Source organism: Arthrobacter sp. NQ4, from assembly GCF_029077345.1.
Taxonomy (GTDB): Bacteria; Actinomycetota; Actinomycetes; order Actinomycetales; family Micrococcaceae; genus Arthrobacter.
This window is the reverse complement of record NZ_JARETC010000008.1, coordinates 112,303-167,676: the sequence shown is the minus strand read 5'-3', so window position 1 is coordinate 167,676 and position 55,374 is coordinate 112,303. Positions and strand designations below refer to the sequence as shown.

55 protein-coding genes (2 of these 55 cut by a window edge) are annotated in these 55,374 nt (G+C 67.6%); 32 read left to right on the top strand and 23 right to left on the bottom strand.

The features are described 5' to 3' along the window. Positions 1-171, top strand: the final stretch of a protein-coding gene (locus PUN51_RS14725; protein WP_275181447.1) for a LysR family transcriptional regulator ArgP. It extends 759 nt beyond the left edge of the window; the window shows 171 of its 930 coding nt (coding positions 760-930); its start codon lies beyond the left edge, outside the window; it ends in the stop codon at positions 169-171. On the opposite strand, the gene PUN51_RS14720 is transcribed toward PUN51_RS14725, so the two are convergent. Beyond that, positions 131-1,087: a nuclease-related domain-containing protein gene (locus PUN51_RS14720; protein WP_275181446.1), complete on the bottom strand. Its 957-nt coding sequence runs from the start codon at positions 1,085-1,087 to the stop codon at positions 131-133. The genes PUN51_RS14725 and PUN51_RS14720 overlap by 41 nt on opposite strands. A 241-nt stretch (positions 1,088-1,328) precedes the next feature. On the opposite strand from PUN51_RS14720, the gene pgm reads away from it, so the two are divergent. Beyond that, positions 1,329-2,981, top strand: a complete 1,653-nt coding sequence (pgm, locus tag PUN51_RS14715; protein WP_275181445.1) for a phosphoglucomutase (alpha-D-glucose-1,6-bisphosphate-dependent) — start codon at positions 1,329-1,331, stop codon at positions 2,979-2,981. Here the strand turns inward: pgm and PUN51_RS14710 are convergent. After that, positions 2,978-3,505 carry a hypothetical protein gene (locus tag PUN51_RS14710; protein ID WP_275181469.1) on the bottom strand — a complete coding sequence of 176 codons (528 nt, stop codon included), beginning with the start codon at positions 3,503-3,505 and terminating at the stop codon, positions 2,978-2,980. The two genes, pgm and PUN51_RS14710, sit on opposite strands and share 4 nt — an antisense overlap. A gap of 165 nt (positions 3,506-3,670) precedes the next feature. Then, on the bottom strand, positions 3,671-4,276 hold the full coding sequence (locus PUN51_RS14705; RefSeq protein WP_275181444.1) for a malonic semialdehyde reductase: 606 nt from the start codon (positions 4,274-4,276) through the stop codon (positions 3,671-3,673). Positions 4,277-4,476: 200 nt separating this feature from the next. On the opposite strand from PUN51_RS14705, the gene PUN51_RS14700 reads away from it, so the two are divergent. Beyond that, positions 4,477-5,829 (top strand): uracil-xanthine permease family protein, encoded by a 1,353-nt coding sequence (locus PUN51_RS14700; RefSeq protein WP_275181443.1) that lies wholly within the window; start codon positions 4,477-4,479, stop codon positions 5,827-5,829. After that, complete coding sequence (locus PUN51_RS14695) at positions 5,826-6,269, top strand: hypothetical protein (protein ID WP_275181442.1); 444 nt, start codon at positions 5,826-5,828, stop codon at positions 6,267-6,269. Before PUN51_RS14700 ends, PUN51_RS14695 begins: the two co-directional genes overlap by 4 nt. Positions 6,270-6,327: 58 nt before the next feature. On the opposite strand, the gene PUN51_RS14690 is transcribed toward PUN51_RS14695, so the two are convergent. Then, on the bottom strand, positions 6,328-7,233 hold the full coding sequence (locus PUN51_RS14690; protein WP_275181441.1) for an SGNH/GDSL hydrolase family protein: 906 nt from the start codon (positions 7,231-7,233) through the stop codon (positions 6,328-6,330). Then, on the bottom strand, positions 7,230-8,114 hold the full coding sequence (locus PUN51_RS14685; RefSeq protein WP_275181440.1) for a GAF and ANTAR domain-containing protein: 885 nt from the start codon (positions 8,112-8,114) through the stop codon (positions 7,230-7,232). The genes PUN51_RS14690 and PUN51_RS14685 overlap by 4 nt, the downstream gene beginning before the upstream one ends. Positions 8,115-8,390: 276 nt before the next feature. Between PUN51_RS14685 and treS the strand changes: the two genes are divergently transcribed. After that, complete coding sequence (gene treS / locus PUN51_RS14680; RefSeq protein ID WP_159634556.1) at positions 8,391-10,670, top strand: maltose alpha-D-glucosyltransferase; 2,280 nt, start codon at positions 8,391-8,393, stop codon at positions 10,668-10,670. A gap of 36 nt (positions 10,671-10,706) precedes the next feature. Here treS and PUN51_RS14675 read toward each other — a convergent pair whose 3' ends face one another. Then, entirely contained in the window at positions 10,707-11,924 is a 1,218-nt protein-coding gene (locus tag PUN51_RS14675) for an ROK family transcriptional regulator (protein WP_224024168.1), read from the bottom strand. 195 nt (positions 11,925-12,119) lie between these two features. Between PUN51_RS14675 and PUN51_RS14670 the strand changes: the two genes are divergently transcribed. From PUN51_RS14670 to PUN51_RS14625, 10 genes are all read left to right on the top strand, one after another. Continuing rightward, entirely contained in the window at positions 12,120-13,211 is a 1,092-nt protein-coding gene (locus PUN51_RS14670) for a Gfo/Idh/MocA family protein (RefSeq protein WP_374114955.1), read from the top strand. Next, complete coding sequence (locus PUN51_RS14665) at positions 13,208-14,029, top strand: hypothetical protein (RefSeq protein ID WP_275181438.1); 822 nt, start codon at positions 13,208-13,210, stop codon at positions 14,027-14,029. Before PUN51_RS14670 ends, PUN51_RS14665 begins: the two co-directional genes overlap by 4 nt. Positions 14,030-14,141: 112 nt before the next feature. Then, on the top strand, positions 14,142-15,470 hold the full coding sequence (locus PUN51_RS14660; protein WP_159634565.1) for an ABC transporter substrate-binding protein: 1,329 nt from the start codon (positions 14,142-14,144) through the stop codon (positions 15,468-15,470). Between the two features lie 12 nt (positions 15,471-15,482). Continuing rightward, complete coding sequence (locus tag PUN51_RS14655; protein WP_159634568.1) at positions 15,483-16,445, top strand: carbohydrate ABC transporter permease; 963 nt, start codon at positions 15,483-15,485, stop codon at positions 16,443-16,445. Next, entirely contained in the window at positions 16,445-17,335 is an 891-nt protein-coding gene (locus PUN51_RS14650) for a carbohydrate ABC transporter permease (RefSeq protein ID WP_159634571.1), read from the top strand. Before PUN51_RS14655 ends, PUN51_RS14650 begins: the two co-directional genes overlap by 1 nt. A gap of 42 nt (positions 17,336-17,377) precedes the next feature. Beyond that, positions 17,378-18,130 carry a sugar phosphate isomerase/epimerase family protein gene (locus PUN51_RS14645; RefSeq protein WP_275181437.1) on the top strand — a complete coding sequence of 251 codons (753 nt, stop codon included), beginning with the start codon at positions 17,378-17,380 and terminating at the stop codon, positions 18,128-18,130. Next, positions 18,127-19,254, top strand: coding sequence for a Gfo/Idh/MocA family protein (locus PUN51_RS14640; RefSeq protein WP_224024159.1), 1,128 nt, complete (start codon positions 18,127-18,129; stop codon positions 19,252-19,254). The genes PUN51_RS14645 and PUN51_RS14640 overlap by 4 nt, the downstream gene beginning before the upstream one ends. A gap of 56 nt (positions 19,255-19,310) precedes the next feature. After that, a complete protein-coding gene (locus PUN51_RS14635; RefSeq protein ID WP_224024157.1) occupies positions 19,311-20,489 on the top strand; it encodes a Gfo/Idh/MocA family protein in 1,179 nt (392 codons plus the stop codon). Between the two features lie 51 nt (positions 20,490-20,540). Next, positions 20,541-21,542: a sugar phosphate isomerase/epimerase family protein gene (locus PUN51_RS14630; protein ID WP_275181436.1), complete on the top strand. Its 1,002-nt coding sequence runs from the start codon at positions 20,541-20,543 to the stop codon at positions 21,540-21,542. Between the two features lie 8 nt (positions 21,543-21,550). Then, positions 21,551-22,438: a TolB family protein gene (locus tag PUN51_RS14625; protein ID WP_224024153.1), complete on the top strand. Its 888-nt coding sequence runs from the start codon at positions 21,551-21,553 to the stop codon at positions 22,436-22,438. Between the two features lie 14 nt (positions 22,439-22,452). Here the strand turns inward: PUN51_RS14625 and PUN51_RS14620 are convergent, their stop codons facing one another. From PUN51_RS14620 to PUN51_RS14610, 3 genes are all read right to left on the bottom strand, one after another. Continuing rightward, positions 22,453-23,331, bottom strand: coding sequence for a glycosyltransferase (locus PUN51_RS14620; RefSeq protein WP_275181435.1), 879 nt, complete (start codon positions 23,329-23,331; stop codon positions 22,453-22,455). 229 nt (positions 23,332-23,560) lie between these two features. Then, a complete protein-coding gene (locus PUN51_RS14615) occupies positions 23,561-23,917 on the bottom strand; it encodes a hypothetical protein (protein ID WP_159634592.1) in 357 nt (118 codons plus the stop codon). A 90-nt stretch (positions 23,918-24,007) separates the two neighbouring features. Further along, complete coding sequence (locus PUN51_RS14610; RefSeq protein ID WP_159634595.1) at positions 24,008-24,907, bottom strand: SDR family oxidoreductase; 900 nt, start codon at positions 24,905-24,907, stop codon at positions 24,008-24,010. Positions 24,908-25,127: 220 nt separating this feature from the next. Here PUN51_RS14610 and PUN51_RS14605 point away from each other — a divergent pair, with 220 nt between their 5' ends. Both PUN51_RS14605 and PUN51_RS14600 read left to right on the top strand, forming a co-directional pair. Continuing rightward, complete coding sequence (locus tag PUN51_RS14605; RefSeq protein ID WP_159634599.1) at positions 25,128-25,646, top strand: DUF6328 family protein; 519 nt, start codon at positions 25,128-25,130, stop codon at positions 25,644-25,646. A 2-nt stretch (positions 25,647-25,648) separates the two neighbouring features. After that, complete coding sequence (locus PUN51_RS14600; protein WP_159634602.1) at positions 25,649-26,311, top strand: DUF6766 family protein; 663 nt, start codon at positions 25,649-25,651, stop codon at positions 26,309-26,311. Positions 26,312-26,324: 13 nt separating this feature from the next. Here PUN51_RS14600 and PUN51_RS14595 read toward each other — a convergent pair whose 3' ends face one another. From PUN51_RS14595 to PUN51_RS14580, 4 genes are all read right to left on the bottom strand, one after another. Continuing rightward, entirely contained in the window at positions 26,325-27,449 is a 1,125-nt protein-coding gene (locus PUN51_RS14595) for a glycerate kinase (protein ID WP_224024148.1), read from the bottom strand. Positions 27,450-27,535: 86 nt separating this feature from the next. Beyond that, entirely contained in the window at positions 27,536-28,345 is an 810-nt protein-coding gene (locus PUN51_RS14590) for an SDR family oxidoreductase (protein ID WP_159634608.1), read from the bottom strand. 18 nt (positions 28,346-28,363) lie between these two features. Further along, positions 28,364-28,810 carry a hypothetical protein gene (locus tag PUN51_RS14585; protein ID WP_159634611.1) on the bottom strand — a complete coding sequence of 149 codons (447 nt, stop codon included), beginning with the start codon at positions 28,808-28,810 and terminating at the stop codon, positions 28,364-28,366. A 366-nt stretch (positions 28,811-29,176) separates the two neighbouring features. After that, the gene (locus PUN51_RS14580; protein WP_224027254.1) at positions 29,177-29,953 is read right to left on the bottom strand and encodes a class I SAM-dependent methyltransferase; all 777 of its coding nucleotides are present in this window, start codon (positions 29,951-29,953) and stop codon (positions 29,177-29,179) included. Between the two features lie 208 nt (positions 29,954-30,161). On the opposite strand from PUN51_RS14580, the gene PUN51_RS14575 reads away from it, so the two are divergent. The 3 genes from PUN51_RS14575 (at position 30,162) to PUN51_RS14565 (ending at position 34,611) form a co-directional block, all read left to right on the top strand. After that, a complete protein-coding gene (locus tag PUN51_RS14575) occupies positions 30,162-31,805 on the top strand; it encodes an ATP-binding protein (RefSeq protein ID WP_275181434.1) in 1,644 nt (547 codons plus the stop codon). 20 nt (positions 31,806-31,825) lie between these two features. After that, positions 31,826-33,376: a putative bifunctional diguanylate cyclase/phosphodiesterase gene (locus PUN51_RS14570; RefSeq protein ID WP_275181433.1), complete on the top strand. Its 1,551-nt coding sequence runs from the start codon at positions 31,826-31,828 to the stop codon at positions 33,374-33,376. 170 nt (positions 33,377-33,546) lie between these two features. Beyond that, a complete protein-coding gene (locus tag PUN51_RS14565; RefSeq protein WP_224024142.1) occupies positions 33,547-34,611 on the top strand; it encodes an EAL domain-containing protein in 1,065 nt (354 codons plus the stop codon). Positions 34,612-34,672: 61 nt separating this feature from the next. Here PUN51_RS14565 and PUN51_RS14560 read toward each other — a convergent pair whose 3' ends face one another. Further along, a complete protein-coding gene (locus PUN51_RS14560; protein ID WP_224024140.1) occupies positions 34,673-34,909 on the bottom strand; it encodes a DUF6480 family protein in 237 nt (78 codons plus the stop codon). Between the two features lie 135 nt (positions 34,910-35,044). Between PUN51_RS14560 and PUN51_RS14555 the strand changes: the two genes are divergently transcribed. Then, a complete protein-coding gene (locus tag PUN51_RS14555) occupies positions 35,045-35,404 on the top strand; it encodes a hypothetical protein (protein WP_275181432.1) in 360 nt (119 codons plus the stop codon). Between the two features lie 48 nt (positions 35,405-35,452). Here the strand turns inward: PUN51_RS14555 and PUN51_RS14550 are convergent, their stop codons facing one another. From PUN51_RS14550 to PUN51_RS14535, 4 genes are all read right to left on the bottom strand, one after another. After that, the gene (locus PUN51_RS14550) at positions 35,453-36,292 is read right to left on the bottom strand and encodes a glycerophosphodiester phosphodiesterase (RefSeq protein ID WP_374114953.1); all 840 of its coding nucleotides are present in this window, start codon (positions 36,290-36,292) and stop codon (positions 35,453-35,455) included. 41 nt (positions 36,293-36,333) lie between these two features. Further along, positions 36,334-36,597 (bottom strand): hypothetical protein, encoded by a 264-nt coding sequence (locus PUN51_RS14545; RefSeq protein ID WP_159634626.1) that lies wholly within the window; start codon positions 36,595-36,597, stop codon positions 36,334-36,336. 125 nt (positions 36,598-36,722) lie between these two features. Further along, positions 36,723-37,541 carry an HAD family hydrolase gene (locus tag PUN51_RS14540; protein WP_275181431.1) on the bottom strand — a complete coding sequence of 273 codons (819 nt, stop codon included), beginning with the start codon at positions 37,539-37,541 and terminating at the stop codon, positions 36,723-36,725. 9 nt (positions 37,542-37,550) lie between these two features. Beyond that, positions 37,551-38,360, bottom strand: a complete 810-nt coding sequence (locus PUN51_RS14535; RefSeq protein ID WP_224024135.1) for a hypothetical protein — start codon at positions 38,358-38,360, stop codon at positions 37,551-37,553. A 152-nt stretch (positions 38,361-38,512) separates the two neighbouring features. Here PUN51_RS14535 and PUN51_RS14530 point away from each other — a divergent pair, with 152 nt between their 5' ends. Continuing rightward, on the top strand, positions 38,513-38,944 hold the full coding sequence (locus PUN51_RS14530) for a LexA family protein (RefSeq protein WP_159634668.1): 432 nt from the start codon (positions 38,513-38,515) through the stop codon (positions 38,942-38,944). 23 nt (positions 38,945-38,967) lie between these two features. Continuing rightward, complete coding sequence (locus tag PUN51_RS14525; protein WP_275181430.1) at positions 38,968-40,266, top strand: Y-family DNA polymerase; 1,299 nt, start codon at positions 38,968-38,970, stop codon at positions 40,264-40,266. Between the two features lie 106 nt (positions 40,267-40,372). Here the strand turns inward: PUN51_RS14525 and PUN51_RS14520 are convergent, their stop codons facing one another. After that, a complete protein-coding gene (locus tag PUN51_RS14520; protein ID WP_159634671.1) occupies positions 40,373-40,519 on the bottom strand; it encodes a lmo0937 family membrane protein in 147 nt (48 codons plus the stop codon). Between the two features lie 299 nt (positions 40,520-40,818). Between PUN51_RS14520 and PUN51_RS14515 the strand changes: the two genes are divergently transcribed. From PUN51_RS14515 to PUN51_RS14475, 9 genes are all read left to right on the top strand, one after another. Continuing rightward, positions 40,819-41,997, top strand: a complete 1,179-nt coding sequence (locus tag PUN51_RS14515) for an ABC transporter substrate-binding protein (RefSeq protein WP_275181429.1) — start codon at positions 40,819-40,821, stop codon at positions 41,995-41,997. A 467-nt stretch (positions 41,998-42,464) separates the two neighbouring features. Next, positions 42,465-43,241, top strand: coding sequence for a matrixin family metalloprotease (locus PUN51_RS14510; protein WP_275181428.1), 777 nt, complete (start codon positions 42,465-42,467; stop codon positions 43,239-43,241). Positions 43,242-43,374: 133 nt separating this feature from the next. Further along, a complete protein-coding gene (locus tag PUN51_RS14505; protein ID WP_275181427.1) occupies positions 43,375-44,394 on the top strand; it encodes a VOC family protein in 1,020 nt (339 codons plus the stop codon). 4 nt (positions 44,395-44,398) lie between these two features. Then, entirely contained in the window at positions 44,399-45,361 is a 963-nt protein-coding gene (locus PUN51_RS14500) for a fumarylacetoacetate hydrolase family protein (RefSeq protein ID WP_275181426.1), read from the top strand. After that, entirely contained in the window at positions 45,358-46,389 is a 1,032-nt protein-coding gene (locus tag PUN51_RS14495) for a cyclase family protein (RefSeq protein ID WP_275181425.1), read from the top strand. The genes PUN51_RS14500 and PUN51_RS14495 overlap by 4 nt, the downstream gene beginning before the upstream one ends. A gap of 50 nt (positions 46,390-46,439) precedes the next feature. Beyond that, positions 46,440-47,564, top strand: coding sequence for an FAD-dependent oxidoreductase (locus tag PUN51_RS14490; RefSeq protein ID WP_275181424.1), 1,125 nt, complete (start codon positions 46,440-46,442; stop codon positions 47,562-47,564). Further along, positions 47,561-48,634 carry an amidohydrolase family protein gene (locus PUN51_RS14485; protein WP_275181423.1) on the top strand — a complete coding sequence of 358 codons (1,074 nt, stop codon included), beginning with the start codon at positions 47,561-47,563 and terminating at the stop codon, positions 48,632-48,634. Before PUN51_RS14490 ends, PUN51_RS14485 begins: the two co-directional genes overlap by 4 nt. Positions 48,635-48,645: 11 nt before the next feature. Further along, positions 48,646-49,644, top strand: coding sequence for a fumarylacetoacetate hydrolase family protein (locus PUN51_RS14480; protein WP_275181422.1), 999 nt, complete (start codon positions 48,646-48,648; stop codon positions 49,642-49,644). Then, on the top strand, positions 49,645-50,421 hold the full coding sequence (locus PUN51_RS14475; RefSeq protein ID WP_275181421.1) for an SDR family NAD(P)-dependent oxidoreductase: 777 nt from the start codon (positions 49,645-49,647) through the stop codon (positions 50,419-50,421). It begins immediately after the preceding gene. Between the two features lie 22 nt (positions 50,422-50,443). Here PUN51_RS14475 and PUN51_RS14470 read toward each other — a convergent pair whose 3' ends face one another. From PUN51_RS14470 to PUN51_RS20755, 4 genes are all read right to left on the bottom strand, one after another. Further along, positions 50,444-51,226 carry an SDR family NAD(P)-dependent oxidoreductase gene (locus PUN51_RS14470; RefSeq protein WP_275181420.1) on the bottom strand — a complete coding sequence of 261 codons (783 nt, stop codon included), beginning with the start codon at positions 51,224-51,226 and terminating at the stop codon, positions 50,444-50,446. A gap of 76 nt (positions 51,227-51,302) precedes the next feature. Then, positions 51,303-52,259 (bottom strand): LysR family transcriptional regulator, encoded by a 957-nt coding sequence (locus PUN51_RS14465; RefSeq protein ID WP_275181419.1) that lies wholly within the window; start codon positions 52,257-52,259, stop codon positions 51,303-51,305. Positions 52,260-52,333: 74 nt separating this feature from the next. Next, positions 52,334-53,899, bottom strand: a complete 1,566-nt coding sequence (locus PUN51_RS14460; RefSeq protein ID WP_275181418.1) for a GMC oxidoreductase — start codon at positions 53,897-53,899, stop codon at positions 52,334-52,336. A 16-nt stretch (positions 53,900-53,915) separates the two neighbouring features. Beyond that, positions 53,916-55,374, bottom strand: partial view of an MDR family MFS transporter gene (locus PUN51_RS20755; RefSeq protein WP_275181417.1) — the 3' portion only. 1,001 nt of this gene lie beyond the right edge of the window; the window shows 1,459 of its 2,460 coding nt (coding positions 1,002-2,460); the start codon falls outside the window, past its right edge; the stop codon is at positions 53,916-53,918.

Here is a 55,374-nt window from a genome sequence, read left to right as displayed (position 1 = left end):
GACACCCACCAGGATGTGGCCCTCTACTGGCAGGCGTGGGCCCTGGATTCAGACCGGCTCGCGCGGCTGGGCGCGGCTGTCCGGACGGCCGCCGGAACCCTGCTGCAGCCCGGGGGCGGCGGCCGGGAAGCTAACGGGCCAAGTAGGGCAGGATATAGACGGCGAAAATAACGAATGCAGCCAGCAGCGCCAGCTTTCCTCCGCTGGTACTGCCGTGCTGCTGCGCTTTGGCGTTCCGGCCGTGGCGCCCCGGGCCGGCCGGTCGCGCTGACCGCTTTTTTGCCGACACCCCAGCCGTCCCGCTGGTCCCCTGGCCTGCCGGTTTTTCCCGTGGCGGCAGGGCCCGGCCGGCGGGGTGCCGCGCTGCACTGCGGGCCCTGGCGGCCTCGTCGCCGGAGCCGGTTTTACGTGCCGGGGGCACCGCGGGGCCGGCTGGGGGCAGCGCACCCGCCGGGCGCACCACCGTTCCCGGGCGCACGTTGCGCAGGGCCGTGATGCCCGGCTCCTGCTCATGCGTAAGCTGCCGGCCCAGCTCCTCATAGAGGCCCACGACTGCCTGCTGGTCAAGGACGGCAGGCAACGCCTCGATGGCCCCGACAACCCGCTGGGAACCGGCCACGGCGACGTCCGAGGCCGTCACCCCGAAAAGGTCCGGCTGCGCAGCCATGCAAATGAGCGGACGCACCAGCCTGCGGTGCGGCGGAGCCAGCACCGAGGCGACAGCGGCGCACTGGGCCAGGGCGCCCTCCACGGCCTGGGTCCGCGCGTAACGGCCCTGCCACAGCACCCCGGAAGCCACCCGCACCTCACCGGTCCAGTTCTTCGAATCCACCACCACCACGCCGCCCGGGCCCACCAGGACATGGTCCAGGTTTGCCTTTGGCCTGCCCGGCCAATGGACATCGTGGAGTACGTACCAGCCGCGGGGAACCAGCTCGCTGAGCTTGTCGGCCACCATCCGCTCCCCCACCGCACCGGCGTCCCATGCCTTGGTGGAATGTTCGGCCTGGTCCAGCCGCCGCTTCAGCCGTGCAACGCGCTCGGCAGCAAGCCTGGACTGTTCCGCTGCCCCGTCTCCTGCCCCCATTGGACGTCCCCGTTTCCTTGCCGGACAGGACGACGCCGGCGGCCCGCCGTCGTCCGTTCCTTTCGCGTGTTTTCGTGGAATTTTCTTGAAATTAGCAGGGCACGGAAGGCCCGGTATATAGGTACTTTTGCGGCCGTGTACTCAGGTTGACTACTTGGTTTGCGTCCGTCACAGCAGGTCACAGCGTCCGGATTCTGGGCGGATCGTTTTGACTCCTGCCAGCTTCTGGCATGCTGGAGCCATGGCTAGCCGCGCGGGTACAGTTGCCCAACCCCAGGACCTTGTTGACATCACTGCGCTCCTTGACGCGTATTACGACATCGCGCCGGACCTCAGTGATCCCGGCCAGCGCGTGGTGTTCGGGACATCCGGGCACCGGGGATCCAGCCTTAAGGCCTCCTTCAACGAGCAGCACATCGTGGCCATCACCCAGGCCATCGTGGAGTACCGGGCGGCGCAGGGCGTCACCGGTCCGCTGTTCCTGGCCAAGGACACCCACGCACTGAGCGAGCCGGCACAGAACTCGGCCCTCGAGGTCCTCGCCGCCAACGGCGTCCAGGTGCTGGTCGATGCCCGGCACGGCTACACCCCCACGCCGGCACTGAGCCACGCCATCCTCACCTACAACCGGAAGGCGGCGCCCGGGGCCCCGCAGGCTGACGGCATCGTGGTGACGCCCAGCCACAACCCGCCGGCCGACGGCGGCTTCAAGTACAACCCCCCGCACGGCGGCCCGGCTGACTCGGACGCCACGGGCTGGATCGCCAACCGGGCCAATGAGCTGCTGGAAAACGGCCTGCGCGGCGTGAAGCGGATTCCGCTGGGCGACGCGCAGTCCGCGGACACCACCGGAAAGTTCGATTTCCTCTCCAGCTACGTGGACGATCTTCCGTCCGTCCTGAACCTGGACGCCATCCGCGAGGCCGGCGTCCGGATCGGTGCCGACCCCATGGGCGGGGCCTCCGTGGACTACTGGGGCGAGATCGCCGAGCGCCACCACCTGGACCTCACCGTGGTGAACCCCACGGTGGATCCCCAGTGGGCGTTCATGACCCTGGACTGGGACGAGAAGATCCGAATGGACTGCTCATCGCCGTCCGCCATGGCATCGCTGATCCAGCGGATGTCTGCCGGCGGATCCACCTTCGATGTCGCCACCGGCAATGACGCGGACGCCGACCGCCACGGCATCGTCACCCCTGACGGCGGACTGATGAACCCCAACCACTACCTCGCCGTAGCCATCGACTACCTTTACCGCAACCGCAGCGGCTGGAACCCGGCCTCGGTGGTGGGCAAGACCCTGGTGTCCTCCTCCATCATCGACCGCGTGGCGCAGAGCCTGGGCCGCAAGCTCGTGGAGGTCCCGGTGGGCTTCAAATGGTTCGTCCCCGGCCTGCTGTCCGGTGAAGGCGCGTTCGGCGGCGAGGAATCCGCCGGCGCCTCCTTCAACAAGCTGGACGGCAGCGTGTGGACCACGGACAAGGACGGCATCCTGCTGGCCCTGCTGGCGTCCGAGATCACCGCGGTCACGGGCAAGTCCCCGTCGCAGCTGTACAAGGGCCTGACCGACCAGTTCGGCGCCCCCGTCTACGCCCGGATCGACGCCGCCGCAACACGTGAGCAGAAGGCAAAGCTGGGCAAGCTGTCCGCCGCGGACGTCACTGCCACCTCACTGGCCGGCGAAGAGATCACCGCCAAGCTCACCGAGGCCCCCGGCAACGGCGCACCCATCGGCGGCCTGAAGGTGGTCACGGAGAACGCCTGGTTCGCGGCCCGCCCGTCCGGCACCGAGGACGTTTACAAGATCTACGCCGAGTCCTTCAAGGGCGAGGAGCACCTGAAGCAGGTGCAGGCGGAGGCCAAGGCGCTGGTGGACAGCGTCATCGCCTAGCTCTCACCTTCGCGGCACCACAGCCGGAGGACGCGCCTGATGGTGTGGTCGCCGTCGGGAGCCATGTCCACCAGGGCGACGCGGTCAAGCACGACGGCGTCGCCCGGGTGGAGGCGTTTGCCACCGTGGTGCGAGACGTGGGGGCGGTAACCGGCAAGGGTGTGCGCGGGCGTCAGGATCCTGCCGCGCACGCCGTCGACGACAGAAACCAACTGCACGTGCAGGGCCTGCAGATCCGGCTGGGGCTTGATGAGGTTGACCGGTACCGAGTCGTTGCGGCCGAACGCCGCGTCCTCCCCCACCGTGAGCGCGGCACCCAGCGCAGCGGCGATCGGCGCATCAGCAAGCCCGGCGATGCTTTCCGCGACGTCCGCGGGGTCCTGGGCGTTTGTGGTGGCGGCAGCGCCGGCGTCGAGCCTCACGTCAAATCGCACCAGCGTGATGTGCAGCGGCCAGTCCGTCCGCGGGAAGACCTGGCCTTCGGCCACGGGTTCGACGAACGCCACGAAGATCAGGTTCCGCATCGGCATGCCCCAGTCTCCCACTCCCCCCTCAGACGCCCCATCACCTCCCGCCCATAAAAATCCAACGCCCCATCACCTCCCGCCCTTAAACCCCCAACGCCCCATCAGTAGGTGATGGGGCGTTGGGGAAAAGGGGGGCAGGACGTGATGGCGCGTCGGGGAGGGTTAGACGGTGCGGACGGCCTCGCCGTAGGAGAACTTGGGCTTTGCCTCGCCCCAGGCTTCCTCACCGGGCTGGCCGATGTTGACCACCAGGAAGCTCTTCTGGTCGCCGGCCGGGAAGAAGGCAGCGTCGATCGCGGCGAAGTCTGCGCCCGTCATGGGGCCGGCGGCGAAGCCGAGCGAGCGGACGGCCAGGATGAAGTAGCCGGCCTGCAGGTGGGCGTTGTTGTTGCCCGTGGCGGCGGCCAGGGCCGGGTCGGCGTCGTACATGGCCTTGGGGGCGTTGTAGCCGGGGAGGAAGTTGTCCCACTTGCCGGCCCAGTCGGTGTCGTAGCTGAGGATGGCCACGAGCGGGGCGGAGGCCGTCTTGGCCTGGTTGCCGCGGGACAGGGCATCCACCAGGGTGGCGCGGGCCTCGGCCGAGCGGACGTAAGTGATGCGCAGCGGTTGGGAGTTGAACGCGGTGGGGCCGAACTTGGTGAGCTCGTAGATGGCCTGGGCCTGCTCCTCGGTCACCTCACCGGTGAACGAGTTGGCGGTGCGGGCCTGGGCAAAGATGGCGTCGACGGCTGCCGAATCGATAACCGCTTCTTCGTGGGCAATGGTCATTGGCTTACCTTTCGCTGCGCCGCCCGCCTGCCGCGGTGGCCTCTGTTGCTGTCCATAGTTGCAACTTCAAGTGCTTTCCTCCTCTTCCCGTGACGCCTGGTGACCTTGGCCACAGCAGGCCACGGGAAATACTTGGCGGTATTCTGGACCGAGTTGATCTTCGCCCCTTCGCGGCACCCCCTTGAAAGGCATTCCTTCCCATGAGCATGCTCGGAATCAAATGGAAGCTGCACGGCACCGGCAAAACCATCAAGCCCGGCCAGGTGGTGGCCCCGGATGAGCGGTTGGCGTGGCCCCTGACCATCGGCGTGGGCATGCAGCACGTGGTGGCAATGTTCGGCGCCACCTTCCTGGTCCCCATCATCACCGGCATGCCGCCCGCCACCACGCTGTTCTTCTCGGGCATCGGCACGCTGCTGTTCCTGGTGATCACCAAGGGGCGGGTACCCAGCTACCTGGGCTCAAGCTTTGCGTTCATCGCCCCCATTACCGCCTCGCAGGCGCAGTTCGGGATCCCCGGAGCCCTGGGCGGCGTGGTCCTCGCCGGCGCCACGCTGGCCCTGGTGGGTGCGGTGGTGCAGAAGTTCGGCGCCGGCTGGATCAACCGGCTGATGCCGCCCATCGTCACCGGCGCCATTGTGGCCCTGATCGGGCTGAACCTGGCCCCCGCCGCGAAGCAAAACTTCGACGCCGCCCCCATCACCGCCCTGGTCACACTGGTCACGATCATCCTGGTCAGCGTCCTGTTCCGCGGAATCTTGGGCCGGCTCAGCATCCTGGTGGGCGTGGTGGTGGGCTACCTGGTGGCCATGCTCCGCGGCGAGGTGAAGTACGACAAGATGGACGCCGCAGCGTGGATCGGCCTGCCGCACTTCCAGACCCCCGAGTTCCATATCGGCGTGCTGGGCCTGTTCGTCCCCGTGGTTTTGGTGCTGGTGGCGGAGAACATCGGCCACGTGAAGTCGGTCGCCGCCATGACGGGCCAGAACCTCGACGGCGTCTCCGGACGCGCACTGATGGCGGACGGCGCCGCCACCGTGCTGGCCGGCTTCGGCGGCGGCTCGGGCACCACCACCTACGCGGAGAACATCGGTGTCATGGCAGCCACCAAGGTGTATTCGACGGCCGCCTACTGGGTGGCGGGCATGTTCGCCATCCTGCTCAGCTTCTCGCCGAAGTTCGGCGAACTGATTGCGACCGTCCCGGCCGGGGTGCTGGGCGGCGCGGCCACCATGCTGTACGGCATGATCGGCATCCTGGGCGTGAAGATCTGGGTGCAGAGCAAGGTGAACTTCTCCAACCCCGTCAACCTGACCACCGCCGCCGTCGCCCTGATCATCGGCATCGCTGACTACACCTGGACCATCGGGGACCTGAAGTTCACCGGCATTGCCCTGGGATCCGCCGCCGCACTGGTGATCTACCACGGCATGAAAACCATCGCGAAGGCGCGGGGAACTGTGGCGGAGCCCGAGACGGAGCAGGGCATACTGCCTCCCGCGGTCAAGTCGGCGCTGAACGCGGCAGCGAAGCGGGCACCGAAGAAGCGTTGAGGCTGAATACAGCGGCAAACCACCGCCACGTCCAGCAGTCCGACCTGCCGCCGGAGCAGATCCACACCCTGGACCCGGTGCCCAAAGGCCGCTTGGCGGCCTGCGTCATCGCATTCCTTTTGGGCAGCTGGATGCTTGCAGTACCCGTGGCGCTCATTGACCAGCTCAAGGACGCTCCGGGCCCCGGGCCGGCCATTGTTTCCGGCATCGTCATCGCCCTTGGCGTGGCCACGGCCGGCCTCGGGGGTTTCCTGTCCTTCAACGCCAGGGACCGCCGGAGGCCGTGGTCCGTGGCGCTCATCGGCGCCCTCGCTGCGTCTGTCATTGCAGCAGTAATGTCAGCAACCCAGCCGGGGTACGGCCTGCTGTTGGCCGTCCCGGCCATCGTGGCAGGGGTCCCCGCACTCATCGCGTTGGCCAGGGACGCCAGCAGGACCTGACGCCGGCACTGCCTGCCGGCGCCGGGCAGGAGTTCCACACGGCGCGCCGGACAGAGGGCTACGCTGCCTGCCCCTCCGGTGCGGGGCCGCCCGCCATTCCCGGATTCCGGCCTGCCACCGGGTGCCCGGGCGGGAATGGCCCCGGGCGGCCCAGGCCAAACACGGGCGCCGGCTGCGGCCGCTTCGCCGCCAGTCCTTCAGCATGCCGGGGAAGCAACTGCTTCAGTACCCACGGCACAAAGTACTGCCGCGCCCACACCAGGTCCTCGGCCCGGGCCTGTGTCCACCCATGGGCCGGAAGCGGCCGCGGCTGGAGCGGCTTGAGGGCGTGCGCTACCCCCAGTGCATTCAGGGTGGCCACGGCCACGGAGTGATGGCCCAGCGGGGACAGGTGCAGCCGGTCCGGGTCCCACATCAGTGCGTGCTGAAGCTCCGGCAGGCACCACAGGTCCACCATGATGGCGTGGTGCCGCGCGCCGATCCTGTGCAGGTGCTCGTTATAGATCGCCACGCGTCCGCGGATCTTGCCGAAGACAGGAGTGTCGCCCCAGTCCGGACCTGCGTAGAGCAGCACCGTGGCACCGGTGCCTGACAGGATGCCGACAGCTTCGTCGATCTTTTCCGCCAGCTTGTCCGGATCGCCGTGGCGGAACACGATGTCGTTACCGCCGCCGGACATCGCGATCAGGTCGGGTTTCAGTGCCAGGGCCGGCGCCAGCTGCACGTCGAGGATCTGCTGCAGAAGGAAGCCCCGGATCGCCAGGTTGGCGTAGGCGAAGTCCGGCTGGCTGTCGGCTAGTTCCTCGGCCACCCGGTCAGCCCAGCCACGGAGGCCGCCCAGGCTGTTCGGCTCGGGATCGCCGATTCCTTCGGTGTAGGAGTCCCCCAGGGCAACGAACCGGTGCCAGGGATGTCTGTCCGGTCCTTCGGCGACGGAGCGCAGCTCCTGCTTCTCGATGGTCATGCCGTCCTCCCTTCCGCCGCCGGCGGGGGTTCCTTCCCCGCCGCAGCTTCCTTCCGGGGCGACTTTCCGGTTGGAAAGTCCCGCCCCGCCGCCGACGGGCGCGGAAGCTCCGCCACGCCGTCGTACGTTTCCTGCCGCCGCCCTGGAACCTGCCCGCCCCCGCGGTCCACGCCGCCGGGGGCCACAACGTTCAATGCCGCGTCCCGCAGGTCCACTTCGTGGTGCATCGCCTGCGTCTGCAGGAACCGCAGTGCACCCTCGCGGGTGAGTCCGTATTCGTTCATGAGGCTGCGCACCGCCAGGTCCACCAGGATCAGGGAGCTTTGGACGACGGCGAGGCCGGCCGTTGCCTCCGCCCGCTCCGCCGTGCGGACGACGACGCGCAGGGCCCGCGAAACCTGGTGTGCATAGCTTTGGCTCTGCACCAGGTCATCGCTGGTGAAGGAATGCGGGGCCGCTGCGTACAGGGTGATGGCAGCGCTCGTGGCGCCTTCGGTAAGGATGGGGACGGAAAGCAGGGACTGCACGCCATGGCCGGCGGCGGCGCTGGAATATCCGGGCCAGCGCCGGTCCCGGCCCAGGTCGGACAGCAGGACGAATTCCCCGGTGCGCACGGCTTCCATGACCGGCCCGTCGGCAAACGAGCATTGTTCGCGGTCGGCCTCGCGCGCCTGCTCCGTGCTGGCCGCCAGGGTACGTGCTTTGCCCAGGCGAAAGAGGGTGGCCGCCCAGCCGAGGCCGCGGCGCTCACCTTTGATACCCGTCATGAAGTCGCGGGTGACTTCCCAGAGGTAGTCTTCGACGTCTTTGCTGTCGAATACCGGCTCCGGGGTAACTGGAAGCGGTCCCCAGCCAACCTGCCCCGTGGGATCAGCGGCCATGCTCCAGCCCTGCTATCAGCGCTTCGGCCCACTGCAAAACCTTTGCTCTAAGAATACGACCCCTTTGAGGCGTTGGTGGGGGAAACGGGTAAAACAGGGGGTTTCGCGGGTTTAGGGAGGAGCGGCGCGCCGGTGTCCCTTCCGCAGGCTCCGCTGCGCAGTAGCATCGGGAGGGGGAACACCGAATACTCCCTGCTCGCTTGGGTACCTGACCTTGGGCAAGGGGTCTTGGGGCATCCATGCCAGCACGGAAACGAGCAACGGAAAGAGGAGCTTATGCGGGAGCCGGGCACCAGCGAGCGTACTTCAGAAGCGGATGCAGCCGCCGCGGGCAATGCGGAAGTGGAAGAGGGCGCTGCGGAGCCATCACCGGACCTGGAGGTTACTTTCGACGAGCAGTTCTTCGCTGCCCGGCCCAAGGCGCTGCGGCCCATCGCGCGCCGGCGGCAGTTCGTGGGCAGCAGGCCGTCCTTCGAATTCGACGGACGGAACGCCGCGTATGTGGAGTGGCTGCGCAACCAGGCCATGCTCGGGGATGCGAATACGCTGGCACGGCAGCTGTCCGGCCAGGCCAGCATGTGGCAGAACTCGTATGCCCATCCCAACCCGCGGGCCGCCGTCGAACGCGCCTCCGTATGGTTCACCGCCTACCCGCTGTCCTTCATCACCCGGACCGGGCAGTCCTTCCTCTCCGCCCTGGGCGACCCCGAAATGTGGAAGGCTTTCCGCGAAATCGGAATCCGCGGGATCCACACCGGACCCGTGAAGCTCGCCGGCGGCATCAGCGGCTGGTCCCACACGCCCAGCGTTGACGGCCACTTTGACCGCATCAGCATGGCGATCGATCCGGTCTTCGGCACCGAAGAAGAGTTCCGCAGCATGTGCGAGGTCGCGGCTGAGCACGAGGGCACGGTGATCGATGACATCGTCCCCGGCCACACAGGCAAGGGCGCGGACTTCCGCCTGGCCGAGATGAACTTCCGGGACTACCCGGGGATCTACCACATGGTGGACATCCCGGAAGAGGACTGGAACCTGCTCCCGGACGTCCCGGAGGGGGCGGACTCGGTCAACCTCAGCCCCGACTCCGAGCAGGCCCTGCAGAAAGCCGGCTACATCATCGGCCGCCTGCAGCGGGTCATCTTCTACGAGCCCGGAGTCAAGGAGACCAATTGGAGCGCCACGCGGCCCATCGTGGACACCACCGGAAAGACGCGCCGCTGGGTCTACCTGCACTACTTCAAGGCCGGCCAGCCCTCCATCAACTGGCTTGACCCCACGTTCGCCGGCATGCGCCTGGTGGTGGGCGATGCCCTGCACTCGCTGGTGGACCTGGGCACGGGGGCGCTCCGCCTTGATGCCAACGGCTTCCTGGGCGTCGAGAAGAGCGCCGAGGAGCAGCCCGGCTGGTCCGAGGGGCACCCGCTGTCCGAGGCCGCCAACCAGCTCATCGGCTCCATGATCCGCAAGGTGGGCGGGTTCTCCTTCCAGGAGCTGAACCTGACCATTGACGACATCAAGGCAACGTCGGAGTCCGGCCCGGACCTTTCCTACGACTTCATCACCCGGCCGGCGTACCACTACGCCCTGGTCACGGCCGATACCGAGTTCCTGCGGCTGACCCTCCGGCTGTCCATGGAAATCGGGGTGGACCAGGCCTCACTGGTGCACGCACTCCAGAACCATGACGAACTCACTTACGAGCTGCTGCACTTCGCTGCCGGACACCGGGACGAGATGTTCGAGCTCAACGGTGAGGAACTTACCGGCGCCCAGCTGGCCGAGAATGTGCAGCAGACCCTGCGGGACCAGCTCACCGGGGAGAATGCGCCGTACAACGCCGTGTTCACCACCAACGGCATTGCCTGCACTACCGTCAGCTTCATCATGGCGGCCCTGGGAATCAAGGACCCGGCCACAGTAACCGCGGAGCAGGAGGCGCAGATCCGGGACGTCCACCTGCTGCTGGCCATGTACAACGCGCTCCAGCCCGGCGTCTTTGCCCTTTCCGGCTGGGACCTGACCGGCATCATGGCCCTGGACCGCAGCAGCGTCCGCGAACTCACGTCGCAGGGCGATACGCGCTGGATCAACCGGGGCGCGCACGACCTCATGGGGACCAGCCCGGACGCCACCAACTCCTCGGCCGGGATGCCGCGGGCCCGCAGCCTGTACGGATCCCTGCCGGACCAGTTGCAGGACCAGGACTCCTTCGCCCGCCGCCTCCAGCGGATCCTCGCCGTCCGGGAAGAAAACGGGATCGCCACGGGCACCCTGCTGGACGTGCCCGAGGTCTCCAACCGCGCCGCGCTGGTGCTGGTCAACCGGCTGAAGGACGGGGCCCTGCAGGTCACCGCGCTGAACTTCTCCGGGCAGGACATCGCCGGCAGCATCCAGTCCAACGAACTGCCGTCCGGCGCCAATGTCCAGGACCTGTTCAGCGGCGAAACCGTGGGGCAGGTGGATGACCTGCACAGCTTCTTCCTGGAGCTGCCCGCCTATGGCGGAACCGCGCTGCTCCTGACTGAGGCCCCGGAGCCCGAAGCGGAGGCGTAAGGCTGACCGCCAGGTGGCGCCGGGGATCCTCCGGCGTCACCCGGCGATGGCGCCGGCCAGGGTGGCTTCGATGATGGCGGGCGAGAGCACGTACTGGGTGACCAGCTGGCTTGCCCCCAGCACGCCAGCCTGGCTTCCGGCGCGGGAGACGCTGATGCGCAGGTGTGAGGTGGCCAGCGGGGGCGAGCGCCGGTACACCACTTCGCGGATGCCGGCCACCACGTGCTCCCCCGTCTCGCCAAAGCTGCCGCCCACCACAATCACGGACGGATTGAGCAGGTTGACCACGGTGGCCAGGACCTCACCGATGTCCCGGCCTGCCTGGCGCAGCGCCTGGATGGCCTGCAGGTTGCCGTCTGCGGCGAGCCGGATCACGTCGGCGCCCCTCCCGACGTCCAGTCCGTGCTCCCGCAAGGAACGCGCGACGGCGGGACCTGACGCGAGTGCCTCCAGGCACCCGTAGTTTCCACAGGCGCAGAGGACATCCGCGCCCCGGGCCACCTGCACGTGCCCCAGGTCGCCCGCCGTGCCGTTGGCACCGCGTTGCAGCTCGCCGTTGCTGATGATGCCGGAGCCGATGCCGGTGGCCACCTTGACGAAGAAAAAGTTGTTGTGCTCCGGCCAGTGTGCGGACTGCTCCCCCAAGGCCATGATGTTCACGTCGTTGTCCACCAGCACGTGGACGGGCAGGGACCGCTGGACGTAGCTGACCACGTCGAACCCGTCCCAGCCCGGCATGATGGGCGGCTTCACCGGTTTGCCGGTGTCATGTTCCACGGGGCCGGGCAGTCCGATGCCGATTCCAGCAAGTTCTGCGACGCTGCGTCCCGCCGAAGCGAGGAGTTCCTTGCCCTGGGCCACCACCTGGTCCAGCACGGCCTCCGGACCGTCGGCCACCTGCTGCTCGAGCCGGTGTTCGGCAAGGATCTTCCCGCCGAGGTCGGTGACCGCGACGATGACGTGGGTGGCACCGACGTCCACGGCCAGCACCAGGCGCGCTGCGGGGTTGAAGGCAAAGCGCGACGGCGGCCTGCCGCCGCTGGAGAGGGCTTCCCCTGCCGGGCCCACCAGGCCGGACAGCATGAGCGCATCGATCCGGGAGGCCACCGTGGAGCGGGCCAGCCCCGTGCTCAGGGCAAGTTCGGCGCGGGTGCGGGCCCTGCCGTCGCGGAGCAGCTGGAACAGGTCCCCGGCACGCGACAGGCTGCCGACATCGGAGTCTTTTCCGGCCTGCCTGCCCGTCGGTGAAGTCATGTCTAAGTCATAACACTGTTACTTACTGCTGTCACCACGCCAGAAGAATGACGCGCAACAAACAACTTTTGCTTGACGCGCGTCAAAAGTAGCTCTACGTTGTGACTCAAGGCACATTTGCGGTTCCGATGGCAACCATCCGCCGCACTGATCCCTCCGCTACTCCAGAGTCCGCTTACAAAGAGGTAGTTGAACTTGTCCCACATCGCAGCGCCAGCAGACCGGCCCCTGGGCGTCGGCATCCTCGGCGCCGGGCCCGTCACCCAGGCCATCCACCTCCCGGCCCTGGCACGGCTCCGGGACAGCCTGGAAGTACGGCACATCATGGACGTGGACCCGGCCGTGGCCTCTTCGGTGGCGGCCCGGGTCGGGGCTGCATCCAGCACCAGCCTGGAGGCCCTGCTGGGTGATCCAGGCGTGGACATCGTGGCGATCTGCAGCCCCCACCATTTCCACGCGGACCAGGTCATTGCCGCCTGCCGGGCCGGCAAGAAAGCCGTCCTCTGCGAGAAGCCCTTCGCCATGAACGGTGAGGAGGCCGCCAGGATCGCCGAAATCAGCGCCGCGACGGGGGTCCCGATCGTGGTGGGGGCCATGCATACATTCGACCCCGGCTGGCTCGCGGCGGAACAGAACTGGGGCGATCTTCCCGCACAGGCGCACACCATCCGTTCATCCATCGTCCTCCCGCCGAACGCCCGATTCGAAGACTTCGCCACCGAGATCATTACCCGCCCCACCACCGGCACGCCCGATTATTCGGACGTCGAGGTCATCAAGGCCATGATGCAGGGCGGCATCATGGGCCTGGCCATCCACGACCTGCCCCTGGTGCGGCGCTTCACCCCGGACTTCGATGAGATCGAGGTGCTCCAGGCGCGGCACGTCCGGCCGTTCGGTTACGTTGTCTCACTCAGGACCCCCACCCGCGTCATCGAACTGCGTGCCGTCATGAACAGCACCTGGAAGCCCGAGTGGACCTTCGAGGCCATCGGTGACGACTCCGCGCTGCGGATCGACTTCACGCCGTCCTACGTCCAGGCCGGCTCCGCCGTCGCCACGTTCTCCCGGGGCAGCGAAACCAGCACCTTCGGTCCGTACGGCCACAACGGCTACGAAGGCGAGTGGCGTGAACTGGCTGAACTGGCCCGCGGCACGCGCCCGGCCCCCTCCGCCCAGGCCCTGATCGACGACCTCACCTTCGCCCTGGCCATCTCCGCGGCCACGGTGCAGGACGTTGCCACAGGACACGCGGCCGCCACGGAAACGGCAGCAGCCACCGCATGAGCGCATACACAGTGACAGCAACGCCGCAGGCCGAAGAAGCAGGCGCGGCAGCCCTCGCAGTTGCCTCCCTGCCGGCGACCTTCGGCCCCGCGACGGAGGACCGGGCGGCTGACGTTGCGGTGATCGCCGGCGAAGCGGGCTGGACCACGGAAGCCGCCCGGGCCATCGACGCCGGGCCGCGCGGCATCCTGGTGGTGGATCCCGTCCCCGAGGAAACCACGCAGTTGGCGGACGCTGCCCGGGCAGCCGGTGCCGCCGTCGTCCTCGATCTCCACTGGGCTTCCAACCCCGCGTTGGTCAGCGGAAGCGGCGACCCCGACGCCCGCGACGCTGTTCGCAGCGCCTTGGGCACGGCATCGTTGCTGGACAGTGTTGCCACGGCAGCCCCGGGCACGGACGTGCAGCGGCTCCTGGCCCGGCACCTCGCCGCCGTGCTCGCCGTCAGCGGACAGCTTTACGGCGTCAGCGTCCTCCGCAGCGGCACCACCGGGTACACCGCCACCGGCCGGCTGGCCAACGGCGCACCGTTCACCGCCCAGGGCGTACTCACCGCAGCCCGCCCGGCCGGCGTCGGGATCCACCTCTACACGGCCGACGGCGGCGTGGACGTCCAGGTCCCGGATCCGGACGCCGCATGGCCCGCCGAAGTCAGGGTCACCGGGGCCCACGGCCAACTTTTGCTTCCCACCCTGTACGAATCCGCCCACCGGGCGGCGTGGCGGCGGCTGAAGACCCATCTCAGCGCCGGCACGCTCCCGGACGACCTGGCCGGGTTTGCCCGGCTGACCGACCTCTACGCAACCCTCGCTGACACGTAACCAGCCCACCGATACGCAACCGAACCAGCAGTCCAGTCCCACCTCCACTCTCAACGATGAGCAGGACCGCACCAACGGCGCACAGCGCAAGACGGTCCCGAAAGGACACATCATGAACGCAACTCCCGAACAGCGCCGCTCCTTTTCCCGGCGCGGCTTCCTGGGCCTGACGGCTGCCGCAGCCTCCGTACCCCTACTCGCCGCCTGCGGGGGCGGCTCGGCATCGCAGGGAGGCGGCGGGGGCGGGGCCGGCGGCACCGTGAAGTTCTGGGACATGCCCTGGGCGACACCGGCCTACAACGATGCCGCCAAGGGCATCGCGGAAGGTTTCTCCGGTGCCAATGGCGCCAAGGCGAGCTACCAGATCATCCAGTGGAACAATTTCTACCAGACCTTCTCCTCCGCGATTGCCTCCAAGACGGGCCCGGCTGTGTCCACGGGCGGCGGCTTCCAGGCGTTCCAGTTCGAGCAGCAGGGCCAGATCGCCTACGCGGACAAGGTGATCGAGAAGCTGAAGGCCAACGGCCAGTTCGATGACTTCCTGCCCGGCGTGCTGGACCCCTTCAAGTCGGACAAGGGCTACGTGGCGGTCCCGTGGCAGCTGGACATGCGCGTCTTCTGGTACCGCAAGTCCCTGTTCGAGAAAGCCAACGTTGCGCTGCCCACGGACTGGCCGTCCCTGCTGGAAGCAGGCAAGGCACTGAAGAAGGTGGGCGCGTTCGGCTTCACCACCGGCGCAGGCGCAGGGAACAACTACGCCAACCACTCCATGATCATGATGATGGTCAACAACGGCGGCGGCGTCTGGAACAAGGACGGCGAGCTGGACCTGATGAATGATCGCAACGTCGAGGCCATGGAATTCGTCCTGGAGCTCGTCTCCAACGGCATCGTCGACCCGGCCGCGGTCAGCTACACCACGGACAATATGTCCGCCCAGTGGAAGGACGGCAAGGCCGGCTACGGCCTGTTCCAGGTGAACGTCCCGCAGCGCGTGGGCGACACCTCCGGCGACCTGCTGGTGGCTGACCCCATCAAGGGCCCGCACGGGGACAAGGCCACCATCGTCTTCCCGAACAACATCATGATGTACACCAACACCCCGTCGCAGGAAGCCTCGGAGGAGTTCCTGGTGTACTACCTGGGCCAGCTCAAGCAGCTGTGGCAGAAGAAGCTGATGTCCGCCCTGCCGGTCTTCAAGTCGATCACGGAGATCCCCGAGTTCGCCAACGACCCCAATAACGTCAAGATCGTCAAGGACTGGCAGCCTATTGCCAAGACCTTCGCCGCCCAGGGCAGCCGGCTCAATGCGAACCTGGCGGCCCTTGACGGCGGCCAGGCACTGAACCAGTTCAGCCAGACCATCATCACCGGCAAGGCCGACGCCAAGACTGCCCTGCAGACCTTCCAGTCCGGCCTCGAGTCGGTCCTGAAGAAGTAGGACCGAGCGCCCATGTCCAGCACCACCACCCAGTCCGGCCTAAGCCGGGCCCGCCGCGGGCTTGCCCCCGGCGGGTCCGGTGCCGTCCCCGGAAAACGCAAGAGCAAGCTCTCCGCGCAGGCCACCAGGACGTTCTTCTGGCTCCTGCTCCCCTCCGTGGTCCTCCTTGTCCTGATCCACGGCTACCCGCTGATCTACGCCGCCATCCAGGCGACGCACGACGGAGACCTGCTCCAGACCGGCAACTTCGTGGCGGGCCAGAACTTCGCCACCGTCCTGACCTCGCCGGCGTTCTGGAAAGCTGCCCAGTTCACGCTGTGGTTCACCATCGTGGGCGTCTTCGGGTCCTGGCTGGTGGGGCTGGGCCTGGCCCTGCTCCTGCGCACCAAGATCCCCGGCGGCGGCACTTTCAAGGTCCTGCTGCTCCTGCCCTGGGTGGTGCCCATCGTGGTGTCCTCCACTGCCTGGAACTGGCTGGTGGCCACCCCGGACAGCCTGATCCCGTCGCTGTTCCGGAACCTGGGCATGGGCACGCCACTCTTCCTGGCCGATCCCACCCTGGCCTCCATCACCGTGATGGTGTTCAAGGTCTGGGTCAGCTTCCCGTTCATGATGATGATGATCTCGGCCGCCCTGGCTTCGGTGGACACCACCGTTTATGAGGCAGCCAGCATGGATGGCGCCAGCCGCTGGCAGCAGTTCACCCAGATCACCCTGCCGTTGATCGCCCGCTCCACCTACATCAGCTGGATCCTGATGACCATCTTCTGCGTCAACGACTTTCCCACCATCTACCTGCTCACCGGCGGCGGCCCGGTCAATGCCACCACCTCCCTGGTGGTCCTGGCCTACCGGACCGTGTTCCAGGACTTCGCCACCGGCCCCGGCGTGGCCATCGCCTTCCTCATGACGATGACCCTGGTGGTCATCTCGGTCATCCTGTACCGCCAGATCCGAAAGTCGAGCGTCGAATAATGAGCGCAGTCCTCCACGCCCATCCCGAATCCGGCCCCGCGCTCGGCATCGACGCCGGCAAGCGGCGCAGGGTCCTCTCCGAAGCGGGCCAGCGCGGCCGCTGGTGGCGCTTCGCCGCAATCCTCATCATCACGGGGATCGTGCTGGTGCCCATCATGGTCACCGTGCTGCTGGCCTTCACGCCCGGACCCAACAGCACTGCCACCGGCCTGACGTTTGAAAACCTCGGCAACGTCTTCTCCAAGACCCTGGCCGCCACCTGGCTGAAGAACAGCCTGGTCACCACCCTGTCCACCGTGGTGGTCTCCGTGGCTGTTGCCGCCCCTGCCGGCTACGTCCTCTCCCGCGGCCGCAGCAAGGCGGTGTCCGGGTACTCGCTGCTGCTGTTCGTCATGCAGTCGCTGCCCATCATCACCTCCGTGGTGCCGCTGTTCATCCTGTTCGCCGGCATGGGCCTGGTGGACAACCTCCTGGGCCTGACCATCATCTACGTCGGCTCCACCATGACCGTGGCCACCTGGATGATGGCCGCCTACTTCGACTCCATCCCCATCAGCCTCGAGGAAGCATCCTGGATCGACGGGTGCTCCGTGTTCGGCTCGTTCACCAAGGTGGTCCTCCGGAACTCCCTTCCCGGCGTTCTCTCCACCGCGATCTTCGCCTTCCTCCTGGCCTGGAACGACTACCTCGTAGCCATCGTGTTCCTGCGCTCGAACGAAATCTTCACCCTTCCCATGGGCGTGCAGTCCTTCTTCCAGCAGAACGCCACGGACTGGACATCCGTCATGGCCCTGGCCGTGGTCATGATGCTCCCGCCCGTCATCGTCTTCGCCACGCTGAACAAATACTTCAGCGTCGGCGGCATCGGCGGCTCGCTCGCCGGCCGCTGACCGCAGTCCACTTCGATTCACAACAGAACGCTAAGGAAACCCATGTCCTACTCACTTCAGCTCTACACCCTGCGCAACGCGATCGCGGAGGACCTCCCGGGCACTATCCGGAAAGTCGCCGAAATCGGCTACACCCAGGTTGAGCCCTACAACTTCGTGGCCACTGCCAAGGAACTCGGCGCCGCCCTGAAGGAAAACGGCCTCACCGCGCCGTCCGGCCACGCGCCCCTGATGAGCCAGGACCAGGACGAAATCTTCGCCGCCGCGAAGGAACTGGGCATCACCACGGTCATCGATCCGTTCCTGCCCGCCGAGCACTGGCAGAAGGCGGAGGACATCCAGGCGACCGCCGCCAAGCTCAACGCCGCGGCGAAGAAGGGCGCCGGGTACGGCATCCGGGTTGGCTACCACAACCACGCCTGGGAGCTGGAGTCCACCATCGAGGGCCGCACCGCCCTGGAGTACTTCGAGTCCCTGCTGGACCCGGAACTGGTCCTCGAAGTGGACACCTACTGGGTGGCCGTCGGCGGCCAGAACCCGATCGACATCCTCACCAAGCTCGGCGGCCGCGTGAAGTTCATCCACATCAAGGATGGCCCGCTGAACAAGGACAACAAGGCCCAGCGTCCGGCAGGCCAGGGCAAGGTCCCGGTCATGGACGTCATCGCCGCCGCGCAGTCCCTCGAGGTAGGCGTGGTGGAGTTTGACGACTACGACGGCGACATCTTCGAGGGCATCGCCCAGAGCCTCGCCTTCCTGGAGAGCAACACCGCAGCCGAAGGAGCCAACGCATGAGCACCCCCGCCGGCACGCCGGCCCGCAGCGGCCCGGTGGGCGTCGGCGTCATCGGCGCCGGCGTGATCAGCAAGCAATACCTGGACAACCTCACGGCGTTCCCCGACCTCAAGGTCCACGTCATCGCCGACCTCTTCGAGGACGCCGCCGAAGCCCGCGCCAAGGAGTACGGCATCCCTGAGTGGGGAGGCGTGGACAAGGCCCTGAACCACCCCGACGTCGAAATCATCGTCAACCTGACCATCCCCGCAGCCCACGTGGAGGTGGCCACCGCAGCCGTCAACGCGGGCAAGCACGTCTGGACGGAGAAGCCGTTCTCCCTGGACCGCGAATCCGGCCTGGGCCTGCTCAAGACCGCCGACGCCGCCGGCATCCGGCTGGGCTGCGCGCCGGACACCTTCCTCGGCGCCGGTATCCAAACGGCGCTGCGCCTGATCCAGCGCGGCGACATCGGCACGCCGCTGACCGCAATGACCACGTTCCAGACCCCCGGCCCGGAGTCGTGGCATCCGAACCCGGCCTTCCTCTTCCAGCACGGCGCCGGCCCGCTGTTCGACATGGGCCCCTACTATCTGACCACCCTGGTCCAGGCCTTCGGCTCCATCCGCAAGGTGGCCGCCGTCGGTTCCAAGTCCAAGGACGTGCGTGTGATCGGTTCGGGACCCAAGGCAGGCGAGGAGTTCACCGTCGAGGTGCCCACCCACGTCTCCGCCATGGCGCAGTTCGAATCCGGTGCCTCCTCGCACAGCGTCTTCTCCTTCGAATCCCCCCGGACCCGGATGGGTTTCGTGGAGATCACCGGAACGGAAGCCACCATTTCGCTGCCGGACCCCAACTACTTCACCGGAGACATCAAGCTCTGGCGTGCCGGCGACGAGGACTGGACCACGGTTCCCGCCACCGGGCCCGCCAACGGCCGCGGCATGGGTGTCCTGGACATGGCCCGCTCCCTCCGCGCCGGTGTGAAGCACCGTGCCACGGGTGAACTGGCGTACCACGTCCTGGACACGATGGTCTCGATCTCGGAGTCCGTCGATTCCGGCACGTTCGTGAACGTTGAAAGTTCAGCCCCGGCATCCCCCGCCCTCCCCGAGGACTGGGCGCCGGAAACCGCCACGCTCTGATCCAGCAAGTAATCCAGCACGTAGTCCAGCCAGCAGGAAGCACGCAGGAACGCACCATGACCGCACCCGCACACCCCTCCGAACCCCCGGCCTCCCGACCGGCTTCGCGCCCGCTGGGCGTGGCAGCCATCGGTTATGCCTTCATGGGCAAGGCCCACTCGAATGCGTGGCGGAATGTGGCCAGCTTCTTCGACGTCCCGGCCTTCGAGCAGAAAGTCCTCGTGGGCCGGGACGCCACCGCGGTCGCGGAGGCCGCGGAAAGGTATGGCTGGGCCGAATCGGCAACGGACTGGCGCACGGTGATCACCCGCGATGACATCGACATCGTGGACATCTGCGCCCCGGGCTGGATGCACGCGGAGATCGCCATCGCCGCGCTGGAGGCAGGCAAGCACGTCCTGGTGGAAAAACCCCTGGCCAACACCCTGGCCGAAGCCGAACTCATGACCGCCGCCGCAGCCAAAGCCAGGGCCCGGGGCGTGCAGTCGATGATCGGGTTCAACTACCGCCGCGTCCCGGCCCTGGCCCTCGCGAAGGAACTGATCGCCGAAGGCCGGCTGGGCACCGTCCGGCACGTCCGGGCCGCGTACCTGCAGGACTGGCTCGCGGACGCCCAGGCACCCATGACCTGGCGGCTGCGGAAGGAAACCGCCGGGTCCGGTGCCCTGGGCGACATCGCCTCCCACGCAATCGACCAGGTCCTGTTCCTCCTCGGCGACCAGGTCACCGAGGTGTCCGGGCGGCTCAACACTTTCGTGGACCAGCGCCCCGGCAAGAACGGCACCGAGGACGTCACGGTCGACGACGCCGCCTGGGCCACGCTGTCCCTCACCTCCGGGGCCATCGCCTCAGTGGAGGTCTCCCGGGTGGCCACGGGACGGAAAAACAGCCTCCAGATCGAGATTTATGGGGACAAGGGCAGCCTCCTGTTCGACCTGGAAAACCTCAACGAACTCGGCTTCCTGGACGCCACCGCCCCGGTTCGGGAACAGGGCTTCCGCCGAATCCTGGTCAACGAACCCAGCCACCCCTACCTGGAAGCCTGGTGGCCGCAGGGCCACATCATCGGCTGGGAACACACCTTCACCCACCAAATCCGCGACTTCCTCACCGCCATCAAGGACGGAACCCAGCCCTCGCCGTCGTTCGAAGAAGGACTGAACGTCCAGCACATCCTGAACGCCGTGGAGGAATCTGCCGCCAACAAAAGCACCCTCACCGTCGTCCGCCACTAACGCCTGACCCGGCAGCGCCCGCCAGTCCAGCTTTAAGCCAAGGAGCCCCGAATGCCCCGCCCGTTCACCCTGTTCACCGGCCAGTGGGCCGACCTGCCCTTCGAAGAAGTCGCGAAGCTTGCTTCCGGCTGGGGCTACGACGGCCTGGAAATCGCCGTCTCCGGCGACCACCTGGACGCCTGGCGCTGGGACGAACCCGGCTACGTCGAGTCCAAACTGGAAATCCTGGACAAGTACAACCTGAAGGTCTGGGCCATCTCCAACCACCTCAAAGGCCAGGCCGTCTGCGATGACCCCATCGACTTCCGCCACCAGGCCATCGTCGGGTCCAAGGTCTGGGGCGACGGCGACCCCGAAGGCGTCCGCCAGCGCGCCGCCGAGGAAATGAAGCACACCGCCCGGCTCGCCAAAGCCCTCGGCGTGGACACCGTCGTCGGGTTCACCGGCTCCTCCATCTGGCAGTACGTCGCCATGTTCCCGCCCGTCCCGGAAAAAGTCATCGACGCCGGCTACCAGGACTTCGCCGACCGCTGGAACCCCATCCTGGACGTCTTTGACGAATGCGGGGTCCGGTTCGCCCACGAAGTCCACCCCTCCGAAATCGCCTACGACTACTGGACCACCGTCCGCACCCTCGAAGCCATCGGCCACCGCGAAGCGTTCGGCCTGAACTGGGACCCCTCCCACATGATGTGGCAGGGCATTGACCCCGTCTCCTTCATCTGGGATTTCAAGGACCGGATCTACCACGTGGACTGCAAGGACACCAAGATCCGCCAAACCGGCCGCAACACCGTCATGGGTTCCCACCTGCCCTGGGGCGACCCCCGCCGGGGCTGGGACTTCGTCTCCGCAGGCCGCGGCGACGTCCCCTGGGAAGCCTCGTTCCGCGCCCTCGCCGCCATTGGCTACAACGGCCCCATCAGCATCGAATGGGAAGACGCCGGCATGGACCGCCTCCACGGCGCCCCCGAAGCACTGGCAGCGCTCAAGAAGTACGATTTCCCAGCCTCCCAAACCAGCTTCGACGCCGCCTTCAGCAGCAAGGACTGATCCACGCCATGCGTGCCCTGCAGCCGGGCCAGCAGTGCGAGGTCTGGATTGCCTCGGCCGGCGGCGGGCTCGAACTGGCATACGCCACCGGGAATATGCTCCTGGAGGCACCTAACTGGACGCTCGATGGCCGCGCACTGATCCTGAACGGTGACGGCCTCCTGTGGAAACTGGACCTGGCGGACGGATCCCTTGCCGGGATCCGGCTGACGGGCCTCCCGGCGCTCAATAACGACCATGTCCTGGCCCCGGACGGCGACTCCATCTTCCTGTCCGGGGAGGACGGACACATCTACCGGGCGCCCCTGGCGGGTGGACAGGCCACCAGGATCACGGACGACGACGGGTCCTTCCATTTCCTGCATGGCGTCAGTCCCGACGGCACGGAGCTCGCATATGTAGGGATTGAGGGCGGCGACTTCACACGGCCGGGGCGCCTGATGACCATAAAGTCCGACGGCGGTGCTGCCGCCAGGGTCGACGTCGGGCCCGGGCACTGCGACGGGCCCGAGTACTCGCCCGGCGGCGACTGGCTGTACCTCAATACGGAATCCTTCACCACCCTCCCCGGCCATGCCCAACTCGCCCGCGTCCGGACCGACGGAAGCCAGTTCGAGCGGCTGGTGGACAGCGCTTCCGTGGACTGGTTCCCGCATCTCTCCCCCGACGGCCGCCTGGCCGGCTACATCCGCTTCCCCGCCGGAACGCAAGGCCACCCGGCAGACCTGCCGGTCGACGTCGTCCTCGTCGCCACCACTGACTGGACCACCCCGCTCCACACCTGGCCGGTCTTCGGCGGCCAGGGCACCCTGAACGTCAACAGCTGGTCGCCGGCGTCAGACCGCTTCGCGTACGTGGCCTACCCGCTGTCCGGAGCAGCCGGGAGCGGAGCCTGAGGCCCTGACGCCTACTAGGGCGCCCCGGCGGAGTCCTGCCTGAGGACGACGTCGTGCGCCTCCACCCGCCGGTCCGTCACGGTGGTGGGCGCTTCAAGGTGGACCGCGCCGGACGGCAGGATTCCGGCCCCGCCGTACCGTTCCATCACCTGCCACTGGGCCACGACGTCCTCGCCGGCATGGTCTGCCGGAAGGCTGGTCCAGAAACGGAACCCGCCGGCGTCGCTCAACGCCTCCCTGCGGTACAGCACACAGCCGCCCAGCCACGCCACGCGGTAGGGCACCCAGTCGCCGGACTGCAGGGCCAGTTCGGCACTGAGATGGCTGAGGTTCGCGGCGTTGTGCAACGGCCAGCGCTCGAATTCCGGGCTGCCCGGGCGGATGCGCTCCGGCGCCACCGGGCTCTCCCAGGCTGAGAAGGCCGCCGTTTGTTCAGGCCGGGGATCGTCCAGGAAGGACAGCCCCTGCGGCGCCATGCCCACAAACCCGCATTGCAGCTCGGCGAGGGCCTGGCTCAGCCGCTCCAGGGCGCCGGGTTCCAGCCAAACGTCGTCGTCCAGGAACAGGCACTGCTCCGCGGTGGACTGGTCCAGCAGGAACTGCCGGTGTTCGGCCAGTCCACGCCGTGGAAGGTGGCGCAGCAGCGTCACGGTCCGGCCCTGCGCCTCGAGCACCCGCACCATCGCTGCGGGTGCCGGATGTTCCCACGCGGGCTGCCCCGCTGACTGGTCGCTGATGACGACGGCGAACGCGGGTTCCTGCTGCGCTGCCAGTCCCGCAAGGGTGACGGCCAGCTCCGCCGGCCGGTTGCACGTGGGCACCAGGACATCCACCGCCACTCTGTCCGGCCGGTCCGGCTGCCGCGCCCACTGCTCCGAAGATCTCCTGCCCACAGGTCCACCTTCCTGGCGTCGAAATTGACGCCGGCGGGCAGGAGGGGACGCCTTCTGCTGCCTGCCGGCTGATGTGGTTTCGCGTGTTCCGTACCCAGCCGGACGGGATGTATGCCACTGCAGGGGACCGCCGGAATGGGGCCGGCAGGAGGAGCCGCGGGCACGGCAAAGGCCCCCGTTTCCGCTGCCGCTGCGGGCAGGGGAAACGGAGGCCAGGGGCCAGGGTGACTTATCCGGCGTCGAAGCTTTCGTCGTCGTCGTTCGGCGACTTCTCCTGCGGAAGGTCGTTTCCGCTGCCGTCCGGAATACCCGTGGCTTCCTGCCCGGACTCCGAGGAGACCGGCGCCGACCCCTTGGAGTCATCATTCGACTCGTCGATCTCCGCCGCGCTGGAGGGGAGGTCCATGTCGTGCGGGACCGGGTTCTGGCCCGTCCCGGACTGCGGTTCGTTGGTGTCAGCGCCGGCCGACGAAGCGCCGCCGGACTGCTGGCCGCCCTGGGTGCCGGCAGCCTCCTGCTCGGCGGTGGGGGTGCCGTAGCCGCCCGGGGCCGACTCGGGTTCAGCCTGCTGGTTTTCCTGCGTCATGCTTCCTCCTGTTGTGCGTTGCCGATGTTGCTGGTCTGTTGATACTGCCCGGGCGATACAACCCCGGTACTGCCTGGAGCGCGGCGCTCCCTAGAGCCCCTTGCCGCCGGTGACGGGCAGGACTGCGCCGGAGATGTAGGAGCCGTCCCCGGACGCCAGCAGTACGTAGGCTGCGGCGAGTTCGGCGGGTTGGCCCGCGCGCTCCAGCGGCGTGTCCTGGCCGAAGGACGGGAGCTTGTCCGGCCACTCGGTGGCGGGAATCAAGGGTGTCCAGATGGGGCCGGGGGCCACCGCGTTGACCCGGATCCCCTTCGGGCCGAGCTCCTGGGCCAAGGCCTTGGTGAAGGCCACCTGCGCCGCTTTGGTCATGGCGTAGTCGATGAGCTCCGGCGACGGGTTGAAGGCCTGGATGGAGGCCGTCGTGATGATCGAAGCCCCGGCCTTCAAGTGCGGCACGGCTGCCCGCGCCGACCACAGCAGTGAATAGAGGTTGGTGCGGAAGACCCGGTCGAACTCTTCGGTGGGAAGCGTCTCCAGGCTCTCCCGGTTCTTCTGGTAGGCCGCGTTCAGCACCAGGACGTCGAGCCGCCCGAATTCGGAAACGGTTTCCTCCACGATGCGGGTGCTGAACTCCTCTTCACGGCCGTCGCCCGGAAGAAGGAGGACCCGGCGCCCGGTTTTGCGGATCCACTCCGCGGTGTCCTGCGCGTCGTCTTCCTCTTCCGGCAGGTAGGAGATGGCGACGTCGGCCCCTTCGCGGGCGAACGCGATGGCTGCGGCCTTTCCGATGCCGGAGTCGCCGCCGGTGATGAGGGCGGCCTTGCCTTCGAGCTTGCCGTGTCCTTCGTAGCTGAGCTCCCCGTGGTCCGGCTTGGGGTCCATGGGTGCCGTGAGCCCGGGCTGCTTCTGTTCCTGCTCGGGAAAGGGGCCCGAGTGGTAGCCGCCGCGCGGATCCTGCGGCTGGTCTGTCTGCTTGTCCGTGTCGCTCATGTCCGCCTGCCTGCTGTCGGTTGACCTGTGTCGATAGAGAAGGGCTCCGCCGTGCTCCGGCCCTTTGAAGCTATCCCGGGCAGCGGACCAAGTCCACCACCGCGGGTAATAATCAGTAAACTTATCAAATGTTGTAGCGGGCGCAACGGCCAGCCTTGTTTCTGGGTACGGGAGGAGTAGAAAGAAGACTTGGACCGCCGCCGGGAAGGAAGGAGCGCCGATGTCCGAAGTTGAGGACTACACGGGCCGCACGGGCCGGAACGAGACCCGCGAAGAGCAGCTGGACCGCAACTGGGCCGAACTCCTGCAGGAGTTGCGGGTGCTCCAGACCGGGGTGCAGATCCTGGCCGGCTTCCTGCTGACCCTGCCGTTCCAGCAGCGCTTTGAAAAATTGGACGACTGGGAAGTTGGCCTCTACCTCACCAATGTGGTGATTGCCGCCCTGACCACCGCCTTCATCCTCCTTCCGGTCAGCGTGCACCGGCGGCTCTTCCGGAAACGGCTGAAGGAAATGCTGGTGTCCAGCGCGGACACCATCACCAAGATTGCCCTTGGCGGCATCGCCCTGTTGAGTGCGGGAACAGCCGCCCTGGTCTTCGATGTTGCGGCAGGCCGGTCCGCCGGGGTCATGGCCGGTGGCGCGCTGCTGGGCGTCATGGTGGTGATGCTGGTCTTCGTTCCGCTTCGCCTGAACAAACGGGCCACCGGGAGGATCCTCCCGGCCAAAGATAAGGAGTGAGGATGCGTAAGTGGGCCAAAGAGCATGGGCTGCTGGTGGCTAACCTGGGCCTGTTCCTCGCGTTTTTCGTGGGGATGGTCCTCTCCGGTGCAGCGTCGTACAGCGAAGACCAGCAGGCCCATGGGGAGCCGGCGGTGTCCGTACTTCAGTTCCTGGGAACCGGCGCGTTCGTTGAGGCCACGTTCGAGAACTGGGAGTCGGAGTTCCTGCAGATGGCCATGTACGTGGTCCTCACGGTGTTCCTGTTCCAGAAGGGCTCGTCCGAGTCCAAGCCGATGGGCAGGAAGGCCCCTCAGGACCAGGACCCCCGGGAAGCGCGTATCAGCAGCGCCACCCCATGGCCGATCCGGCGTGGCGGCATGGCACTCAAGGTCTACGAGCACTCCCTGTCGATCCTGTTTTTCGTGTTGTTCCTTGCCTCGTTCCTCCTCCATGCCGCCGGCGGGGTGGACGAGTACAACCAAGACCAGCAAAGCCACGGCCAGCCCGTCATCACGTTCCTGCAGTACCTGGGCACCAGCCGCTTCTGGTTCGAGTCCTTCCAGAACTGGCAGAGCGAGTTCCTGGCCGTCGGTGTCCTGGTGGGGGCGTCGGTATACCTGCGGGAGAAGGGATCCCCGGAATCGAAGCCTGTTGCCGAGCCCCACTACGAGACCGGTGCCTGACGTTCCGCGCCGGTCAGGCCCCTTCGAGTACCTGGCTTGTTGCCCAGGCCAAGTACTTGCCGGCGTTTGCCACGGCATCTTCCGGACTCGACGCCACGTCCAGCAGCTGGGCCGCGGCCACCACGCCGTGTCCGGCGAGGTCCTCGAAAGTCACCAGGATCCTGCCGGCCACCACAATGACGGGTATGCCGCGGTCCCGGGCCGCGTTCGCGAGTGCGATCGGCGCCTTGCCGGTGAGCGACTGGGAGTCCATGGATCCTTCGCCGGTGATCACCAGGTCCGCCTGGTCCAGCTGGGTGGCCAGTCCGGTCAGCCCCGCCACCAGCGCAAAGCCGCCTTCCAGCGTGGCGTTGGTGAACGCAAGGAACGACGCCGGGAAGCCACCGGCGGCGCCGGCGCCGGGGACGTTCACGTCCCGGCCCGTTGCTTCCCGCAGCACCGACGCCCAGTTGCGGAGCCCGGCGTCGAGCATTTCCACGGCGTCCTGGTCCGCACCTTTCTGCGGGGCGAAGACGTGGGCAGCGCCGGACGGCCCGTACAGCGGGTTGCGGACGTCGACGGCGATGCGGAACGTGGTGGCGGAGAGCCTCGGGTCCAGCCCGCTTGTGTCCAGCGCCGTGACGTCGGCCAGCGAACCTCCCCCCAGGGGCACCACGTTCCCTGCTGAGTCCAGGGGTTTCAGGCCGAGGGCGCGCAGGGCGCCGCTGCCTCCGTCCGTCATGGCGGACCCGCCCAGGCCCAGGACGATCTCGGTGGCGCCGGCGTCGAGGGCCGCGGCGATCAGCTGGCCGCACCCATAGCTGTGGGCGCGCAAGGCGTTGGCCGGGATTGGCTCCATGTCGGCCAGGCCGGACGCCTGGGCCGTCTCGATCACCGCCGTGACCTTGCCGTCGCCTGCCTTGTGGATGGCCCAGGCGGCACCAAGGGGGGCGAGGATTGGCCCCACCACGGCGTTCAACCGCTCCTCATAGCCTGCCGCCACCGCCGCTTCCAGCGTGCCCTCGCCGCCGTCGGCGATGGGAAACTGGGTGGCGACGGCGTCCGGGTACACCCGGAGTGCCCCCTCAGCGATGGAGGCGGCGGCTTCAGCTGCCGTCAGGGACCCCTTGAACTTGTCCGGAGCGATAAGAATGCGCATGCGCTCCATCATGCCAGCACCACTCGGGAAAGCGCTTGCCATCTCCGCGATGCGGACTGCGCGATCCCCCAGCCGGACGGATCAGCCTAGCCCTCGCGCCATTCATTGCCGGTGAGGTGCGATCCCGCCTGCGGGCCCATCTGGAGCATGCCGCCGTCCACCACCCAGGCCGCACCCGTCACATAGCTGGAGGCCGGCGAGGCAAGGAAGGCGATGACGTCGGCGATCTCCCGCGCGTGGCCGGGCCGTCCGAGCGGCACCCCGGGCCGTGCCGTCGTCGTCGGATCCTGGTCCTCCTGCCCCGTCATGGGCGTGGCAATCTCGCCGGGGGCCACCGTGTTGGCCGTGATGCCGTACTGGCCCAGCTCCAGTGCGAGCGTTTTCATGAGGCCGCCCAGGCCATGCTTGGAGGCATCGTAGGCGGATGAACCCACGCGCGGCTGGAACTCGTGCACGCTGGACACCGCCACCAGCCGGCCGCCCTTGCCGGCCTTGACCATGCGCCGCGCCGCCGCCTGCAGGCAGACAAAGGCGCCGTTGAGGTTCGTGTCGAGGATCTTCATCCAGTCGTCGATGCCCAGATCGAGGAACTTGGTGCTGGTTCCCGTCCCCGCGTTGTTGACGAAGACGTCCAGGCCGCCCAGCTCCTCGGCGAGGTCATCGATCACGCCCGCAGCGGAGCGGAGTTCGGTGGTGTCAAGCTGGCGGACCACGGCCTTGCGCCCCAGGCTGCGGATCTCGTCGGCCGTCCCCTCCGCGCCCGCCTTGTCCGAGTGCCAGGTGACGCCCACGTCCATCCCGGCGCGGGCCAGCGCAACAGCGGTGGCCTTGCCGATTCCCGAGTCGGAGGCGGTGACGATGGCGGCAGTGGGCGCGAAGTTGCTGGTGTCGGGCATGGCGGGCCTTTCTGTAGGTCAGGCAGGGCGGCGGAGCTCGGACTCGTAGGACTCGTCACTGACGGCAGTAGAGGCCCCGTGGCCTGCCGCCTCCAGGTTTGGCCGGCCTTCGGGCACGGCCATGAGGGGCACGGCGAAGGTCACCACGGGCCTGCTGCCGGCGTCGTCAGCCGATCTGATGGTCAGGCTCCTGGTGCCCGGCGGCACGGACGGGGTGAAGACCTGCAGGTTTCGGGCCCCCACGGTGGCGGATTCCTGCAGTGTGTATTCGGTCCCGAAGTGGTCCTGGAGCACGAGCCGGGGCTCGGGGGCGTCATCCGAGGGAAGGTGGATGTTCACCACCAACCCGGAGGCCCACACCTCCACGGACAGAATGGTGAATTCGGTGGCTGGCGTGACGTGCCGTCCATAGGTGGGGGGCAGCAGCATCCGGCGGAGTTCGCCGGACGGAATGAGGTTGTTCATGGCGGTTCCTGTAGGTCTTGCGCCTGCTGCCGGTGGCGGTACCGGAGGGTAATCCGGAACCAGCCGGGCAGGGGCGCGGGTGCGGCTTGGGCGCCTTCCGGGCTGGGATTTTCCAACCGGAAGACATTCGGTGGATGCCGTCGCTGCTGTTGCTGGTAGAGGACATTCAGTGTGTCCGGGAGTCGAAGGTGCAGAACCATCCCCCCGGCTGGCGTGGCCTTCCTTTCACCTCGGGCTAACTAGTAAGTCTACTTATCATGGAGCCTCGGGATCCGGCCCGTGTCAAGGGGAAGTACGGCGGCCTGCGGACTGGCTGCGGGAATCCGGGCAAGTCTGCGGGGACGGTCAAATGGCCAGTCCCGGGGCCTAACGGCGGGGGCGGACGATCGCGTAGTACCCGGGCACCCGGTCCTGGCCGGGCACGCCGGTCACGGGGTTGGTTTCGATGGCCGTATGGCCATCTTCAAGGAGTTCCCAGGCCGGCGCCGGGAACGTCCGTTCGCGCTCTTCGGGCCCGAAGTGTCCCGGCATGGGGAGCCCGCGGATGGCCAGCTCCAACGGCGCCGGAATGCCCCGCGTGGTTGCCCCGAGGTGGGACACATACTCCACCGGATTGCCCTGGAAGTTGGTTTCCGCCATGAAGACGGTGCCGCGGTGCCCGGCCAGGAGCCGGAGGTTTTCGACCAGTGCCATCTGGTGCGCCGGGGCAAGGACGTGCAGGACGCCGCGGATGAAGACGTTGGCCCCTTCCTTGCCTGCGTTGAGGGACTCTGCCAGGGCTGCCCCGGCACCCTCCGCCGTCATGTCCCGCGCTTCGAAAGTCACGTTGCCGCTTCCCCCGCACTCCGCCCGGGCCCTGTCAACGGCGTGCGGGGAGACATCAACGCCAACCACCCGGGGGAAGACGCCTGCGAGCGCCCGGGTGAAACTGCCATGGCCGCACCCGGTATCCACCACAGGAAGCGCAGGGTCCAGGTAGCGCAGGAGGCTGTCCTTGTAGCCCAGGAACTCATGGTCGCTGCCCGAATCCCACAGGACCTCTCCCCCGGGGCCCGTGGCCGTGATTCCTGCCCAGTAGGTATCCCATGCCTGGTGCCGGTCTTTCGGCGCACCCCGCGACAACCTGACGAGCTTGGGAAGCATCAGGTACTTCTGCAGGACGGACCGCGGCGACTTCGTTGGGGAGGACACGGCTCAAATATATGTTCCATCCCTGCCAACCGGCGCAGCTTCGGCCACATTACGGCGTGCCCTGCCCGCGGGGCACGAATGTCGGGGTGGGCGCGGGCGCTCTGGACCCGTGCTGCCCCCGTCCCCCTAGAATGTACTCAACTGGGAGGAAGGGAACACTGTGACGGCTGTGCCGAGTGGCGTGCCCCTGACCCGCACCGCCGTCGTCGCCGATCCCGACGCCGGCCGCCTGGCCCGCAACGCCCAGGCACTGCGGGACGCCGGGTACGGCGTCCAGGAAGCGGCGGACGCCGCCGGCCTCGCCGCGTTGCTGGACGCAGGCCAGCCCTCCGTCGTCGTCGCCGACGCGCTTCTGTCCCCTGCCCAGTCCGCAGCCCCCGTCCTGCTGATGGTGGACCTGGACAATCCGCAGGAGGTAGCCGCAGCCAACCCGGCCGGCGTCCACGACTGCATCACCAAGCCGCCGGAGCCCAAAGAGCTGGTCCACCGCGCATCCGTCCTCATCGAGCAGGTGTCCCGGCGCCGCGCCGCCCGGCAGGAAGCCGAGGGTCTCCGTGAGCAGCTGCGCGAGGTCTCAGCCGCGGTACGCGCCACCAACGATCCCCAGGAGATCGCCAACCACGTGGTCTCCGGTTTCGGCCGGACATTCAAGGCCGACCACGTGGTGCTGGCCACCTTCGAGGACCACCGCGTCCCGGTGATCATGGCGGCCTGGCACCGGCAGGGCCTGGTGGAACTGCCCAAGGACGCCCTCCCCGGCGAGGACGAGGCCCGCGCCACGGCCGATGCGCTTTGGGCCGGGACAGAGACGCTCTCGTCGGACGGAAACGAATCCGAGCCCAGGGCCGACGAAAAGCCTGCCAGGGCCGTGGCCGGGGCGGCCTCCACGCTGGCGGTGCCCATCGGCGAAGGCAACTCCTCCCTGGGGATCATCTGGATCGCCATGATGGACCGGCCACGGACGTGGTCCAGCGCCGAACTGGGACTGATCCAGCACGTGGCCGGAAACGCCGCCTACGGACTCATCCAGAGCCACCTGATCAGCAGCCAGCAGCAGGTGGTCAAGCAGCTGCGCGAACTCGACAAGGCAAAGACGGACTTCCTGGCCACGGTGAACCACGAGCTGCGCACGCCGCTGACCTCGATCATGGCGTACCTGGACATGATCCAGGAGAGCACCGAGCACCCGGTGTCCAAGGAGGTCCACCAGATGCTGGACATCGTGGTCCGCAACACCGAACGGCTCCGGACCCTCATCGAGGACATGCTCAGCGTCTCCCGCGGCGGGCTGGACAACGCGGACATGCAGCTCGCGCCGGTGCGCCTGGGACGGACCCTGGATTTGGTTGCCGCGGCACTCCGGCCGCTGGCCACGCTGCAGAACGTCACCATCGATGTGGACCCGGTGCCGGAGGATCCGGAGATCCTGGCCGATGAGGTGCAGCTCCAGCAGGTCTTCACCAACCTCGTGTCCAATGCCATCAAGTTCACCCCCAGCGGCGGCCGGATCGAGGTGGGCAGCGAATCCCACGCCGCGGAGGACGGGTCCAAGTGGGCCATCGTGCGCATCGCCGACACCGGCATCGGCATCTCGGACGACGAAATCAACCACGTGTTCACCAGGTTCTACCGGGCCTCGAACGCGATGAACGGCGCCATCCCGGGAACAGGGCTGGGCCTTGCCATCTCCAAGGACATTGTGGACCGCCACGGCGGGCGGATCGATGTCGCTTCCACCCTGGGCACCGGGACCACCGTCACCGTCAGCCTTCCCCTCGGCACTGACCGCGTCCAGGCCAACTAGGCGCCGAAGGAGGACTGGCCATGTTTGCCAACGACGATCCCCGGCTCTCCCAGCTCCTGGAAGGCATTGTCCGGCTTGCCTCCGGCGACCTCACGTCCCGGATAGAGGTCTCCCCGGCCCGGGACGAGCTCGATGCGATCATTATGGGCACCAATCTGCTGGCCGAAGACCTGCAGGTCATCTACGAGGAACTCGAGCAGCGGGTGCAGGTCCGGACCCAGCTCCTTCACGAGGCCCACCTTGAGATGCAGAAGATGGCCATGCAGGACCCGCTGACCGGGCTGGCCAACCGGTCGGCGCTGCTCGAAGCCCTTCGCTCCGCGCTGGAAGCCCGTGCCGCGGTGGACGGCGGGGGATCCGAAGAGGGGCCGGCCATCCTGTTGATGGACCTGGACGCGTTCAAATCCATCAACGACAGCCTGGGGCACACGGCCGGGGACCAGGTCCTGGTGACCGTGGGTGAAAGGCTCCGGACCGCGGTGCGCGCCTCCGACGTCGTAGCCCGCCTGGGCGGCGATGAATTCGCCATCGTCATGCCCTCCGCATCGGCGGACCAGGCGGCGATCGTGGCGCACCGCATCCTGGCCTCCCTCAACGACCCCATCGAGCTTCCCGGCCGCAGCGTGCGCTGTGGTGCCAGCATCGGGCTCAGCGTGGGCAGCGGGGGCCAAAGCCCTGAGGACATGCTGATGGAGGCCGACGTCGCCATGTACGCCTCCAAGGCCGAAGGGCAGAACAAGCTGCACCGGTTCGAGCCCGCCCTGCTGCTGGTGCGCCGCCTCCGCAGCCAGCTGGTGGATGACCTGCGGGCCGCCATCAAGGACGATGCACTGACCCTGTACTACCAGCCGGTGGTGGAGCTTGGCACCGGTCGGATCGAAGGCGTAGAGGCACTGGTCCGGTGGAACCACCCCACCCGCGGCTTCATCATGCCTGACGAGTTCATTCCCCTTGCCGAAGAGGCGGGCCTGATCTCCGAACTTGGACTGTGGGTCCTCAGGACTGCCGTGAAGCAGCTGCGGGCCTGGATTGATGCTGCCCTGGTGGACAGCCGGTTCTCTGTGCGCATCAACATCTCCGCCACGGACCTGCAGAGCCTGCAGTTCATCGAGGACGTGCGCAACACCCTGAAGGAGACCGGCGTCAGGCCTGAACAGGTTGTGCTGGAGTTGACGGAAGTGGCGATCGTCAAAGGCAATGAGCTGGACCGGTATTCGCTGGGCGGGCTCCGCGGCCTGGGCGTGGGCATCGAAATCGACGACTTCGGGACCGGCTACTCGTCCATCAGCTACCTTCGCCGGCTGCCGGTGGACCGGGTCAAAGTGGACCGGTCACTGATCACCGGGCTGGAGAGCGACCCCAGCCAGCCCGCGCTGGTGGCGGCAGTCCTGCAGCTGGTGCGGGCGTGCGGGCTGGAAGCGGTGTGGGAGGGCGTCGAAACGGCGGAGCAGGCAGAAATCCTCCGCGGCCTGGGTTGCCGCAGCGCCCAGGGCTACTACTTCAGCCGGCCTGTTCCCCCCGACCAGATTCCGGAACTGCTGGCTGACCAGCAGGAAAGCGCTAACCAGTAACGCAAAAACTACTGCACTTTCGTGGCCGCCGTTATACGATCAGCGTGCGGTGTCTGGTTTTTCGCCGCCTCTGAAATCAGGTTGGCAGCACCGTTCTTTTATAAGGCGTTTGGAAATTTGAACATTATGGGGCCATCGGGTCATTACTTCGTCAACTGGGGGCGTTGCTAATGTCGGTTCGGGTACAGGCATGGGGAATTATCGCCGCCGTGCTGGCGGATACGGATCCTGCGGGAACCGCTGTGCGGCAGCGGCTGAGCAACAGCCTCGATGAGAATCCCGGCGTGCCGGAACGGGCCCTGCTGGAGTATCTCCTCGAGACCCGGCGCAGCGACGCCACCATGACGGACACATTGGAAGCCGCGAAGGATATGCGGCTCACGCCGCCCGCGCTCCCGCCGCAGTTTGCGGAGCAGCTGGATGCCATCCGCAGCGCGTCCCGGATCAGCACCCTGCTTGAGAACCAGATGCTGATGACCGCGTTCCAGCCCATCTACGGGCTGGAAGGAAGAACCGTGGTGGGCGCAGAGGCGCTGTCCCGGTTCGTCAGCGACGACGGCGCAGCCGCGGAGCTGTGGTTTGCCGAGGCCGCCGCGGTGGGCCTGGGCGCCAACCTCGAGTTCTCCGCGCTGGGATCGGCGGCAGCGGCCGCGAAGGACCTGCCCGAGGACCTGTACGTGTCCCTCAACATTTCCCCCACGTCCTGCCTGGACCCGCGGCTGCCGGAGCTCTTCGACCACATTGAATTGCCCATCCACCGGGTGGTGCTCGAATTGACCCAGGACATTCCCGAAGAGGAATACCTGCAATTCCTTTCCGCGATCAATCCGCTGCGGGAAAAGGGCCTGCGCATTGCCGTCGACGACACCCACACCGGCGCCGGCGCGCTGAGCCGCATGGTCCACCTGAGGCCCGACTTCCTCAAGGTGGGCCGCAACGTGATCGGCGACGTCGACAAGGACGGCCTCCAGCGTGCGCTGGCTGCATGCCTGGTGGACTTCACCGACCAGGTTGGCATCACCCTGGTGGCCGAGGGCATCGAAACGGTGGGCGAACTCAAGGTCCTCACGGAACTGGGCATCAGCGCCGGCCAGGGCTACCTGCTGGGCCGGCCGTCGGTGCGGCCCAAGGACTGGGCCAGCTGGAACACGCGCCTCGACATGGACGGCCTGGAGCGCCACCTGGCCGGGCCGGGGGAACCTCGCGCCACCACCCGGGGAACAGAGTCGTCCTGAGAACCTGACGCAGTCAGCGGGGCGGCGGGCAGCATGCGCCGCCCCGCTGCACGTCCGGGCCCTATTCGGAGTGGCCCTGGTCCCTGCTCATCTGGCCCTCCGCCGGCGGCGTCTCTCCCGGCGGGACTCCCCCGCCCGGTTCCAGGCCGGTGACATTGCCTTCCAGCGGATCCGGGTTCGGCGAGCCGGCCGCCTCCCGGCTGCGCTGCTCCGCCGGACGGGGTTGGGCGGCGCCCACCTCTTCCTTACCCGGGCGGTCGGGGTTCGCCGGGTCATTTTCCGGATGGTAAGTGCTCATAGCCTTTCCTTTCCTCTCCGGCTGCGGTTCGGTTCCCCAGCACTGGACTAATTGTAAGCATGCTGATAATTCTGGAGGAGTAGGGCCGGCACGCCGCTGGGGCGGCCGGCACGCAACGCCGGAAGGAGCAGTCACATGGGTATCGGCGACAGCATTGGCAAGGCAGCAGAAAACGCCATGGAGGACCTGGCCGGGACATCCAAGCCGACCGAGAAAACGGACGTGCCGGACCCGGCAGATCCCAACGACGACGTGGAGGTCCACTCGTCCCTGAGCGAAGGCTCAAACGCAATGGAGGCGGAGAAGCAGAAGGCGCCCGGCCTCAAAACCGGGGCTGCCCCTGGGCCGGTCTCCAACAGCCCACTGGGCGGCGACGCCGACAACGACAAGGCGCACAACAGCAGGGCGCACGGCGAGCGGGAGCAGAACGGCACAACGGACGACGCCGGCCTGGCCGGGGACGCCACGGCGCCCACCGCAACAGACCAGGGCTAGGCGCCCGGGAACAGGCCGGGGGCTAGGCAGCCGGGAGCAGGCCAGAGGCTAGGCAGCTGGGCCGGGCGCCCGGTTAGCCTGCCCGGGCTTCTCCGGCCACTGGCCTCGGGCGCGCAGCACGTCGCGGAGCAGGTCCGCCCGGTCGGTGACGATGCCGTCCACCCCCAACTGGAGGAGCCGGTGCATCTCGCCGGCATCGTTGATGGTCCACACATGAACCACCAGGTCCAGGTCATGCGCCCGCCGGATGAAACCGGTGGTGACTACAGGCACCCGCCCATAGCGGACGGGCACTTGCAGAGCATGCACGTCCCGGAGCACCCGGCGCATGAGCCACCGGAACGCCGGACGTGGAAGCGCAGGCCCCAGCAAGGTGAAGAGGGCGCTCAAGGCCACTCCGGCGGACGAAGCCACAGGCTGGCTGAGCAGTTTCAGCACCGCGCGCCGCCGGCGGTCCGAAAAGCTGGTCACCAGAACGCGGTGGTGCACCTGGTGCCGCTCGATCGCGGCAGCGGTGCTGCGGACCGAGCCCCAGTCCTTGACGTCGAGGTTCAGCCGCGCTTCGGGAAGCTGGGTGACCAGTTCGTCGAACGTGGGGATGGGCTCGCGGCCGTTGATCCGCGCCCTGGCCACGTCCGCGGCCGGAAGTTCCGCCACCCGGCCCCTGCCGTCCGTGACCCGGTCCAGGGTTTCGTCATGGAAGAGCAGCAGCACGCCGTCCGCCGTCGCGTGCACATCCGTTTCGAGGTAGCGGAAGCCGAGGTCGACGCCGGCGCGGAACGCGGCCATGGAGTTTTCCAGGCCCTCAGCCGAGAATCCTCGGTGCGCCATGGCGATGGGAAGCTGCCGCCCGGCGTCGTCAGGGTGCTCGAAGAAAGGCAGGCTCACACTGCGAGCCTACCGCCCCCACCATGAGTGGAAACCCACCGTCAGTCCAGGCAGGCGGTCTCTCCGCAGGGAAGGATGTCCACGCCGTCGCCGCAGTGCAGCAGGGTCCGCCCACGGCCGGCGTCCAGGTGGACCCATACCGCGGTGTGGTCCGCCGTGACGGTGTCCACCACGCCGCCTGCCTCGAATCCGGGCGCGAACAGGACCCGGACCCGGTCACCCTGGCGCAACTGTTTCCAGTGCGGAGCGGGCGTTGCTTTGCGCTGCGGCGCATCGGCCGCGTGCTGCCTGACGTTTCGTGCCATCGTTGCCCCCTTCGAGCCGGCGGGAGGGTGCCTGCTCTCCACGCTTCACGCTACGCAGGGAAGGTAAACGCCAGGTGAGCGCAAGCTGTGAAAATGGGGGTGCCGGGTCCAGGACAGCCCGGGCGTCAGGAAAACTGGACGCCCAGGGCAGCGAGCCGGGCCTCCAAAACCTGGGCCACGCCGTCGTCGTCAAAATGCGGCGCCTGCTGCCCGGCCGCGCGGATGGCTTCCGGATGGCCGCTGGCCATCGCGTACCCATGACCGGCCCAGCGGAGCATCTCGATGTCGTTGGGCATGTCGCCGAAGGCCACCACGTCTGCGGCGTCGATGCCCAGTGCGCGTGCGTATTCGGCAAGCGTGACGGCCTTGTTCACGCCGGGCAGCGACAGTTCCAGCATCGCAACGCCCGGGGAGGAGTGGGTGGTGGCGGCCAGGTGTTCGACGGCGGGCGCCACCTCGGCGAGGAAATCGTCCGGAGTGCCATCGCGGACGATGGCGAGGAACTTGACCACGGAGTCATCGTCCGTGAGGGTTTGCTTCAACGGCGCCGGGGTGAATTCGGCGAGAAGTTCGCTGGAGTCGTTTTCGATGAAGCCCGGTTCCAGGTGGAATCCGGTGAGCGTTTCCGCGGCGAACAGCGCAGCCGGGCGGAGCCCCTTGATGATGCGGCGGGCTTCCAGGACGGTCTCGATGGCCAGTGTGCGGGCGGAGACCAGGCGGTCCGCTTCAAGGTCCCACACGACGGCACCATTGGAGCAGATCACCCGGCCGGTGTGGCCCAGCTGTTCCTCCAGGGGGTGCAGCCAGCGGGGCGGGCGTCCGGTCACAAACACCAGTTCGACGCCGGCATCCCGGCAGGCGTGGAAGGCACGGATGGTGCGGTCACTGATTTTTCCGTCGTGTCCGAGGATCGTTCCGTCAATATCGCTTGCTACCAACCGCATCCTGCAAGTCTACGTGGGCGGTTGGCTCCCGTGCGCCGATTCCACGGACAGGAGCCGGGCGTAGTTCAGGCACATGCTTAGGCTTTCATCGGCCGGGGCGCTGGTGCCCTTGAGGACTACCGGGGCGCCGGCGGCAAGACGCTGGCCGCCGGGCATTACCAGCGTTTCAGCGTCGAAACTGGTTCCTTCGGGGAAGATCAGGGTGTAATCGTTCCCGTCGGCAGCCTGCAGGATGACGCATCCGGCCCCGTCCCTGTCCATGTGGCCCTTGAGCTCCACCTCGGGTCCCGTTGCGGACGTCTGACTGGAGCGGACCACGGCCTTCAGCCCATCCGTTCCCGGCAGCACCGTGGTGGGAGGCTTCGCGGAGGCCGGCACCAGCCGGAAGGCGTAACGGCCCTCTGCTCCGCCTTCCGGAGTCATGACGAAGTCCACTCCCCGGACGGCGAGCGCCACCTGCGTTTTGAAGATGTTCCCGTCACAGGGGACCTGCAGCGGGGGAAGGACTTCGGCGCCGGCCTGGCTGGCAAGCGAAACCTCTGCCGTCACCGGACCCTCGCAGGTGAAATGCACCTCATAGCCACCCGGTTCCGCGCCAGTGAATCCGAAGCTGACCGTGGTGTTCGAGCTGGTGGAACCGGCGAACTCGCCGGGCAACCTGGGCTGCAGTTGCTCTTGGGACCACTGGCGCATGTCTTCCACCCCGGAAGCACGCGGATCGGCGCCGGGCTGGGCGGCAGCGGTGGCCGGGGGCGGCGGCACTGGAGCCTGCCCCTCGGGTACCTCGCTGTACGCGCACCCCGCCAGTCCCGGCGTCATCGCCGCCGCAATCCACCAAAGCCGTACCAACCGCATCGTTTCCCCCAGAGCAGACAGTGGCCTGAGTCTAGTCCCCCCGAGCGGGACTGCCCGTTGTCAGCCCTCGGGGCTACACTGAAACTATCGAACATATTTTCGAATAAAGGTGTGTTGTGGGCGTTATTGTCGGTCCCCGCGTGATAGACGCGGGCGCCTCGTTGTTCTCGGTGCTGATTTCCCCGGTCGCGGTGGCGGCGGGCTTTCCGTCGCCGGCACAGGACTACTTCGACGGCCGGATCGACCTGAACGCGCACCTGATCAAGGACATCACCAGCACCTTCGTGGTCCGGGTGACGGGGGATTCCATGGAGGGTGCCGGCATCAGCGACGGGGACGAACTGATCGTCAACCGTGCCCTCGAGCCCAGGGACGGGGCCGTGGTGATCGCCGTCCTGGACGGGGAACTGACGGTCAAGCGCTTGCGCATCACCCGCACTGGCGTGGTGCTGCAGGCGGAGAACCCCAAGTACCCGGACATCCACGTGCCCGCACTGTCCGAGCTGACCATCTGGGGCGTTGCCACCAGGTGCCTGCACCATGTCTGAGCTGCCCGCGCTTGGGGACCAGCATGGCTAAGCCCGTCCACATGCGGCAGATGCCGCAGATCGCGCACGTGGACGTCAACTGCTTCTACGCCTCCGCCGAGCGCGCCTTCGACCCCTCCCTGGAAGGGCGGCCGCTGGTGGTGCTCTCCAACAATGACGGCTGCGCCGTGACCCGTTCCCCGGAAGCGAAGGCACTGGGCATCGCCACCGGCGAACCGTGGTTCAAACTCGCGCCGCGGGCCAAGGAGTGGGGCCTGGTGGCAAAATCCAGCAACTATGAGCTGTACGGCGACATCAGCTCCCGCGTAATGGAACTGCTGGGCAGGTACTCGGCCTGGCTGGAGGTCTACAGCATCGACGAGGCATTCCTGGGCGTCAAGGGCACCCCGGACGAGCTGCTGTCCCTTGGCCGGAGGATGAAAGAGGCAGTCCGGCGGCACGTGGGGGTTCCCGTGTGCGTTGGCATCGCCCCCACTAAAACCCTGGCGAAACTCTGCAATAAATGGGCCAAGAACAATCCCGCCTTTGGCGGAGTCTGCCTGTGGGAATCCGTTCCGGGTGACGTGCGGGAGGGTTTGATGTCCCGGCTTCCTGTCGATGAGATCTGGGGCATTGCCGGGCGGCTCACAAAGCGCCTCAATGTGCTGGGCATCGTCACTGTCCAGGACCTTGTCCGGGCGGATCCGGTAATGATCAGGGATAAGTTCTCGGTGGTGCTGATGCGCACGGTCCTGGAACTGCGGGGCACCCCCTGCATCCCGATGGAAGAAGAGCGCATCGGCCGCGACCAGCTGATTTTTTCCCGCTCTTTCGCCACCCCTGTGACCACCGCCGCCGGACTTCGGGAGGTGCTCAGCATCTACGGGCAGCAGGCGAGCGCCAGGCTCTCAAAGCACGGGCTGCAGGCAAAGGTCCTGACGGCGTTTGCTGCCACGTCCCCCTTCCGGGACCACGAGCAGGCGTACCCGTCTGTATGCGTCACGCTGCCCATGCCTACGGCGGATCCGCTGCTGCTCACCAGGGCGGCGCATGCGCTGCTGCCCAGTATCCGGGACGGGCTCAAATACGCCAAGGCGGGGCTGATGCTCACCGACCTGCGGCCCACGGGAAACCAGCCGCCCCTGGAGCCCTTCGAGAACCGGCATGAGGAACGCGGCATCGGGCCGCTGCTTGAGGATGTGAGCCGCCGCTTCGGGCGGGGCACCATCGGGCTGGGGCACGCGGGCATCAGGTCCGGGCTGGACTGGACCATGAAACGTGACATGCGCTCGCCCCGCTATACAACGCACTGGGACGAGCTGCCCTTGGTCAAGGCGGCGTGAGGGGTCAGGCGCCTGAAGAGCTCAAGGCGGCCTGGGGCTGCAAGGCGGCCTGGGGCCGACGGTTCCCGCCGCCGGACGCTGGGCCGGCGGCGGGGACGCGGGGTTGCTAGACGCGGGACCTGCCACGGACGAAGTGGAAGATCAGGACCACCACTGCGACAACCAACAGAATGTGGATCAGGCCGCCGCCAATGTTCGCGAGCAATCCGAGAAGCCAGAGAACGGCGATGATGATGGCAATCCAAAGCAACATGAGAGTCTCCTTGATTAGTTTTACAAAATCCCCATGCCGTGCACGTACCCACAATGCGGCACGCGAATCACGGCCCGCACCTGCTGATGGCGTCGAAGGCCGCCGTTGCGTCCCGGCGTCGAACAGGGCCTCCTCCGCCGGACCTCCGAACAGCGTCCCCGCACGACGATTTTTGACGCCGCACTACGCCGCGTTGAGCGTTCGCGTCGCCGCATGAACGCCCGCTACGGGGTTGATTGTGGGGCCGCTGGGCGCTCCGTAATCTCGTCTCAGCATCCACCCCAGCAAAGGATTTCCCCATGGCAAACCAGCAGGACAAAAGTCCGGAAGACCAGCACGGCTCCACCCGCATCGTCGCCGGGCAGCCCGCCAAGCCCACACGCCCGCTCGGCCTGAGGATCGGAATCGCGGCAGCCGTCCTGGCCCTCATCGGTGGGGGCGCCGCCGTCGCGTCCGCCGTGAACAGCGGGACACCGGCAGCCTCGCAGGAGGCTGCCCCGTCAGGCAACCCCGCGGCCGAACTGAAGCTCGGCTACTTTGGAAACGTCACGCATGCCCCGGCCCTCGTGGGCGTCAGCAAAGGCTTCATCAAGGATGAACTCGGCAGCACCAGGCTCAGCACCCAGGTGTTCAACGCCGGCCCGGCAGCCATCGAAGCCCTGAACGCAGGGGCCATCGACGCCACCTACATTGGGCCGAACCCGGCCATCAACTCCTTCGTGAAGAGCCAGGGCCAGTCGATCAACATCATCGCCGGCGCCGCAGCCGGCGGGGCGCAGCTGGTGGTCAAGCCGGACATCACCTCCGCCGCCGACCTCCGGGGCAAGACGCTCGCCTCCCCGCAGCTGGGCGGCACCCAGGACGTGGCCCTGCGCGCCTGGCTCTCCTCCCAGGGGTACAAGACCGGGGTGGACGGCAGCGGTGACGTGGCCATCAACCCCACGGAGAACGCCCAGACCCTCAAGCTGTTCCAGGACGGAAAGCTCGACGGCGCGTGGTTGCCTGAGCCGTGGGCGTCACGCCTGGTGCTGAATGCCGGCGCGAAGGTGCTGGTGGACGAAAAGGACCTGTGGGACGGTTCGCTGTCCGGCAAGCCGGGCGAGTTCCCCACCACCATCCTGATCGTGAACCAGAAGTTCGCGGCCGACCACCCGGACACCGTCAAGGCACTCCTGAAGGGCCACGCGAAGTCGGTCGAATGGCTCAACAGCGCTTCAGCCGGCGACAAGGCCACCGTCATCAATGCAGCCCTCAAGGAAGCAGCCGGCGCCGAACTGAAGGCGGATGTCATTGACCGCTCCCTGAAGAACATCGTCTTCACCGTTGACCCGCTGGCCGGAACCTACCAGAAGCTCCTGGCCGACGGCGTGACCGCAGGCACCACCAAGCAGGCCGACATCAACGGCATCTTCGACCTGCGCGCCCTCAACAGCGTCTCCAACGGAAAGACCTCCGCCGCCGGCCTCGGCAAGGAGTAAAGCCTCATCGATTGCTCCGTAAACGCCCTTTTGACCCCTCATAACGGCGTCTACGGAGCAATCGATGTGGCCTCGGGCCTCCACTTCGGCCCCGGAGCGGCCTGCATCCGGGGCCGCCTTTCTTGCTCAAATCCTGCGCCTTTCCCGCGGCAAGGCCGGGCAGCCCGCCCCTAGGCTGGGAGGGTTGGCCGGCGGGCGGCAGGAATCAGGGGGTGCCGGTGCACGGCTTCGGGAATGACGATAAGTCTCATCGGGACATGCCCGGCGGGTTCGCGCCGCCAAACGTCCGGCGCTCCCCCAGTGGACGCATCCCGCAATGGGCCATCGATGAAGCGTACGGACGGGCGGAGGCTCCTTCGCCCTGGCGCAGTGCTGAAGCCGGTCAAGGGCGGCGGAAGAAGTTCCGGAGCAGGGCGGGAAAAGAAGGGTTCCGGTCGAAGCGGACCGCCCCGTTGGGGACGATCCGGTTGCGGACAGTCCTTGGGATCGCCCTGGTGGTCTGCCTGTACTTCGCGCCGACACTGTTCGACCGCGTGGTTCTTCCCGCCGCAGCCCCCTACCTGCCCGGGGCGAAAATGCCGCCGCCGGGGCATGAGGCAGCCTCCGCACCCCTGGGCACGCCACCCGCAAGTACGGGCTCCGCTGCCTTTGTGCTGCAGGAGTCGCCGAAAGAGGGCCAGCGGCTGGTCGCGTACGATCCGTGCCGCCCGGTCCATTACGTTGTCCGGCCGGACAACGCGCTGCCGGGTGGCGATGTCCTGGTCCGGGAGGCAGTGGCAGCAGTCTCCCAGGCCTCCGGCCTGCAGTTTGTCTATGACGGACCCACCACGGAAGCGCCGTCGGATGACCGGTCCGCTTTCCAGCCGGACCGCTACGGAAAGCGGTGGGTACCGGTACTCATCGCCTGGTCAACGCCCGCGGAAACGCCGGGCCTTGCCGGGAATGTTGCCGGCCTTGGCGGGAGCGGTTACGTGGAGGCCGCCGGGCAGCCGCTGGTCCTCGAAGCCGGCCAGGTGCGCCTTGATGCCCCTGACCTTGCCGGCATCATCGCCAGCCGCCCGGACGGCGCGGCGGAGGTGCGCGCCATCATCATGCACGAACTGGCACACGTGCTGGGCCTGGACCACGTGAATGATCCGACGCAACTGATGTACGCGGAAAACATGGGCGTCAGGAACTTCGCTGCGGGTGACCTCGCCGGACTCGCCCTGCTGGGCAGCGGTCCCTGCGTCCCGCAGCTCTAGGACCTCCCAGATATAAGCGTGACGAATATCTGATATCGAAAAGCTCGTCTTCCCCAAATATATGAAGTACTTCACAGTGGTTACCAGGACCTGCACCGACCAACCCGCAGCCACTAACCAGAAGGACTTCACCGTGGAAACTCCCCTCTCCCATCTTGCCCACCTCGAGATCACCAGCCCGGACGTCGAAGCTTCGGCCCGGTTCTACGAGGACAAGTTCGGCATGCGCATCATCGACCGTGTGGACGGCAACGTCTACCTCCGCTGCTGGGGCGACTACTACCGCTACAGCCTGGTCATCACCGAAGGCCCCGAAGCCTCGCTGGGCCGGATGGCATGGCGCACCAACTCGCAGGAGGCGCTTGAATCCGCCGCACAGCGCATCGAAGCGACGGGCGTGCAGGGCACCTGGACCGCCGGCGGCCATGGCTTTGGCAAGGCCTACGAGTTCACCGGCCCCTACGGCCACCACATGCGCCTCTTCTACGACGTGGACAAGTTCGTAGCCGAGGCCGGGTTCGAGTCGACCTACCCGGACCGTCCCGAGCGCCGCAGCAACCACGCCGCTGCCCCCCGCTTCCTGGATCACGTCACCGTCGCCTGCTCCGACGTCCGCGGCTTCGCCAAGTGGTACAACGAGGCCCTGGGCTTCCGCGTCATGGCCTTCGTGGACCTGGACGAAGCCCCCATCACGGTCTTCTCCGTCCTCACCACCAATGAGAAGTCCCACGACTTGGGCGTGGTGGCCGACACCTCCGGCCGCCCGGGCCGCGTGAACCACATCGCGTTCTGGGTGGACACCACCGAGGACCTGCTCCGCACCGCGGACGTCATGATGGAACACGGCACCCCGATGGAATACGGCCCCTCCATCCACGGCGTGGGCGAGCAGAACTTCCTGTACTTCCGTGAGCCGTCAGGGCTGCGCGTCGAGCTCAACTCCGGCGGCTACCGCAACTATGTCCCGGACTGGGAGGCCAACACCTGGAAGCCGTCCGAGGGCTCCAACAACTTCTACAAGAACGGCGCCATGCCGCACTCCATGACGGAGTCCTTCCCGCCGGCAGAAGGCTTCACCGCCACCGAGGAAGGTGCCTCGCCCGAGATGAAGGAAGCCCTCCTGAACCCTTACGCCAAGCACGGCCGGGGCTAGGGCCGTGGCAGACGCACAGTACGCACTCGTCCGGTTCCAGGAAACCGGCGACAGCAAATCGCGCGCCGGCCTGCTGGCCGGCGGCCGGGTCCTGCCGCTGGACGGGGACATCAACTCCCTGATCGAGCACTGGGACACCACCGAAGCCCAGCTGGACGCCCTGGCCGCCTCCGCCGGCGAGGGCACCGGATTCGCGGCCGCCGACGTCGAAATACTTGCACCCGTGGAGCCGGCCCAGATCCTGCAGACCGGCGCGAACTACCGCAAGCACGTGATCGACCTCGCCGTGGCGCACCGCGAACCGGGCGAGGACGCGGAGGAGGTGCGTGCGGCGACGGCGGCCATGATGGATAAGCGCGCGGGCCAGGGCACGCCGTACTTCTTCATCGGGCTTCCGACGGCGGTCGCGTCCGCCACCGATGACCTCACCCTCCCGTCCTACTCGAAGTCCCACGACTGGGAGCTGGAACTGGCGGCCGTGATCGGGAAAACGGCGTTCCGGGTCAGCCCCGAAGAAGCGCTGGATTACGTCTTTGGCTACACCATGGTCAACGACATCACCACGCGCGAATACGTCTTCCGCAAGGACATGCCGGCCATCGGCTCCGACTGGTACCGCGCCAAGAACGCTCCCGGCTTCCTGCCCACCGGCCCGCTGCTGGTGCCCGCCAAATTTTTCGGCGACCCCCAGGACGTCCAGGTGACGCTCAAGCTCAACGGCAAAGCGATGCAGGACGAATCCACGTCCGACATGATCTTCGGCGTGGCCAAACTGGTCAGCGAAGCCTCCCAGATCATGCCGCTGCGCCCGGGGGACCTGGTCCTCACCGGCAGCCCGGCCGGCAACGGCCAGCACTGGGGCCGGCTCCTCCAGGACGGCGACGTCATGGAAGGCACCATCACCGGACTGGGCACCCAGCTCATCCACTGCAAAGACGAAGCTCCCACCGAAAGCAGCAAGCCGTGACCACCCAGGACACAGCACCCGGCACCGGGGAATCCACCGATTCCCCGGTTATCCGGCGTGAAGACCCGCTCGGCAGCATCCGCGCCATGGCAGCGGCCCACAACAACTGGGGCCGCTGGGGCCAGGATGATGTCCTGGGCACCCTGAACTTCATCGACGCCGGCAAGCGGATCGAAGCAGCGGCCCTGGTCAGGACCGGCGAGGCGTTCTCACTGTCCCAGCCGTTCGACACCAACGGACCGCAGAAGGGCTGGCGCCGCCGCACCAATCCCGTCCACACCATGACGGACACCGGAGTGGACGCCGAGCGCGGCAACCAGGGCTTCCCGCATGGCTTCGGCGGCGCAGACGACGTCATCGCCATGCCGCTGCAGTGCTCCACCCAGTGGGACGGCCTGGGGCACATCTTCGACCAGGGCAAGGCCTGGAACGGCCGGGCGGCCGGCGACGTCGTCACCTCGGAAGGCGACCTGGTCACCGGCATCCAGACGGCGGCCGGAAAGATCGCCACCCGCGGTGTCCTGCTCGACGTCGGCCGCGCCTTGGGCCCGGACCTGGGACGGGACGACGGCGAACTGCCGGACGGGTTCGCCATCACCCCGGAACATCTCCAGCAGACCATCGAGCTCCAAGGCCCCAGTTCCGAAGTGCGCCGGGGCGACATCGTAGTGATCCGCACCGGGCAGTACTCCCGGGTCCGGCGCGACGGGTGGGGCGACTACGCCGGCGGGTGCGCCCCCGGCCTATCCTTCGGCACTGCGCCCTGGCTGCACCGCAGCGAAATCGCCGGGATCGCCACCGATACCTGGGGTTTCGAGGTCCGGCCCAACGAATTCGACGCCGCCTTCCAGCCCCTCCACCAGATCGCCATCCCCAACCTGGGGCTGTTCCTGGGCGAGATGTGGGATCCGGACGCGCTGGCCGAAGCGTGTGCGGCGGACGGACGGTACGACTTCCTGCTCACCGCCGCGCCCCTGCCCATCACCGGGGCCGTCGGTTCGCCGGTCAACCCGATCGCGGTCCGGTAGCTTTTCAACCAACCACCAGCAGTAACGCCGTCACACCAAAGGAGTCAGCGATGGCAGCAGTACACAACGTCGGAATCGTGGGGGCAGGTGCAGCCGGCCTGGCCGCCGCCATCCTCCTGGCTGACGCCGGAATCCAGGTGGAAATCCTGGAAAAGGCAGACGCCCCGCAGACCCTGGGATCCGGCATCACGCTGCAGGGAAACGCCCTCCGGATCCTCCGCCAGCTCGGCGTCTGGGACCAGGTGGCGGCGAAGGGCTACGGCTTCAGCACCCTGGGCCTGCGCGCCCCGGACCCCAACGGCACTGTCCTGGCGGTCCTCGAGGACATCCGCACCGGCGGCGACGACCTCCCGGCCACCATGGGGATGTACCGTCCGGACCTAACGGCCATCCTTCGGGAGCGGGCTGAGCAGGCGGGAGCCCGGATCAGCTACGGGAAGACCGTCACGGGGATAACGGACGACGGCGGGTCCGTCACCGTCAGCACGGCCGACGGCGGCACCGCGACCTACGACCTCCTGATCGGCGCCGACGGCCTGCACTCCGCGGTCCGCAAGGCCATCGGCATCGACGCCGAGCCCAAGTCAACCGGAATGGGCATCTGGCGCGCCTTCGTGCCTCGGCCGGAAGAAGTTGTCCGCACGGACCTGACCTACGGCGGCCCCTGCTTCATTGCCGGCTACTGCCCCACCGGCCCGGACACCATCTACGCCTATCTGGTGGAAAAGGCGCAGGAACGTAAACACGAGGACGGCCCCCGCATCATGGCTGAACTCGCCGCAGCCTACGGCGGCCCCTGGAACGAGATCCGCGCGAACCTGGACCACAGTGCCCGCATCAACTACACGTGGTTCACCACCCACCTGGTCGATGGTCCGTGGAACCGGGGCCGCACCGTCATCATTGGCGATGCCGCGCACAGCTGCCCGCCCACGGTGGCGCAGGGTGCGGCCATGGCGCTGGAGGACGCCGCCGTCCTGGCCGAACTGCTGATCAACGCCGACCACGTCACCGAAACCCTGTTCAAGGAGTTCACCGACCGCCGGCTGGAGCGGGCCAAGGCAGTGGTCCACGCCTCGGTCCAGCTGGGCCAGTGGATGCTGGACGGCGTCCGTGACGCCGACGTGCCGGGCCTGATGCACGGCCTCTCCGTGATGCTGAAGGAGCCGGCATGAGCACCGTAGCCGGCGAAAACCCCACGGTGGACGTCCACGCCCACATCCTGCTTCCCGCCCTCCAACAGCTGGTGGCAGAAGCCGACCCCGAGGGCTTCGGCGCGCAGCAGGCCCTGGAGGTGCGGCGCAACGGACCTGAGTCGATGGCGGCTTCGGGCAGGATGATCAAGGAACGCTGGCCGCAGCTGACCGACCTGGACCGGCGGCTGGCCGATATGGATGCCCAGGGTGTGGACGTCCAGCTGGTCTCGCCGTCACCGTCGCACTTTTACTACTTCGCGGGGGAGGAACTGGCCCTGGAGCTGGCACGGCAGGCCAACCAGGCGGTCCGTGACTTCGTGGACCGGGCCCCGGAGCGGCTCAACGGGCTGGGCCTGGTCCCGCTCCAGCACCCCGGCCTGATGGTCGAAGCCCTGGACCACGCTGTGCTGGAGTGTGGCCTGCTGGGCGTGGAGATCGGCTCCTTCGCCGCCACCCCCGCGGACCCGGAGCGCAGCACGGTTGAGCTCTCGGACCCCCGGCTGGAGGCCTTCTGGTCCCGGGCGGAGGAGCTGGGCGCGCTGGTATTCCTGCACCCGTTCGGCTGTTCCCTCGATGAGCGGCTGGACCGGTTCTACCTGGCCAACACCGTCTCCCAGCCCGCGGAAAACGCCGTGGCCCTGTCCCACCTGGTCTTCAGCGGCGTCCTGGACCGCCACCCCGGGCTCAAGGTCCTGGCGGCGCACGGCGGGGGCTACCTGCCCACCACCCTGGGCCGCTCCGACCACGCCTGGCGGGTCCGGCCCGAGGCGCACGGCTGCGCCGAGCCGCCGTCGTCCTACCTGAAGAAGCTCTACTTCGACTCGCTGGTGCACAGCGCGGCCGAGCTGCGGGCGCTTGTGGCCACGGCAGGTCCCGGGCAGGTGCTGCTCGGCTCGGACTACCCGTTCGACATGGGCTCGGACCAGCCCGTGGCGGAGGTCGTTGAGGCACAGCTTCCTGCGGACGACCGGGCCGGCGTGCTGTCCGGAAACGCCGCAGCGCTGGGCATCACGCCCGCTTCGGTCCGCACCGCCAGCCACCCAGCCTAAGGAACAGATTCATGGTCAAGATCGCCCGTTGGAACCACGACGGCGGGACGCAGTCCGGCTTTGTTGACGGCGGCACCTGCCACGCCCTCCCCCAGGGCAAGGACGTGCAGGCGCTGCTCGACGCCGGGCTCGATGAGGCGCTGGAGATTGCCCGGCGCTTTATCGGGTCCGGTCCTGGCGTTCCGCTGGCGGACGTGCAACTGCTCGCACCCCTGCAACCCGCCACCATGCGGGACTTCGTGGCGTTCGAGGAGCACGTCGAAGGCGTCCGGAAGAGCATCGACGGCGTGGCCGGCGTGGTACCGGAATGGTATGAGGCGCCCACGTTCTACTTCACCAACCCGCACACGGTGACCGGAACCGGTGACGTCATCGGAATTCCCGCTGGCTGCACGGACCTGGACTTCGAAACGGAGGTCGCCGCCGTCGTCGGGCGCGTTCCCGGCAGCGACGGCAGCAACCTGTCCGCGGCAAATGCCCACCGGCACATCTTCGGCTACACCATCCTCAACGACTGGTCAGCGAGGGACCTGCAGCGCCGGGAAATGAAGGTCAGCCTGGGCCCGTGCAAGGGCAAGGACTTCGCCAACACCCTGGGGCCCTGGATTGTCACCGCCGACGAATTCGAGGACCGGCACGATGCCGAGGGATTCCTGCCCATCTCCATGTCCGTCCACGTCAATGGCGAACAGATCGGCCAGGACCTGCTCTCCAACATGGGCTGGCCATTCGCCGAGCTGGTGGCCTACGCCTCCCAGGACTCCGTGGTGCGCCCCGGCGACGTGCTGGGCTCCGGCACCTGCGGGAGCGGCTGCCTGGCCGAACTCTGGGGGCGCAAAGGATCACAGACTCCCCCGCCGCTGAAGACCGGAGATACCGTCCGGATGACCGTGGAGGGCATCGGCACCATCGAAAACAGGGTGGGTGGCCGGCGCCAGGCCGTGACCAGGTTCCCCGCCCGGACACGGCCGCGGAACCGGACGGTGCAGCCGGCTCCGTCCGCGATCTAAGTGGTTTCCCTTCAGCTCGACGGCCACACCGTGGTGGTCACCGGCGCGGCCCAGGGCCAGGGGGCAGCCGAAGCCCGCCTGTTGGCAGAGGCCGGGGCGCGGGTGATCGCCACGGACCTGGCCACTGCCATGCCGGCCGGGCCGGCCGGGGGCACACCGTCTTCCGGCGGTGAGCTGCTCTACCGGCCGCTGGACGTCAGCAATGCTTCCGCGTGGGCCGCACTTGCTGAATGGATCCGGTCCCAGGGGTGGCAGGTGGACGGGCTGGTCAACAATGCCGGCATCACCCAGCGCAGCAGGCTGCTGGAGGCGTCAGCGGCAGACCTCCACAAGGTCTATGACGTGAACGTCGCAGGAAGCCTGCTGGGCATCCAGGCGCTCGCTCCCCTGATGGGCAGCGGTGCATCAATAGTCAACGTCGGTTCCGTGGCGGCCCTCACGGCGCATTACCCGGTGGCCTACACTGCCAGCAAATGGGCCCTCCGGGGGCTCTCCCAGGTGGCAGCCATGGAGCTGGGACCCCGAGGCATCCGGGTGAACACCATCCACCCGGGCTTCATCGAGACGCCCATGACGGCCGGCGCCAAGCCCCGTTTCCGGCAGGCCACCGTGGCCGAAACCCCGCTCGGCCGCACGGGGAGCGCGGAGGAAGTGGCCGGCGTCGTGCTCTTCCTGCTCAGCCCGCTCTCCTCCTTTGTGACCGGCGCGGAGATCCCTGTGGACGGGGGCCAGTCAGCCCACGGCGGGGCCAAGTCCATCTCCGACGCGCTGCGCTGACTCCCCCTCCAGGCCGGAGAGGTCAGCCGGGCAGCACCGCCGACCACCCGCCGTCGACCATCAGGTTGGCCCCCGTGACGTACGAGGCGTCGTCGGAGGCCAGGAACAGCGCGCACCTGGCCACTTCCTCCGGCGCGCCGATCCGCCCCAGCGGGATGCTGCCGGCGATGGTCCGCATGGGGTGGCTGGCAGCGAGGAGGTTGCCCTCGGTTGCAGCGGTGCGGATCATTCCGGGGCTGACGGCGTTCACGCGCAACCCATGCGGCGCCCCTTCGGCAGCCAGCTGCTTGGTCATGGCCACCACTGCGCCCTTGGTGGCGGTGTGCGCCAGCCGGCCATTGGTCATGGACCCGGTGACGCCCGCCGTCGAGCCCACCAGGACGATGGCGCCGTTCCCCGCCTGGACCAGCTGCGGCCAAAAGTACTTCACCGGCAGGAACACCACGTCCATTTCGTGCTCAAGGTTCCACTTCCAGTCGGCATACGTCAGCTGCTCCACGGGGGCGAACCGGGTGACGGCGGCGTTGGCGTACAGGATGTGGACCTGGCCGTGCTGCGCGACGACCTCTGAGGCCCATGCAGCCACCGCTGTCTCATCCGTCAGATCCACCCGAGCACTGCTCATCCGTCCCCCGGCCCCGGTGACCGCACGGACCGTGGCCGCGGCGCCGTCGTCGTCCATGTCGCAGCCCACCACGTACGCACCTGCCTCGGCGAAGGCCAGCGCGGCGGCCCTCCCCTGGCCGCTGGCCGTTCCGGTGATGACAGCGGTCTTGCCGGCCAGTCGCTGGGTGCAAACGGGCATAAGGGGTTCCTTCCGGGGAGGTTCTTTCCCTAAGACTTTTGCAGGGAAGGTCCGCGCCGGGAACGGCGTTCCGGATCTAGGTGGTATCCGCCCCGCGGATAGTGAGCGGATGCGTGCTGGCCGGAAACAGCTCTTCCAGCCGGGAGCAGGAACGCTGGACCACCGAGCGCAGCCAGACGCTGGCGGGGTCCTCGGCCTGCGACGGGTGCCAGTACATCGCCTCCACCAGGGATGCCTCCGCGTCACCGTCAAGCCGGAGGACGGCGATGTTGGCTCCCCGTTGGGCCCTGGCCGCCAGCATCCCGGGTACCAGGGCCACCAGGTCAGTCCCTTCCACCAGCAGCGGGAGGGACAGGAACCCCGCCACCACCGCGGCCACCCGGCGCTGGATGCCGCGGGCCTCGAACAATTTGTCTGCCGGCGTGCTGATCCCCTCGCCAAAGTAGCCGACGGCGTGCGGCACCGTGGCGAGGTCGTCGAGAGTCAGGCTGGGCTGCTGCAGCAGCGGGTTGCCGGCGTCGACGACCGCCACGAAGCTGTCGCGGAACACCTGCTTGCTCAGGCCCTGCATCCGGTACCCGGTGGGTCCTACGAGCAGGTCGATCTTGGCATAGTCAGCCAGCTGTCCCTGGAAGCCCGTGGTGGGAACGAAATCGACGGACACACCCGGGGCCTCATCCCGAAGGATCCCGCGCAGCGGACCCACAATCAGCGCTGCGGCGTAGTCGGAGGCCGCGATGACGAACTCACGCTCGCTGGTGGCAGCATCAAAGCCGGACCGGATCCGGGTGGCGCGCTGGATGTGCAGCATCGCCTCGTCCACCAGGGGCACCAGGGACTGCGCGAAGGGCGTGAGGTCGTAGGTGCGGCCGTTGCGGACCAGGAGCTCGTCGTCGAAATGGCGCCTCAGCCTGGCCATCGCGGCACTCGTGGCGGGCTGGCTTAACTGGAGCCGCTCCGCGGCCCTGGTGATGTTCCGCAGCTCCAGCAGGACCTGCAGGTGGGGCAGCAGGTTCAGGTCCAGGTTCTTCATACCCACAGGTTATCCATGCCTTGCCGGTGCGGCGGCGCCGGCTGGGGCGCCGCCGCACGTTGGGCGCCGCTGGTTTACGAGAGCTCCTTGGCGATCTTCCGTGCCCCGCGGACGGCGATGGCCACGCTCATCAGGGTGGGGTTCATGGCGGTGGCCGTCGGGATGAGCGCGTTTCCGCCCACCACCAGGTTCTCGTAGCCCCACACCCGTGACCATGGATCAGCCACCGAGGTCCCGTCGTCGGCCTCCCCCATCCGCATGGTGCCCTGGTAATGCAGGCTGGATCCGTTGGGCATGAGCCGGGGCTCGGCCACGAATACCCCCAGCGCCTTGCCGGCACGCCGGAGCCGCTCGGTGGCCTCCGCGATTTCCTTTTCCTCCCGCTCGGTGAGGGCGTATTCGATGGTCATGTTCGGGAAGCCGCGGTAGTCCTGTTCGTCCTCATCGAAGGTGACCGCGTCCTCGTAGCGGGGATGCTTGCGCATGCCGTAGCCCATGTTGACGTACCCCCACCGGTTGTCGGAGTAGGGCGTACCAGGCTCCATGGGGAAGGGCGTCGACTCGGAGTACATCACCTGGACGGAGAAAGGGTGCTCCGGCTCGGAGAACGGGATACGGTTCACGGCCGCCACCGGGTCCGCCGGGTTCTGGGCACGCCGGGCCAGTTCGGCGTCGAGGTCCTCCTCCGTGGCGAACTGCTTCATCTTGTCGGCATCCAGGGCAACAGTGGAGATCACCACCGGATGTTCAGTCAAGTAGTGGCCCAGCGCCTTGGGCCTGACGCCGGAGGCCCAAAGGAGCTGCGGGGAGCGGAAGGCGTCCGCCGCCACCACCACCACGTCGGCGGGGACGAAGGACTCATCGCCCGTGCGCAGGTCCTGGACAGTGACGCCGGTGACGCGGTGCCCGTCCAGTTCCACGCGGCGCACCAGGGTCAGGTCGCGGAGTTCGAACCTTTGGGAGAGCGGGCTGGCTTTATCCGTCAGGGGCCCAAGGACGACGTCGGCCCCCGCCCAGCGCACGGACCCGTCCGGCTGCGGGTCCCCGGCCACCGGGAGCGTGCCCACGCCGTAGCCTTCGGGCAGCTCGGCGCCGAACTCCCCGTCCAGCAGGCGGCGGATGGCTTCCCCGACCTTGGAATCCGCGAACGCGGCGCTGTGGACGTGCAGCAGCCCCTTGGCTTCCTCGATCAGGCTGTCCCACTCGTCATCCCCGATGAAGGCCACCTTTTCGCTGAAAGCAGGGGACGGCGTCGCGCAGGTCCAGTGGGCACCCTGGCCGCCCACGTTGGTGGCGGCAGCCGCGGCCGGGAAGGACGGTGCGTGGGCGGAGCCAACTCCGCCGAAGTCCAGCAGGTGGGTGCCCTGGCGTGCGGTGAACATGCCCTCGGTGACGGTTGCGGCGGGGATGCCGAGCGACTCCCGGTACGCGCCGGCCTGCGGCCCCTGGGACATCTCCCGGGCCCGCGCTTTCTCGGCCGGGTCCGGGATGTTCCGCACGCTCTCGCCGGGCACGGCGGTCAGCTGGGGTCCGGCTTCAAACATGATCACGCGGGCGTTCGGGACTTGCTCCAGCAGCACGCGGGCGTAGGTGGATCCGATGGGGCCGCTGCCGACGACGGCAATGGTGGGATTGGACATGATGTCTCCTTTGAGATCAGGCCGGAAGGGTTTCAGAAGGCGTGCGGATGGCGGGGGCAGGTTCGTCGGAGAGGCGGCCGTGCGGGAGCAGGACAGCCGCCACAATCCCCAGGGCGTAGGCGGCGGCCAGCGCGATGAAGATGGGGGTGAAGACAGTTCCGTAGATCTCCGCGACGCTGGCCTGGACTGCCGCGGACGCCCCGTGCACCTGGCGCGGGGTCAGCGTTGACGCGTCCAGCCCCGCCGGCAGGAGCGCGGCGACCCCTGAGCCGACCACACCGCCGATGACCGCCGTCGCCACTGTCGATCCCACCTGCCGCACCAGGTTGATGGTGGCCGTGATGGTGCCGGTCTGGCTGGCCGGTGCGGCGCCCTGGACGACGGCGACGATAAGGCTCATGAACGCGCCGGTGCCCATGCCCACGCCCGCCATCACCATCATGGGTGCCCAGAGCGGAAGGCCCGCGGGCAGCAGCGCCATGACCAGCAGGCCGGCCGCTCCCAGGATGGTGCCAACGATGGGAAAGATCCGGTACCGCCCGGTGCGGCTTGCCAGCCATCCGGTCAGCAGGTTGCTGGCAAGCATCCCGAAGACGGTGGCGATGGGGACGAGGCCGGACACCGTAGCGGTGGTCCGGTACGCCATTTGGAAGTACGTGGGCAGGTAGGCGGTGATGGAGAAGAGGCCGACGCCGATGATCGCCGAGAGCGCCGTGCCGGCAGCGATGGTGCGGTTGGCGAAGAAGTGCAGCGGAATGATGGGCTCAGGAGCACGCCGTTCGATCAGGAAGAAAGCGATGAAACCGGCGGCACTGACCGCCAGCGCGGTCAGTGCCGTCGCCCCGCCGCTCTGGTCAGCGGCCCAGGAGGCGGCCAGCACCAGGGCTACCAGTGCGGTGGTGAAGACGGCGGCGCCGGCGATGTCAAAGCTCCGGGGCGCCGGCCCTGGTTCCAGGCGGGGAACGGCAACCAGCGCGAAGGCAAAGGCGGCCGCGCCCACAGGGATGTTGATCCAAAAGACCCATTGCCAGCCCCAGTAATCAGTGATGGCACCGCCCAGGACGGGGCCCACCAGGATGGCGATAGGAAATGCTGCGCCGATGATGGCCATGTAGCGGGGCCGTTCCCGCTGCGTGGTGACCCGCGCAATGATGGTCTGCGACATCAGCTGCAGGCCCGCTGAGCTCATGCCCTGCAGCACGCGGGCTGCAATCAGCCACGCGATGTCCGTGGCAAAACCGCAGGCAAGGGAAGCGGCAAGGAAGATCACCAGGGAGACCAGGAAGATCCGCCGGGCGCCGAGCACGTCGCCCAGCTTGCCGAGCACGGGGAGCAGGACGGTGCTGGCCAGGGTGTAGCCGACCACCACCCAGCTCATGAGCTGCAGCGCGCCCAGTTCGCCGGAAATGGTTGCCAGGGAAGTGGAAACCACGGTGTGGTCCAGCGCACCGAGGAAGGAAACGGTCAACAGCGAA

What these genes read in the sequence shown, in the direction of transcription:
- PUN51_RS14465 (WP_275181419.1), bottom strand. Translation starts at nt 52,259, where the DNA reads ATGAAGAACCTGGACCTGAACCTGCTGCCCCACCTGCAGGTCCTGCTG.
- PUN51_RS14525 (WP_275181430.1), top strand. Translation starts at nt 38,968, where the DNA reads ATGGCTAAGCCCGTCCACATGCGGCAGATGCCGCAGATCGCGCACGTG.
- PUN51_RS14470 (WP_275181420.1), bottom strand. Translation starts at nt 51,226, where the DNA reads ATGCCCGTTTGCACCCAGCGACTGGCCGGCAAGACCGCTGTCATCACC.
- PUN51_RS14705 (WP_275181444.1), bottom strand. Translation starts at nt 4,276, where the DNA reads ATGACCATTGCCCACGAAGAAGCGGTTATCGATTCGGCAGCCGTCGAC.
- PUN51_RS14710 (WP_275181469.1), bottom strand. Translation starts at nt 3,505, where the DNA reads ATGCGGAACCTGATCTTCGTGGCGTTCGTCGAACCCGTGGCCGAAGGC.
- PUN51_RS14645 (WP_275181437.1), top strand. Translation starts at nt 17,378, where the DNA reads ATGTCCTACTCACTTCAGCTCTACACCCTGCGCAACGCGATCGCGGAG.
- PUN51_RS14540 (WP_275181431.1), bottom strand. Translation starts at nt 37,541, where the DNA reads ATGCGGTTGGTAGCAAGCGATATTGACGGAACGATCCTCGGACACGAC.
- PUN51_RS14685 (WP_275181440.1), bottom strand. Translation starts at nt 8,114, where the DNA reads ATGGCCGCTGATCCCACGGGGCAGGTTGGCTGGGGACCGCTTCCAGTT.
- PUN51_RS14565 (WP_224024142.1), top strand. Translation starts at nt 33,547, where the DNA reads ATGTCGGTTCGGGTACAGGCATGGGGAATTATCGCCGCCGTGCTGGCG.
- PUN51_RS14490 (WP_275181424.1), top strand. Translation starts at nt 46,440, where the DNA reads ATGGCAGCAGTACACAACGTCGGAATCGTGGGGGCAGGTGCAGCCGGC.
- PUN51_RS14650 (WP_159634571.1), top strand. Translation starts at nt 16,445, where the DNA reads ATGAGCGCAGTCCTCCACGCCCATCCCGAATCCGGCCCCGCGCTCGGC.
- PUN51_RS14600 (WP_159634602.1), top strand. Translation starts at nt 25,649, where the DNA reads ATGCGTAAGTGGGCCAAAGAGCATGGGCTGCTGGTGGCTAACCTGGGC.
- PUN51_RS14655 (WP_159634568.1), top strand. Translation starts at nt 15,483, where the DNA reads ATGTCCAGCACCACCACCCAGTCCGGCCTAAGCCGGGCCCGCCGCGGG.
- PUN51_RS14700 (WP_275181443.1), top strand. Translation starts at nt 4,477, where the DNA reads ATGAGCATGCTCGGAATCAAATGGAAGCTGCACGGCACCGGCAAAACC.
- PUN51_RS14615 (WP_159634592.1), bottom strand. Translation starts at nt 23,917, where the DNA reads ATGACGCAGGAAAACCAGCAGGCTGAACCCGAGTCGGCCCCGGGCGGC.
- pgm (WP_275181445.1), top strand. Translation starts at nt 1,329, where the DNA reads ATGGCTAGCCGCGCGGGTACAGTTGCCCAACCCCAGGACCTTGTTGAC.
- PUN51_RS14485 (WP_275181423.1), top strand. Translation starts at nt 47,561, where the DNA reads ATGAGCACCGTAGCCGGCGAAAACCCCACGGTGGACGTCCACGCCCAC.
- PUN51_RS14635 (WP_224024157.1), top strand. Translation starts at nt 19,311, where the DNA reads ATGACCGCACCCGCACACCCCTCCGAACCCCCGGCCTCCCGACCGGCT.
- PUN51_RS14660 (WP_159634565.1), top strand. Translation starts at nt 14,142, where the DNA reads ATGAACGCAACTCCCGAACAGCGCCGCTCCTTTTCCCGGCGCGGCTTC.
- PUN51_RS14625 (WP_224024153.1), top strand. Translation starts at nt 21,551, where the DNA reads ATGCGTGCCCTGCAGCCGGGCCAGCAGTGCGAGGTCTGGATTGCCTCG.
- PUN51_RS14555 (WP_275181432.1), top strand. Translation starts at nt 35,045, where the DNA reads ATGGGTATCGGCGACAGCATTGGCAAGGCAGCAGAAAACGCCATGGAG.
- PUN51_RS14595 (WP_224024148.1), bottom strand. Translation starts at nt 27,449, where the DNA reads ATGCGCATTCTTATCGCTCCGGACAAGTTCAAGGGGTCCCTGACGGCA.
- treS (WP_159634556.1), top strand. Translation starts at nt 8,391, where the DNA reads ATGCGGGAGCCGGGCACCAGCGAGCGTACTTCAGAAGCGGATGCAGCC.
- PUN51_RS14460 (WP_275181418.1), bottom strand. Translation starts at nt 53,899, where the DNA reads ATGTCCAATCCCACCATTGCCGTCGTCGGCAGCGGCCCCATCGGATCC.
- PUN51_RS14545 (WP_159634626.1), bottom strand. Translation starts at nt 36,597, where the DNA reads ATGGCACGAAACGTCAGGCAGCACGCGGCCGATGCGCCGCAGCGCAAA.
- PUN51_RS14585 (WP_159634611.1), bottom strand. Translation starts at nt 28,810, where the DNA reads ATGAACAACCTCATTCCGTCCGGCGAACTCCGCCGGATGCTGCTGCCC.
- PUN51_RS14665 (WP_275181438.1), top strand. Translation starts at nt 13,208, where the DNA reads ATGAGCGCATACACAGTGACAGCAACGCCGCAGGCCGAAGAAGCAGGC.
- PUN51_RS14520 (WP_159634671.1), bottom strand. Translation starts at nt 40,519, where the DNA reads ATGTTGCTTTGGATTGCCATCATCATCGCCGTTCTCTGGCTTCTCGGA.
- PUN51_RS14690 (WP_275181441.1), bottom strand. Translation starts at nt 7,233, where the DNA reads ATGACCATCGAGAAGCAGGAGCTGCGCTCCGTCGCCGAAGGACCGGAC.
- PUN51_RS14580 (WP_224027254.1), bottom strand. Translation starts at nt 29,953, where the DNA reads ATGCTTCCCAAGCTCGTCAGGTTGTCGCGGGGTGCGCCGAAAGACCGG.
- PUN51_RS14535 (WP_224024135.1), bottom strand. Translation starts at nt 38,360, where the DNA reads ATGACGCCGGGACTGGCGGGGTGCGCGTACAGCGAGGTACCCGAGGGG.
- PUN51_RS14590 (WP_159634608.1), bottom strand. Translation starts at nt 28,345, where the DNA reads ATGCCCGACACCAGCAACTTCGCGCCCACTGCCGCCATCGTCACCGCC.
- PUN51_RS14480 (WP_275181422.1), top strand. Translation starts at nt 48,646, where the DNA reads ATGGTCAAGATCGCCCGTTGGAACCACGACGGCGGGACGCAGTCCGGC.
- PUN51_RS14570 (WP_275181433.1), top strand. Translation starts at nt 31,826, where the DNA reads ATGTTTGCCAACGACGATCCCCGGCTCTCCCAGCTCCTGGAAGGCATT.
- PUN51_RS14720 (WP_275181446.1), bottom strand. Translation starts at nt 1,087, where the DNA reads ATGGGGGCAGGAGACGGGGCAGCGGAACAGTCCAGGCTTGCTGCCGAG.
- PUN51_RS14630 (WP_275181436.1), top strand. Translation starts at nt 20,541, where the DNA reads ATGCCCCGCCCGTTCACCCTGTTCACCGGCCAGTGGGCCGACCTGCCC.
- PUN51_RS14640 (WP_224024159.1), top strand. Translation starts at nt 18,127, where the DNA reads ATGAGCACCCCCGCCGGCACGCCGGCCCGCAGCGGCCCGGTGGGCGTC.
- PUN51_RS14610 (WP_159634595.1), bottom strand. Translation starts at nt 24,907, where the DNA reads ATGAGCGACACGGACAAGCAGACAGACCAGCCGCAGGATCCGCGCGGC.
- PUN51_RS14605 (WP_159634599.1), top strand. Translation starts at nt 25,128, where the DNA reads ATGTCCGAAGTTGAGGACTACACGGGCCGCACGGGCCGGAACGAGACC.
- PUN51_RS14560 (WP_224024140.1), bottom strand. Translation starts at nt 34,909, where the DNA reads ATGAGCACTTACCATCCGGAAAATGACCCGGCGAACCCCGACCGCCCG.
- PUN51_RS14515 (WP_275181429.1), top strand. Translation starts at nt 40,819, where the DNA reads ATGGCAAACCAGCAGGACAAAAGTCCGGAAGACCAGCACGGCTCCACC.
- PUN51_RS14675 (WP_224024168.1), bottom strand. Translation starts at nt 11,924, where the DNA reads ATGACTTCACCGACGGGCAGGCAGGCCGGAAAAGACTCCGATGTCGGC.